Source organism: Brevibacillus brevis (assembly GCF_022026395.1).
Classification (GTDB): domain Bacteria; phylum Bacillota; class Bacilli; order Brevibacillales; family Brevibacillaceae; genus Brevibacillus.
In genome coordinates, this window is sequence record NZ_CP041767.1 from 5,210,001 (window position 1) to 5,267,671 (window position 57,671).

Consider the following 57,671-nt stretch of genomic DNA (forward strand, 5'->3'; position numbering starts at 1 on the left):
ACCAAAGGTAGGCAAAGCGGGCACTTGATCGCGCACCAGCGTATGCCTCGTCCGCACCTGTGGCCAGTCAAAGGACTTTCCATTAAAGGTCACCAGATGCGAGGACTTCTGTGCTTGCTCCAAAAACGATTGGTACAAGGTCACCTCTGCATGCGGGCCTGGGAGAAAATGCTGGCGCACCACGACATGCTCCCCCTCGAAACGACTGTACCCCAAAAGAAAAATCGCATTGCCTGCCCCACCTGACAGCCCTGTCGTCTCCGTATCGAAAAACAGCAAGTCTTCTGGCTTCCTGCCCGCAGCGGACAGCGGATGCTCTCGACCAGCCGCTTCCCACATACGGATCGCCTCATGCAGCTCAGAAAAGGCGTAAGCCCCATGCCGCTGATTGATCGGATAGCGAACCTCGCGAATCATGACGTACTCGTCATCCCAGATGTAGGGCGATGCCTGCATTTCCTTCCACTTATCGGCAAAAGGTATCTGTAGCTCGGCGTTGCTATCCGCTGGTACAGCCGCCCTCGTCTCTTCCATCGACTCTTCCTTGCGAATGGGCGTTTCCGATTCGACTGCTGGCGCTACCGCTTTGTCCGTTTCCAGCGAGAGATGTCCCTTCATCCGTTGCAGCTTGGATTTAAGAGACATAAGTGCTTCCCCCTTGCGCGATTCGCAGCAAGGTCATGGCTAGCCCTTTGCTGCCGTCATCTGTCGCTCCCACACAAGATGGACAGCCTGACTCACACGGGCAAGAGACAATCATCCGCTCTGCCTGCGTTAAAATCGTCTCCATTTCCTTATACACTTGCTCGCTCAAGCCGATGCCTCCCGGATAACGGTCGTACAGAAAAATCGTCGGCTCCTGCGAATGAACGGCCTTTCGTTGCGGTATCACGTGCAGGTCCATCGGGTCGCACATGACAAACAGCGGAGCTACGTGCTGCAAAACATGAGCCAAACCGACCAAGCCACGCTCCACATCCTCTGTCCCGATCTCGCCGAGCAACGCTTCCGAAAAGCCGATCCACGCCGCATTTGTATGCAGTTCCTCTTCCGGCAAATGAATCGGCCCCGAGCCGATGTTTTCGTGCGTTTCGAACTTGATTTTCTTAAAGATCGTCGCCATTGCATTCACTGCCACTTCGCCATAAGCCAACGTGCTCTGCGCATGACGACGGGACTGATCCTGCTCCAATACCTTCAGCGAGACAGCCAGGTTGGCATCCGTGTAATAATCGACCTGCACTTCCCGGACATACGCCTTCTTTTCCTCGTAGTCCAGCTTTTCCACCTGGAATTGCGTCCCCTGATGCAGGTAAATGGCTTCGTCATGCAAAAGCGTCATGGAGCTAAAACGGTCCATTTCTCCGATAACACGCTCATTTCCCCGTTCACTAATGTCGATAATCACAACATTTTCCTGCGAAGCTGACCGTAGACTGATGTTGTGGGCCGGGAATGAATCGTTCATCCAGAACCACTTGCCCCGCGAGTAATGAAGCACCTGCTCCTCGGTCAAGAACTCCAGAATTTCCACGATTTCCGCACGTCCGAATGTATCTCCCTCCCGAAACGGCAGCTCGTACGCCGCACATTTGAGATGATCCACCAAAATAATCAGGTTATCGGGATTGATCCGCGCTGTCTCAGGACTGCGGTCGAAAAAGTACTCCGGATTGGCGATCACATACTGATCCAATGGTGTGGAGCTACCGACCATAACGACGACGGATTCCCCCTGCCTTCTTCCCGCCCGTCCTGCCTGCTGCCATGTGCTTGCGACCGAGCCTGGATAGCCAGTAATGACACACGCTTGAAGCTGCCCGATATCTACCCCGAGCTCCAGCGCATTGGTGCTGACCACGCCCATAATGTCGCCATTGCGCAAGCCGCGCTCGATCTCTCTGCGCTGGCTCGGCAAATAGCCGCCGCGATACCCTTGGATCGTTTTTGGTCCAAGCTTGCGGCGAATCAGCTCCTGCAAATACGTGAGCAATATCTCTACTCGTACGCGGCTTCTCGCAAACAGAATCGTCTGAATGCCATTGGTAAGAAACTGCTCGGTAATGTCCCGCGCCTCCAATGTAGCACTCCGTCTAATATTGAGCTGCTTGTTGACCACAGGCGGATTGTAGAAAAGGAAATGCTTGATGCCCGACGGAGCACCATTGTTATTGACCAGCTCTACCTCTTCTTCTGTCAGGGCTTCCGCCAATTGTTTCGGGTTGGCGATGGTCGCCGATGTGCAAATAAATTGCGGGTGGCTCCCATAAAAAGCGCAAATACGCTTCAACCTCCGAATGACATTGGCGACATGACTGCCAAAAACGCCGCGATATGTATGCAACTCGTCAATTACGATGTATTTGAGATGCTCGAAAAAGGACACCCACTTGGTGTGATGGGGCAAAATGGCGGAGTGCAGCATGTCTGGGTTGGTGATGACGATATTTCCTGCCTTGCGCACCATCTGCCGGATATTTGCAGGTGTATCACCATCATACGTTTCCGATTTGATGGAGAAGCCCATTTCCGTAATCAACTCGTGCAGTTCGGACTTTTGATCCTGTGCCAAGGCCTTGGTTGGGAACAAGTAAAGTGCCCGCGCTTGCGAGTCTTCCGATAACGTCTGGAGGATCGGCAAATGATAGCACATGCTTTTGCCAGAAGCCGTGGGCGTAACCGCTACGATGTGTTTACCTTCGCGCACATGGCGAAAAGACGTTTCTTGATGCGTGTATAAGGAGGGAATGCCTCTATTTATTAGGGCATCTCGAATTCGTCCATCCAGCTCACTTGGAAATGGAACGGACTTTGCTTCACGAGCAGGAATGACCCTCCAATGCGCAATGTTATCGCGAAATCGTTCATCTGTTTTTATGTGATCCAATATGGCTGCGATATTTTTTTTCACATTCATTTTCGTCACCTTCTTGCTACCATTTTACGAATGGACGTTCGGTATGTAAACATGGAATAAAGATCCACATTAGATGAAACCGATCCTCGATTATGAAAACTCGTAACTCGAGGAAATGTGGGTGGACGACATGGAGAAGTATAGTTGCTGAAAAAGTAGGCTATTTAAATTATTCAAAATTCTAAAGTCGAGGTAAATTTATATTTTTTTGATTTTGGCAGGAAAATTTTGAAACTTTTCAAAAACAGACTTTATAAGCTTGGTTCCATGCTACTATTAGGGACTTTAACGTTTACTTCTGTAGTTTCTCCAACCTCCGCTACCGAGCCTATTAACATTGAGTATAAAAACTCCATGAATGAGGCCTTACAAGAAATAGATGAATTTGCACACGAAAATATACACATTGATTATATTAAAGAAGATGATCAATTTAGAGAAACTAAGATTATTAGTAACACCGAACAAGTAATTACTCGATTAAATAAAGAAACAAATCAATTGGAAATCATTACTGACAATAAGGAAGCATTCACCATAAACCTGGATGAAAACCGAAATAACGAAAAGAAAAAAGGCTTAATGGCTGCAAGACCTAATGAAAGAGGATCTTCCTTACTTTATGACGGTGAATATAGAGGATGATATAATTACTCTAATGGAAAAGACTTTTGGGCTCTCGAATGGGAAGGTAATACCAAAAGTACCTTTGAAAACAATAAGAACTCTAGCAATATCAAAGATTTTATTCAGGCAATTGACGCGCTTGAAAATAAAGAAGATAATCTTGCTACCGCTCTCGCTGTCGGTGTTCCTAGTATAGGCGTTTCAGTAGTTGTCACTGCTATTACTGCAACACCAGCAGCGAAGTTAACATTATCTATTTTGGCTGGAATTGCAGCTACTCTTGCATTAACTGCAACTTGCTTAACGATTATGAATGACATGCTACCGACTGTAAGAATAGCAAACAGGACCTTCTATAAGATTTCTATAGAAACACCAAAAATTGCTCCTCTTTCTAACGATTCTTTTGAAGAAATTTTAACTCAGTAGAATTGTAAATCCGCCTTTCTTTTAAGGCGGATTAGCTTTTTCAAAATATGTAAAGTTTAATTGGAGGTGATTACCTTTGATCTTAGAATCAATATTTCTTCCTTTGATAGTTGCTTTGCTCTTGCCAATCGCATTCAGTCTCAAAAAAATAGCAGTGCAAAATGATAAAATAATTGAACTTCTTGAGGAATTGAAAAGCGTTAGCCAAAGCAGCTTCTTCATCCTTGGTCAGTATAAATACCCTATAAGTATACAAAAGCCACGAAAAGAAGATTCGTGGCTTTTGTGTCTTTCATTCATTATTCTACTTCCTACGTTATTATAAATGGACGTTCGGCATGTAAACATGGAATAAAGATCCACTTTGAACAGATACTACTACCACCCCAAGTACGTAGAGGTATGTTCATGAAAGACGCTACTTTAACCTTTTTCAGGTAGTTTGTATGCTGAGGCTCACCATTGGCTTAATGAATCATGTAATTGTCATCCCGATTTTGAGGGATGCCGCAAAACGGGATGCCTGGATTTCCGTTATTTTGGCCGTTATCTTCTTCATCGTATGGATTTGTCTTCTCTATTAGGCTTTTGCGAAAACAACAGGCATCTCGAGATGGAAAGTTAAGTTACGCAGTAAATCTCCTAGCTGAAGGAACTTATGTTCTTTACATTAATCCTTATACAGACCCAATTCAAAAACCAGTTCCTTACGCATTTAAAGCGATCTTTAATCAGTAAACTTCATTCGCTAAATAAACTTACGACAAATGGCTCCTTTTTGGGGCTTTTTTGCATGATGATACCGAGCAACCCGGGACCAGTCGGCGTCCAATCCCGATTTGTTATCTCAATCCTTGCTTACTGAAGTTGATTTAAATGGTTATGCGGCGTCAAAACTACATTTTTCAAAATCACGCAGCTCACTGTGAACACATCGAGGCAGGCTTCAACAATGACATTGTTTTTCAGTGCTTCGATCAAACCCTCTTAAACTGCTTGTTCACTAGATGTCTTGTGGATTCGTTCTGAATCTTGTTCGTTCCCATGTGCGTGCCGACGAAAAAAAGCAATCAGATCAACCTTCCCACGATCCGATTGCTTTTCTTTATAAGAGTATGGGTATGTGTTTCTTAATAGTCCGTTAATGAAACAAGGATGCCAGATGATGCTCCAGCACTTTCGTAATCCGTTCCCCATCGACACGCTGCGGTTCGAGATAGGCATGCAGGGCCAGACCGTCGATGACGGCATAGAGCTTTTCTGCTTCCAGCTCTTTGTCCAGCTCTTTGCGTAATAAATTCAGTTGGTCGGCAGAATCCAACAGCTTGTGGACGCCGGCATAGATTCCGTCATGCTGTGCGTCAAAGCCTTCTTTCTTGTGTCGGAAGTACACGGTAAAAGCAAACCAAACTTCCATTTCGACCATCTTTTCTTGATTCGTAGGGAGAAGCTCCAAAAAGATTTTGGTGATTTTCTCTTTTGGCGCCAACTCTTCATTCGCGTGAATTTCTGCAATTCGAGCTATTGCCCTCTCTTTTACGAGCTGCATGGCATACATTAGCAGTTCATCCTGTGTTGCGAAGTAATGTCGCAGAGCACCTAATGAAAGTCCTGCTTCTTTTGCAATGCCCCTTACCGTCGCTCCCTCCATTCCTTGCTCAACAATGACACGCCACGTTGCTTCTGCTATTTGTTGTCTTCTTTTCTCATGATCGATTATTTTCGGCATAGTTGTATTTTAACAAGATTGGCAAGGGACAAGCAACCTTTAACAATACAGTTGTATTATTTAACTGCCGATGTTAAAATCCTTTTTGTTAGCACGATCGTATTAAAAAAACTCCTCATGCAGGAGAAGAAACTTCCGAAAAGGGGACCTATAATAGTGAATTTTGTTGCATGGATGATTGTCGCGTGCGAAATCGCCTTTTGGGTGGTCATTGTACTTGGCCTTTTCACAAGGTACGTACTCAAACAAAAAAAGGCCGGGCTTTTACTTCTCGCCCTGACGCCTGTTGTTGATGTGGTTTTGCTCGTTGTCACGAGCGTGGATTTGTATCGTGGAGCTACCGCAACGATTCCTCATGCGCTGGCTGCCGTCTATATTGGGGTATCACTTGCGTTTGGGAAAAGCATGATTCAATGGGCCGATGAAAAATTTCAGCAATACGTCACCAAGGAAGGCACACCTAAACCCAAACTATACGGCATGGAGTACGCCAAGCATTACGCAAAAAGCTGGTTTAGACATCTCTTCGCCTATGTCATTGGGGCGGCCCTCTTAGCCGGGACCGTCTACTTTATCAATGATGCAGAACGAACTGCTTCTTTATGGTATATTCTTCGGCTATGGACCGTTGTACTGGGGGTTGATCTGTTGTTTACAGCCAGCTATTTTCTCTTCCCAAAGAAAGATAAGCGGGGCACCGTTTCCAAAAAGGATTGGTGAGAGGCTTTTCTACTAGCTTTCGTCTTCGTTATCATCCTCACCAAATGCAAGCTCAATGCAAATAAATTGAATCACCAGCTGGCATATTTGCTCGTTTTCATCTAACCCAAAATAGACAGGATAGGCTCCATCTCCAAATCCGGTCTGAATCATCGGAATCGATAAATCCGTGCCTGGTATCGTCCAGTTTATATAATCTCCAGCGCTTCTTTGGTATTTTGGACGGTCTTTGTAACTTTGTGCAAAAACTTCCGCGAAATAATCATCGTAAATATTGCCGTCTGGATTCTCTTTTTTCCAGCTATCATAAAAATCCAGATAAGCATCCCTCGTTTTGACATCTACCACAGTAGCAAGGCCTGCATCCACATTAAAGCCAAAATATTCGCCTTCCCCAAGATTTTCGAGATCCTCGTCTCCTATGAGGGCTTCCGTAAATCTTTGGGGAGTTTTATCTGTGAACTCTACCTTCGCAGCTGCATAACGGTAATGGTCTTCTTCGACTGTTACCACACAAACGGTTAATGGGAAGGTTCCTGTAGGGACTTTTCGAAAATATGGGGCACACTCTCTCTCCAGATACACAAGCGGATCACGAACCATGATGTCTCCAGTGGGAATCGTGATTTCTCCCAAAGAAAGCAGGTTGATTGGCTTCCCACTGATGTTCGTTGATGTGAAATAGGTGTGTAAATCACCAAGGGGCGCTAACATCTGTTCTTTTTGTTCATATCGTGCTAACCATTGATCGTCTGGAATTTTCGTCATCCTTATACCCATCCTACTATTATCAATTTGTCAATCACTCCTAAAATTATACAAAATCACCCATAGAAACGATAGTACGGCTTGGATGTTTGCATAACGGGCAAGCCGATGCATAGTCATGGTTAGTGGATGAAGTCCGACCAAATCTATGCATGTCCAAGGATGAAGGAGGTTGCCCCAAATGAATCCACCAGACAAAGGGAATCAGATTCCTCAGCCGATGAGAAGTGACGGGACCGGATGGGTCGATCTCGGCCCACGGAACGTCATGCGTGATCGGCAAAATCCGAATATGCTCGTTCCTCCCGTCACAGATGCGGGCTTGCTGCCCAATCTGAAATTTTCCTTTTCAGATGCCTTCATGACGTTAAATCACGGCGGTTGGTCCCGGGAAGTCACCATTCGCGAGCTGCCAATCGCCACTACACTTGCGGGTGTAAACATGAGCCTGACGCCAGGCGGGGTTCGCGAGCTGCATTGGCATCAGCAGGCGGAATGGGCTTACATGCTGCTTGGTCGTGCACGAATTACGTCCGTTGACCAACGCGGACGAAATTTTATCGCAGATATCGGCAAAGGCGATCTGTGGTATTTCCCACCTGGCATCCCCCACTCGATTCAGGGACTAGAGGAAGGCTGCGAATTTTTGCTCGTTTTCGACGATGGACATTTTTCCGATCTGAATACACTATCGATCTCCGATTGGTTTGCTCATACGCCAACAGATGTGCTTTCCGCAAATTTTGGTGTGCCTGAATCAGCCTTTGCCGACATTCCTTGCGAGCAAGTGTACATTTATCAGGACGAGATTCCCAGTCCCGTAGAAGAAGATGAGGTAGAATCCCCGTACGGAACCGTCCCCCTTCCCTTTACCCATCGCTTACTTGCGCAACGACCACTGATTACACCTGGCGGCAGTGTGCGCATCGTCGATTCCCGCAACTTCCCGATCTCCAAAACAATCGCGGCAGCACTCGTAGAACTACGTCCCGGTGCCATGAGAGAGTTGCATTGGCATCCCAATAACGACGAGTGGCAATATTATATTTCTGGCCAAGCGCGGATGACCGTTTTCACCGGAAATGGAAACGCCCGAACCTTTGACTACCAAGCAGGTGATGTCGGTTACGTTCCTTTTGCGACGGGGCATTATATTCAAAATACCGGGACGGAAACGGTGTGGTTTTTGGAAATGTTCAAGAGCGACCGCTTTGTCGATGTGTCGCTGAATCAATGGATGGCACTTACCCCGCATGAACTCGTCGCTTCCAACCTGTGTGTAGGTCCTGAACTATTAGATGCTTTACGCAAGGATAAATGGCCCGTTGTCAAATATCCTGGATATGGCTATGTCCCGTGAATGCCAGAAAAGACCAGCCCGAATGGACTGGTCTGTTTTTTACTTCTCTTTTTTAGGAGCCTTGTAGCTCTTCGGTTGCTTCAGACCACGCTGCTCCATGACCTCACGCAGACGGTCCGGGTAATCCGTAATGATCCCGTCTACGCCATCGTCGATCAGCTTGTTCATCGTAGGTGCGTCGTTGACCGTCCACGGAATCACCTTCATCCCAACCTTGTGTGCGTCCTCTACCATTTTCTTCGTGACATAGGGCACATAATTCTCGTCGGTGACTTTGCCATTTTGTGGAGAGCCATGCACCGGAGAGATAGCGTCTGCACCAAATGCGTATGCTGCCGCCACGAGGTCTCCTCCAAAGTCGTCAATGTCAATTCCGCCCAACCATGGTGAAGCTCCTGGTTGACCTGGCTGCAAGAATTGCGCACCGTTCGTTAGGGCCACAATCGGCAATTGCGGCTCAACCTCTTTCATGCGCATGAGCGCTCCCCAGTCAAAGCTTTGGATCGATACCCGATCAAGCATTCCGGCATCGCGCACTTCACGAGCGACGATCTGCACGAAATCTTCACGCGGAGCGGTTTGCTCTGGTGCTCCCGCCTCTACCTTCGTTTCGATATTCATCCATACATGGTTAGCCTTGTAGTCCTTGACGAGGTCAAATACTTCGCTCAACAGCGGCATCCTAGCACCTGGGCTTGGACGCTGCCCTGGGTATTGCGGCAATGTCTGTGTACCACAGTCCAGCGTGCGAACTTGGTCGAGAGTCAGGTCCTTTATGTACTTGCCAACGTACGGATACTCAGGATCGCCAGCGAAAAGTGGGCCAGTATCTCGACACTTGGCACCGGAAATCTTGCGGTCATGCGTAATAACCGCCTGCTTGTCTTCTGTGATTTGCACGTCGAGCTCGAGTGTGCTCACTCCTAATTCAAGGGCGTGGGAGAACGACGCCAATGTGGACTCTACCGTGAGCCCGATTCCGCCGCGGTGAGCTTGAAGATCGAACTCTTTTGGAGAGGTTTTTGACCAGTGCGGATTGCCAGCGGCAGAAGCAATTGGTGCTACACACACCATAAGGGCAGCAGTTGCTATCATTACCTTGTTTCTCATCATTTGCTTCACTCCTTAAAGTATGGCTTACCGTAATCACTATAAATGAATGATGTAAATTTCTTTTCCCATCTCTATTAAGTAATCATGAAAGTTTTATTTGCCCAAATAATGGAACAGCGGCGAACTAAGACCTAAACATAAAATCTTAGACTCGCCGCTGCTTTATTCAGCTATCGTATCCCTTCACTTCATCATCCATGAATGGACGCTTGACTGGAAGCCGCATTGGCATCCTTCAGATTGCGGTTTTTAACTCCTAGTGATAAGACGAAACAGATAAGCAAAATCAAACAAGCTAGCGCATACGGATAGTTGATATCTATATCGAATAAAAATCCTGCTACGATAGGTCCTGCAATATTGCCAAGACTCGTGAAGGCTGAGTTAAGACCTGCAACATATCCTTGTTGATCCTTTGCGAGCATCGACATTTGGGTACTTATGGCCGGACGCAAAATATCGATCGCCAAAAATACGATAAAGGTAACGGCAAAAATCATCCAAAATCCGTGAACAAATAGCGTCAACACAATAAACAAACCAGCAAAGAGCAGACAGACTGAGATGACCCTTTTCTCGCCAAAGCGATTCATGATCCAGCTAAAGGCAGTAAGCTGGACCACTGCGCCTGCTATTGACCCGAATGTAATGATAAACGCGATATCTTTTGGCTCAAATCCAAACTTATGGTCGACAAACAATGAAAAGACCGTTTCAAAATTAGCCAGTCCGAAAGACATGACAAACACAATGATCAAACTGAAAAAATAAGGCTCCCGATACGAGTGCATTAACTGGGAAAGGAGACTGCTTCGTTGTTTTTCGCTAGAATGCGAGTCAGCCAATGCTTCTTCCGTCGGTTTCGATTCCTTGAGGATCAACAACGTGATGCATGCAGCAATCAGTCCCGCAATTCCTGCGGTATAAAAAGGTGCGCGAATACCAAATTCAGCAATGTATCCTCCAATCCCTGGACCGATAATAAAACCAGTTGTAATGGCTGCCGTAATATACCCCATCCCGGCCGCTCGTTCTTCATTCGTTGTAATATCTGCCGAGTAAGCCATTACGGCTGGCATAATCAGTGCGGCACTGATGCCGCCTAACAACCTAGAAACAAACAGCAGGACTGGAGAATTCGCTATACCGAACAGCCCTTCTGAGATAGCAAATACGATCAAGCCAATCACAATGATCTTTTTTCTTCCGAATGAATCAGCCCATCGCCCGGCAATAGGGGAAAAAAGAAGCTGCGTCAGCGAAAAGGCTGCCACTAACAGACCAATGGTTCCCCCGGTAATTCCCAAACTCTCCATGTACTTCGGCATAATCGGTATAACAAGCCCGATCCCCGTAAAGACAAGGAAAATATTGAACATCAGAATCAATAGGGCTCCCTGATTTTTTAATAATAAAGCCACTTCCTATTCCTCCAATCCGTTACCAAAACACTGAATATCCATTCTAAATCATTACGTAAAAAAAGCTAGCGGGATGGTTTGACAATGCCAAATAAAAACACATCCATCGCTAAGCGAAAGGTTGCCAGCGCTTCCTCGCGTTCCATTCGTCGCGAGTGTTGATTTAAACCAAACATCAGGCTGTCCAGGATCATGGCGACTCCGGTTACATTCGTCATTTCAAATTCGCCGTTATCGATCCCCTTCTGGAGCAACTGTTGATTAAAGTCAATATAGCCTTTGATCATTTTGTTGATACGCTCCTCCACATCGGAAGGCTTCTCCGACATGTCGAAAAATTCATCAGCAGCCTTGGTCAGAGGATGGTTCATGAAATCGGTCGCAAAATGTTCAGCCATTCCATACAATTTATCGATCGAGGTCGTGTAGAGATGTTCCTTGGCTAGCCATTCCTCTTCCCATTCGCTATTCCAAGCTTCAATCAGATGCAAGAACAGCCCTTCCTTGCTCTTGAAATGATAATAAATGTTACCGCCGCTGTATCCAGTAGCTTTCACGATATCATCTATTGATGTGGCCTTGTAGCCTTTTTGCATAAATAAAATTCTGGCCGCATCCGCTATTTTTTTCTTGGTCTGCTCCGTTTGCTGCTTCTTTTTATTCAATGCTCCCACCAACTTCCCATCCTACAATACTGAACTTTCATTCAGTATTATAAGCGTTACCTACATAGTTGGCAAACTTTCTTTGGTTTGGGTCAACATAGTGGAGGAGAAGAAAAAGCACAGGTCTCTACGACTCTGACACCCCAGCAGGCGTTGTCAAGGTCTATGAGCTCTGTGCTTTTTCTTCTCACCAGCCTTATTGGTTCGTTTGAGACCTTTTAAAACTAAGGATGATAATGACTGCCTATCAGTCTAAGACAGCAACAGACCGTACGAAACCCCTGTAACCACAACCAGCCATGGCGGCAGCTTCCAGTGCTCCAGCATGATAAACAAAATAGCCGCTGCGATAAAATCCAATGGAGCAAGGATCGTACTCGTCCAAATCGGATCGTACAGGGCTGCGAGTAAAATACCGACGACTGCTGCATTCACACCTACCAGCATTCCTTTGATTTTGGAATTTCTCCTCAAGGAATCCCAGAACGGCAATGCGCCGATGACGAGTAAAAAGGCCGGTAGAAAAATGGCAATCGTAGCTACTGCTGCACCGATTCCTCCTGCAATCATCGCTCCCAAATAAGCGGCAAACGTAAACAATGGCCCCGGTACTGCTTGTGTTGCGCCGTAGCCCGTCAGAAAAGCTTCTTGCGTTACCCAGCCTGTCGGGATCACTTCCCTCTCAAGCAAAGGCAATACAACATGACCTCCGCCAAAAACAAGAGAACCTGCACGGTAAAAGCTCTCAAACAGTGCTAGTAAGGAGAAGCCTGTGCTCTCTCGGAGGATGGGCAGCACAAGCAAAAGTCCGAAGAAAGTGATCCAGCACATAATGGCTAGTGCTCGACTGATTGGCACACGAAATTCAGGGAAATCCGAAACTTTTTGCTGCCGGAAGAACAGCAATCCTGTAATCCCCGCTAGAATCATAATTGTGATCTGACTCCATGCAGAATGCCACAATAACGTGATGGCAGCCGCGAGAATCGCAATCGTCACCCGTGCTCGATCCGGGGCCAGCTTTTGTCCCATTCCCCATACAGCATGAGCAACAATCGCGACAGCTACTAATTTTAGACCGTGAATCCAAGAAGCACTTCCACTGTCCAGTCCTTGTAAAGTGAACGCAAATATCAGGAGCGCCAATACCGAAGGCAGAGTGAAGCCGATCCATGCAGCAACCCCTCCCAACAATCCGGCTCGCATGATTCCAATACCGATCCCTACCTGACTGCTTGCGGGACCGGGGAGGAACTGACAAAGCGCAACCAAATCTGCGTAGCTTTGCTCATCCAGCCATTTTCTACGTCGAATGTATTCGTTGTGAAAATAACCGAGATGCGCGATGGGACCGCCGAATGAAGTAACACCCAGCTTGGCAGAAACGAGCAAAACTTCAAACACAGACTCCCATCTACTTTTTTGGTGTCCTGTTTCTTCTCGGAGATTATTCTTCACTAAGCTGTACACCTCTCCGCTTCATCATATAAGCTATTTTATCGCTTTTCCTACCCTTTCATTGTAAAAAGATCATGAAGAGGGCTCCGCATCGATACGGAGCCTAAACACGGCTATTCCATTCGAAATACTGGTCCTCGCGCTACGAATGGCAGATTACTCCCCTTCGGCAGCATGATGGCATGACTACGAGTTACTTTGATCCGATCACATTCCCCATCGGTAATGATCAAAATCGGCCCGTCCTTTGGAAAATCGGTTGCTTTCTCCAGCATGTCAATGCCCGGCTGCAGGATCGTTCCCCCGCGTCCTTTTACTTTGACGCGACCTGCAATGTCCTCGGGAGAAAGGTAGCCCGCATCATACGCCTGCGCATCACAAAAGACCACGCGCGCATACGGAACATCTCGGGCTTCACTGTAGCTCGCAATCGCCCCCAATGCTTTGCCGAGCAGCTTGGTATCCATCGAGCCGGATGTATCAATCACGACGCCAAATGTACGTGCCAGCCGATCCGTTTCCCGAAAGCTCCAGGCAGGACGGGCAATATCGGGTGTTGAGGACTGTCTGCGGCTTGCCCTTGCATACGTGCGACTCTTTTCCAATGGGGGAAAATGCTCGTCGAACCAACGGGCAAGCTGAACATCCCATGGGATCGGCGGTTGCCCCAAGGCGCGAATCTCTTCTACCAAACCCGCAGGCAAAAGCCCTCGTCCCCTCTCCTGGTGATAGATCAAACCTTGCGACATCGCATTGCGATAAAAGTCATCCAGCGTCGTTCCCGGACCCTTTTCCCAAAAACGCGGATCATCGCCATCCAGAATATCGCCCATGCCGACTCCACGTAAGGTGTACAGCTTGCGATACGTACGCATGTCCGTCACGATTCGATCATAAATCGCCTCCGCCGACAGTCCCTTCAGGTCTGGGTCGTAAAGTCCGCCAATTTGCGGAAAACGTCCGATACCGATCTCCATCAGCCATTGATTAATCACGTAATCACAGCTGACATTCCAGTAATACGGGTCTCGGCCTTGGCAACGCTCATGGTGGCGAAGCCCTGCGTGCAACAGCTCGTGTGCCATTACGAATTTGCATTCCTCTTCATCCAAGCCCGCCGCAGGATTGATGAAGATTTCGTTGGCTGTTACATCAATGGCTGCCACCGAGATTTGCAGCCGCTGACAGAGCTGTGAATCCTCGATAATCGTGAAATGACTCGCTAAGGAAGCCAGTAATGGAAAATGATTAATGAACCAGCGCTTGGCCTTTTGTGCTTCGGACAGCTGGTTCTCTTCATTCCCGAGAGCATCGGAATAACCGCCCGCTACGCTGACAGCACTTTGCACCGCTTGTGCCAGCCCGATCCCCAAGAGACGCTCCCACTTCACATCCCGATTGTAGGTGTACCTGACGTATTTATCCGAGAAAAGCATATCTGCCTGTTTTTCCCCGCCCGTTCCAAACAGCTTCAAATGCTCCGGCACCCCATGCTTCACGAACCAGTCATACAGCTCTTCTTCGCTCTTTCCCGATTTATCTAGCTCAAAGGCCATTTCCGCAGGAGGCTTCCCCAGCTTCATATCTCTCAAGAAGCGCGTAATATAACAATCGCATGCGATGTTCCACAATATCGGCTGCTCTTTTTCCACAAAATGACCGAAGCCCAAATGCAAGAGCGCGTGTGCGAGAACATAAATCCATTCCCCGACTTCCCCTCTGCGCTTCGGATGCGCGTACAAGCTGCCTTCCCGGGTCACGACTACCCAACCGTTATCCGGACAAATACTTCGCTCGGAACGGATAAAGTGCGCTCGCGATGACAGTGGACCAAACATCGGGTGATGACTCAAAAAATGGACGGCCTGCTCGTAGTTTTGCGTCGACGGGTCGGTTTGAACTCCTCTGGCCATTGCTATTTGCCCTTCCTGTCCATCGCCAATCGCGGTAAATCACGAATGACCTCCACAACAAACCAGTCTGGCAATCCGTCGCCATCCTCGTGCCGCGCCACTACCATCTGCGCCATTTCCAGTGAGATAGAAGCCAGCTCCTTCAAGAGAGCCTTCGCTCGGTGGGCAAACCGTTTATGCTGCTCCCCCACGGAGGCTTTATCCGCTGGCAGTTCTTTTTTGATCTGCGAACGGAAAGAATCGGCCAGAAAATACAGTACGTCTCGATCCTCTGGAGCTGTCGGGAAAGAAGCCTCTCCCTCCAAAATACGGTTGAGCTGGTATTTGCCTTGAATGTTCTTGTGAAAAGCCCGAAATTGAGCCGCATGCTGAGGCGTCAAGCATCCGTAGACCAGTACCCCCACCATCTCCGTCGTCAAGTTCTCACCGAATTCGTTCAGGGCATCCGAGAGCATGTGCCAGGAACGCGGAGTAGAAAACGGTTCCTCGCTCTTCGGTGGCTGCGACCACAAATAGTCCGGGCGCACCTCCAAAAATTGCAGCACGTAGGAATGGATGCCGTTGCTGTACGCCCAATTCATCCATTGTTCATACGAAACTAGCAATTGGACATGGAACATCCGGTTGATCAGAGCAGACGACATCGGTTTGACAATCGCGCTATCCTGCGCGCGGTTTCCTGCTCCAATCACAATGGACCCTTCTGGCAGATGGTAATCCCCGATTCTCCGCTCATGAATCAAACTGTAAAACGCCTTTTGCACTTCTTGCGAGCATGCATTCAATTCGTCAAGAAACAAGCAGTACGGTTCTTCTCGCGCAATTTGCGCAGGTGGGCAAAATCTGCTTTTCCCATCTACAATCTGTGGGACACCAATAATATCCTCCGGTGCCAGCTGACTACCCAATAACGATACGCAAGGCAGGCCCACCTGCTCGGCAAATGCCTCGACGAGAGACGATTTGCCGATTCCCGGTGCGCCCCAAATAAATACTGGACGAGCTACTGCAACGTTTAGCAGCACATCCATCAGTTGATTTTGCGTCACTTGAATTCCTAGATTCATTTCATAACCTCTCTTGTTTGATTGATTTTTGCAGCAATCTACCTCTTTCCATGATTGATTTCCATTGACTAGAGCGACCGTCACACCACAAATATTTCCTAATATTACAAGAAGATTGAATAACGGGCAAGAAAGAAGGCATCACATGGTAAGCCGTGCCCGAATAAAAACATAAACCGACGAATTCCCTTATGTATGATATCGGAATAGGATGAAACGACATAAATAAAGGAGGACGTTTTATTTGTCACAAGCAAATATCCCCAACATTGCGCCGCTGTTGACCATTACTCAAAACCAAGTCGTAAACTTGCTACTCGCATCCTTCGCTTTGGAGGAACTTGGTTTAAGCCATATCATTAACGCAGAGGCGGAGAAGCTTCACTATGTCCTTGGCACGCTTCCTGGATTAACAGGTCCCCCTGCAACCATTAGTGATTTGCTAAACGTGAATTCCAGCGTAGTAAATACGCTTAGAGAGATCACAAAGAAAGACATTCTGCTGAACAGCAAGCTGAATTCCGTATTATCCGCATCGTTTATTGCGAGTCTGACAGGGGCAACGGGTCCTACTGGCGCTACTGGAGTAGGAATAACGGGTGCGACAGGAGTCGGCTTGACTGGGGCGACCGGGGCGACCGGGGCGACCGGGGCAACTGGAGCGACCGGAGCTGGAGGCACTGGTGTTACGGGGGCAACTGGCGTAACAGGTACTACAGGAGCCACGGGTGTAACAGGCGCAACAGGTACTATTTCCAGTGTTTTCGGTAACTTCTGGCTATCCTCCGCTATCGATATTTCTCCCAATACGATCGTCCCGCTAAATGTGGCGAATGCAGACAATTCCCTTGGCTTTTTACTCGCTGGCGGGCAAGTGACCGTACCTGCAAGCGGTATCTATCTCATCAGCTATCGCGTAACTACTGCCCAAGCGAGTGAAGTGTCTTTCATTATCAGAAGGAATGGCGCCAATATAACGGGCTCTGCCGGAACTTCAAGCAGTGCAGATAGTGCAGCAGATGGAAATGCATTCGGCATGGTTACCTCTTTCACCCGATTAGCAGCAGGTGACATCGTAGACATATTCCGCACGGGAGGTATCGCAGACCAGTTCTTGCAAAGCTTCGCAGACGGAACGACGACGGTAACCAGCTTCCTCACTTTAGTGAAGATTGCCGATTAAACCAAACATATATCATGACGCCACTCGAAGCACAGCTACCCCGGCTGTCGTTGCGAGTGAAGCTCTTGCTGCGGACAAGCCTACTTCTACTCTTTATGTAACATTCCTTTTTTTACCACGTCACATAGGCAAAGGGGGAATAACAAAAGATGAGAAAAATCGTGAAAACCAGTGGCATTACCATATTGGTTGCATCCCTGATCGGATGCAGCTCAAGCGTACAGTTCGTATCAAGAAGTGAAAGCGAAAATAAACCAGCAGCAGAGCAAGGTCAAAGCAATCAAGTAGCCTCCAGTCCAAGTCCTCCCAGCCAACTAGCTGATTATGCGCTGAAAAAATCGGTCAATCCCCTCCCCAATGACATGTACTTCAAAGATTACGGCACCAACCAATTTGTTTCTACAGCGAAGGACCGTCTGTCTACTTTTGCCGCTGATGTGGACACTGCCTCTTACACCATAATGCGCAATTTTATTAAAGACGGGAATCTCCCGCCAGCAGAAGCCATTCGGGTGGAGGAATTCATCAACTTCTTCCCCACTTCGTATCCTGTGCCAACCGATCAGACATTTGCGATCCAGGCCGAAAGTGGCCCCTCTCCTTTTCAAACAAATCTTCAAGTAGTCCGAATCGGGATCAAAGGAAAGGAATTACGCGCAGAAGAGCGCAAACCCGCTCATCTCGTTTTTGTCATTGACGTATCTGGCTCGATGAATCGCGAAAACCGATTAGAGCTGGTGAAAAAAAGCTTACATGTTCTCGTTGATCAACTCCAACCTACAGATTCAGTAGGGATCGTCGTCTATGGATCAGAGGGACGCGTTCTTTTGCCCCCAACCTCTACCGAAGACAAACAGGCGATTTTATCAGCCATCGAAAATCTGCAGCCCGAAGGCTCCACCAATGCAGAAGAGGGGCTGGTGCTCGGTTATGAAATGGCGGCCCGTTCCTTCAAGCCTACTACCATTAACAGGGTGATTTTATGCTCCGACGGAGTAGCCAATGTAGGCGAAACAGGAGCCGAGGGCATTTTGCGATCAATCGAGGACTATGCGCGAAAAGACATTTACTTGAGCACCTTTGGCTTTGGCATGGGGAATTACAACGATGTCCTGATGGAGCAGCTAGCGAACAAAGGAGAGGGCAACTACGCCTACATCGATACGTTCTCCGAGGCGCGCCGCATTTTTACGGAATCATTGACGAGCACCCTCCAAACGATCGCTCGTGACGTAAAAATCCAAGTAGAATTCGATCCTAAGAAGGTAGATTCGTATCGCTTGATCGGTTATGAGAACCGCGATGTCCGCGACAAAGATTTTCGCAACGACAAGACAGATGCAGGCGAGATCGGCGCAGGCCATAGTGTGACCGCTCTTTATGAAGTGAAGCTTGCTTCCCCTGCCCATACAGATCTCGGGACGGTTCGCGTGCGCTATCATAATGCCTCTTCCCAAAAAGTAGAGGAAATCTCCGAACCCGTAAAGGTGCAAAATGTCTTGTCTCCTGAGGTGACGTTCCTTGCTGCTGTAGCAGAATACGGGGAAATATTGCGGAAGAGTCCGCATGCCGAAAGAAGCTCCCTTGCCGATGTTCTCAAACTGGCGGAAGCCACAGCCACTGGAGAGGAACAGCTCGAATTTGTCCGCTTGGTTAAAGACAGCATGGCAATCAGCAGGAACTAATGCCTGTTCCTATGCTTTAGTGTCTCGCCTGTACCTCATCCAAATATAAACCATCATTCCAATCGCCGAACCGATTAGCAAAAATGTGATGCCATAATGACGTATATAAACGACGACCTTGAGCCACTCTTTCTCAAGCGCCCGTCCCAGCAGTAAAAAAGTGACACTCCAAAGAAATGCACCAGCGTAAGCAAATAAAGCGAATCGTCGAAACCCCATCGTAGAGACTCCTGCCAAATAGGCGGTAATATGGCGGACACCAGGCAAAAAATAGCCGATGAGTAACAAGTATGGACCGTACTTGGCAAACAGCTTTTGGGTCGACTCTATTCTTTTCGGCGTAATATGCAAGTACGGTCCAACCTTCATAAGCAAAGGCAGCCCCCACTTCCACGCGATGGTATAGCTGATCGTAATCCCTACTGCCGCTCCCAAAAAGGCACTCAGCACCGTCAACGGCATGTGCAAAACACCGCGGGAAACTGCATAGCCAGCGTACGTCATGAGTACCTCATCGGGTATGGGGAGCCCTACAACACCGAGTGTGAGCGAAAAAAAGATGCCGACATATCCATATTTCATTAAAAAAAGATCCAAATGCTGCTCCACGTCTACCTCCAGAAATGTTGTCCTATTTCATTGTATTCTCTCCCTATTCTTTGACATTCTGGCTTTTTTACAAAAATGCATCCCAAAGCGTATGGTATCCTTAAAAAAATCTTATTTCCTTTTTCAGGTGATGCCATGAACTATATGGAGCAAATAACTTATGCCCTCTCTTTTATCGAAAAGCAGTTAACGGAAAAAGTCACTCTTGATGAAGTGGCATCAGCCGCTGGATATTCCAAGTATCATTTTCAACGCTTGTTCTTTCACGTGACAGGAGAAACTGTGGGCCAATACATTTCGAAGAGACGCTTGACTGAGGCTGCCAAAACGCTGTTACTGGAACAAAAGAGCGTAACGGAGGTCGCCTTTACATATGGCTTTGATTCCCACGAAGCCTTTACTCGTGCTTTTACCAAACGCTTTGGTCTTCCTCCTTCTGCCCTCCGTCGATCTGGAAAAATGCCGCGGTACACCATGCTGGAGCGTATTGAGCTATCATATTTGGAAAATATTCAGCTGCAATCGATTGAGCCCGTCTATGTCCCTGCCCACGAAGAATTGACCCTGATAGGCTGCTCCTCGGCTACCCGTTCGACCACAGATATTGTCCATTGCTGGAACCGACTGGGACAGAAAATCGCCATGCAGAAAAACCAGAAGCGTTATGGGGTTATTCGCTACCCGGACGCTTTCGGGCTTTCGTTGAACTTCGCCTATTTTGCTGGCATAAACAGTACGGAGCATGTTGGCTCAGACGGATTGGAATCGCTCACTCTGCCTGCATCTGGTTATCTTGTCTTCCCTCACAGAGGATCGGTGCAAAATCTCAAGCTGACGTATCAGTATATATACGGGAGCTGGATGACACACGCATCCGCATCCGATCAGCTTTATGCCCGATACGATTTTGAATATTATGATCATCGCTTTCTCGGGAATAACCATCCTGATTCGCTTTGTTTCATTTATATACCCGTTCTTGCACGAGAATAGTCAGTAGCGATTCGCATTTTCGATCAAGTTTTCCTCGTTTTCCTGTCGTACGCTGGACGTGTGAAAAGGAGTGAATCGAATGAAAGAACTGACCTATTTGACAGCAACGGAGATGGGCACTTGGATTCGCGAGCGGAAAATAAGCGCCGAGGAAGTTACCCGGCATACCTTTACAAGAATCGGCTCGCTTAATGGCAAAATAAACGCTATCGTCGCTTATGACGAGCAGGCTGCTCTCGAATCTGCGAAGCAAGCGGACAAAGAAATGGCGGAAGGCAACATTCGGGGGCCCCTTCACGGGGTGCCGATCACAATCAAGGATTCCTTTGCCACAGCCGGACTCCCCACTACTTCTGGCTTCCCCCCACTAAAAGGCTACATTCCGCAGTATGACGCAGCCATCGTCCGCAGACTGAAGCAGGCAGGAGCCGTTTTGATTGGCAAAACGAATGTTTCTACCCTGCTCATGGATCTCCAAACAGACAACGATATTTACGGCAGGACAAATAATCCGTGGAATACGGAGAGGACTTCGGGAGGGAGCAGCGGAGGCTCGGCAGCCGCAGTTGCCGCAGGACTTTCTTATTTGGATATCGGGAGTGACATCGGGGGATCGTTGCGCGTTCCCGCTCATTATTGTGGTGTGTTCAGCTTGAAGCCAACAGAAGGAGCCGTTCCGGCAACAGGACACATGCCCGGCTTTGAGGGAATGTCTGATTATACCTCGTCCCGACACTTGGCCTGCTACGGCCCTGTAGCCCGTTCGATCGAAGACTTGGAAGTGGCGTTTTCCATCATGAGTGGTGGAAACAGCAACGCTGGCTTGCCTCATGGACCACAAGTCTTGCCCCCTTCCCTCAAGGAACAGCCCCTGCACATTCGCTGGATGGAGGAGCTGCCCGGCTACCCGACGAGTCGAGCCATTCGCGATCAGTTGCGTCGCTTTGTCAAAGCACTGGAGCAACAAGGCATGCGCGTAGAACAAGTCACGGTACCACCTTTGGATGTACGCAAAGCTTGGGAAACATGGGGAAAAATCATCGACGCGGAGTTAAACTCCACGACGCCTACCCTTATGAGAGGATTGGCTCATCTCCTCACCATGCCGATCTATCGCCAGGTTCCCACGGCTACCATGCTCATCCCGCTGACGTTCAAAAACTACATGCGTGTCTTAACCATTCGGGAGCAGCTCATTCGCAGCTTCGAGCAATTTATGGCCGACTGTGACTTGTTCTTGTGTCCGGTCAGCTGCACGACAGCTTTCCCACATATGGCAAAATCGAAAATGTGGGGCTACAAGCCGCTTTACAACAAACCGCTGTACGTAGACGAGAACCCGCAAAACTACTGGGTCGCTACGACTTTTTATACGAATCTGTTTAATGTCACTGGAAGTCCGATCGTGACGATGCCAATTGGTTTTGATGAGCAAGGTCTTCCTATTGGCATACAGTGTGTGGGAAAGCGATGGCGTGATAGGGAATTACTACAGGGAGCGTCAAAATTGTATGCGACCTGCCCAGAGTGGCGGGCGCCTGAAATTTCTGTGGAGCCGCATTAAGAACAAATATTCCAGTCCAACTTGCATAAAGCCCCTTTCCTATGAAGAAAACTACCAGTGCGAACCCCATTTCTGGTAATGAGGAGGGCTTTATGCTTCCATTATTGAAAAAGCGCCTGACACTGATGCTTTCCCTGCTTTGTATGATGCTTCACCTGTCCGGCCTGTCCTATGCAAAAGAGACAGCAAACCCTCCATCTGTTCAACAGTCACCTCTCCTCCAATCGAAGTCGTTTCTTCAATCGCAGGAGAGGCTTGCCTATTCGCTTGGCATTCAAGCATACATCTACGGCTATCCATTAGTGATGTCCGCCAAAACGATGGAAGCCATGGTTAAAAGTCGTGCTCCGATCAACCAGTTTTACTATGCGGACACACTCGCTTCCCCAGCTTATCGGGATATTGTGACGCCGAACTCCGATACATTGTATATGAGCGCGTGGCTGGATTTGTCGGAGACGCCCGTCCGTTTGACTGTCCCTGCCAATCCGCAAAACCGCTACTATACCGTGCAAATGCTGGATGCGTACACGAATACGTTTCGCAATGTCTCCAATCGTTCCACCAAGCAGCAGGCCGGGCAATATATCATTGCAAGCCCACAATGGAAAGGGCCTACCCCTGCCCATATACCTGTGATCTACGCCCCTACGAATACCGTCTGGCTCATTGGTCGTGTCGAGGTAAAGGGTGAAGCTGATTTGCCGCAGGCTGTCTCGTTCGAAAAACAAATTGCGATTGCCCCTGTCCACCCAAAATTGCAAACGGCACATGTTCCCGAAACGCTTCCCCCAGATGTGCTGTCGTCCCTTTCCTTTTTTCAAGTCATGACGAAATGGATCCAGAGCAATCCTCCGCCCGAATGTGATCGCGTCTTGCTCGATCAATTTGCTCAAGTCGGGATCGATGTCCAAAAAGGCTTTGATCCTTCCGCACTCGGTCCAGCCAAACTTGCCGGCCTACAGCGTGCCTTGCGGGATACACCGTCTATTGTACAAAATGGCTTTCCCGGTTACGCCACCTTCCGTAATGGATGGGGCTCCTTTTCCCCCATCGGCACATATGGAAACCAGTTTCTCGCTCGTTCTTTTATCGCCTATTCCGGCATAGGGGCCAATGTGCCGAGCGAGGAAGCTTATTATCGCGCATTGACAGATGGCTCCGGAAAACCACTTACGGGAGCCAAAAGCTACACGTTGCATTTTACAAAGGAACAGCTTCCCAAGACGTCTGCTTTCTGGTCGATCAACGTCTATGACAACCAGTTGTTTTTAGCCAAAACAGCGGCTGATCGCGCATCGGTTCGCAGCAATACAGGAACGCTTGCGTACAATCCGGATGGTTCCCTTGACCTGTATTTGCAACAGCAACCGCCCAAAGGCAAGGAAGGCAACTGGCTCCCTCTCCCGGAAGGAGAGTTCAATCTCGTTTTGCGGATATTTGCACCGGAGCCTGCAACGCTAGACAATCAGCACGCTTGGCCCGCTGTCATGGAAAGCAACCCAATACCGTAACAGAACGCAAAAGGCACCGCCCCATCGTGAGCGGTGCCTACTATATTGAGTCTGTTACTTCTTCAAATCTTCAATGGAATTGATCTCCATGTAGGTTGGAACAGCCAATCCCAACTTGGTTCCTTGCAGGTTCGGACCGAGGTCCTCTACGTCTTTCCCCAGCTTTTCCATGTAGTCTGCGTGCGTCGTTGGCAGCCAAGCTGCTACCATTCCATCCACATCGCCGTTCGATACACCGACCCACATTGGTCCAGCTTCTACTTGGCTCATTTCCACCTTGTATTTCAACTTTTGCTCCAGGACCGTCTTCACCACATTCGTACTGGCGATCTCAGAATCCCACGCGACATAGGCGAGCGTCAATTTTTTGCCTTCTGCTGGCTGGATGCCTTCTACCCACTTGTTGACGGTAGCCTCATTATTTTTCACCCATTCGGCTGCTGCCTCTTCCGGCTTTTTGCCGCTCTCAATATCGAGCATCACTTTTTCCATGTCCGCAGGTGTCCATGAAAACTTGTCGAGGAACGCATACGCGCTTGGGTGTTCCTCCTTCAGTCCTTTGCGCACGATGGTATGAATTTGTTCATCCTTCCCGAAGACGCCTTTCGGGTCGTCGAGGTATTTCATTTCGAACTTAGAGAACATCCAGTGCGGTGTCCAACCAGTTACAATAATTGGCTTTTTGTCTTTGTAGGCTTGTGTCAGAGCTGCCGTCATCGCTGCGCTGGAACCCTCCACCAGTTCCCAATCTTTCAGATCGTAGTCTTTCATGGCTTTTTCCGTTGCTTTCATCAGACCAGCGCCAGGATCGATTCCGATAATTTTATGATCCACTTGTGCTCCAACGCTATTTGGTGCAGACGTACCCGTATTGCCCTCGGCAGGCTGATTTCCCTGCGGTGTTCCCGCGTTTGAACATCCTGCCATCACCATACTGAGTCCGAGTGCGACTGCCAGCCCTTTCAAGGCACCTTTTTTCATTTTCATGAAAACCCCTCCTACGCGTTTTTTCTCTTTCCAACACTTTGCGTGAGTCGATCCAGCAGAATCGCCAAAATAACGATGGCCAGCCCCGCCTCAAAACCTTCACCGATCTTGATCTGCGTTACGGCACGATACACGTCCGCCCCCAAGCCTTTCGCCCCAATCATGGAGGCAATCACGACCATGGACAGCGCGAGCATAATGCTCTGGTTAATCCCGGCCATCATTGTCGTCTTGGCAATCGGCAGTTGTACCTTCGTCAGCTTTTGCCAGTAGGTAGAACCGAACGCTTCAGAAGCCTCGATCAGATCGGCAGGAACTTGACGAATTCCCAGGTTGGTCAGACGGATTGTCGGTGGCATCGCAAAAATGACAGAAGCGATAACCCCTGGTACTTTACCGAGTCCGAAGAAAAAGATGGCAGGAATCAAGTACACAAACGCCGGCATCGTCTGCATGAAATCAAGCAGCGGTGTGACGACCTTTTGCACAGAATCATTCTTCGCGCACCAGACACCGACCGGAATCCCGATAATCACCGAGATCAACCCTGCCGTCAATACTAGCGCAAGTGTTTCCATTGAGTGCTCCCAATAACCCAAATTCTGAATCAGAAGAAGTCCAATGAAGGTAAAAAGAGCAATTGCCACTTTGCCAGCGCGATACGCCAACAGCGTAAACAAAATGATCAAGACCCAAAACGGGATTCCTGTTAGAATCCATGAAAACAAGTCAACGGTTCCACCGATTCCAGCTGATATGAAGTCGAACAAGAAGCCCAAATTCTCTTCCAGTCCATCTACAATTGCCTCTACCCAACTGTCGAGCGGCAGCTTTGGAAATAGTTGGTTTTGACTCATGATGGATTCACCTGCCCCTCTTCATTCGTTGCCTCCGGAACTTGTTGATTTACTTTTCCAGCCAATCCACCCAGGACGGCACCTTTTACAATCACGCCCAACAGACGATTTTGTTCCCCGGTAACCGCCACAGGAATATCTGAAAACGCAACAAGGTCAAACATCTCATTGAGCAGTGTCTGCGGTCCGACAGTCGGTACCTCTGTTCGCAGTACGGATTCCAGCGACTGTCCTGCTTCCTTGGCTCCGTTTACCGCGTCTGCCGTTAGCACACCCAGCAATGTTTTTCGTTTATCCACTACGTACAGACTTGATACACCGCGCTCACGCATCATTTGCAGTGCGACGCGAGGTCCTCTGTCCAGTGTGATCGTCTCCGCTCGCTTCATGACTTTTTCAGCGGACAACACCTTGGAACGATCCACATCCTCTACGAAGCGTTCTACGTATTCGTTTGCTGGATTGGTCATGATTTCTTCCGGCGAGCCGATCTGCACGATCGCACCGTCTTTCATCAGAGCAATTCGATCCCCGATCTTCAATGCTTCGTCCAGATCATGCGTAATGAAAATAATGGTCTTCTGCATGGTGCTCTGCAGTTCCAACAGCTCATCCTGCATGTCCTTGCGAATTAACGGGTCCAAGGCACTGAACGCCTCATCCATCAACAGCACATCAGGTTCATTCGCGAGTGCACGAGCGAGACCCACACGCTGCTGCATCCCGCCACTCAGCTGATCCGGGTAGCTTGCTTCCCAACCGCCGAGTCCGACGAGTGCGAGTGACTTTTTCGCTTTTGCCTCACGCTCGGCTTTTGGCATTCCTTGAATCTCCAGGCCGTACTCCGCATTTTCAAGTACTGTCCTGTGCGGGAACAAGGCGAACTTTTGAAATACCATGCCCAGCTTCTTTCTTCTTACGTCCTGTAACTGCTCGGTGTTCATACTGACGATATCCGTACCGTCAATCAGGATTTTGCCTTCTGTTGGTTCAATCAACCGGTTCAACAATCGAACCAAGGTCGACTTCCCGCTTCCCGAAAGCCCCATGATGACGAAAATTTCGCCTGCATGCACCTCAAAACTCGCTTGATTCACCCCAAGGGTAAGACCCGTTTCCTTCAAGATTTCTTGCTTGGTCTTCCCCTGCTTCACCTGGGACAATGCGCGTTGGGGTTGGCGTCCAAAGATTTTGGTCAAATTCTCTACTTTGATCTTGGGCATATGGTCACCTCCAACTATTACGCCCGGCATCCGGACTGTTCTTTACCCTTACAATTGTAACCAGCCAATTTTTTTACCTCAAACTGGGTGAGGCATGATAATCCGTCATTTTCAGCGTTCAGAAAAAACTTTACGTACTTTACTTCCTGTATTCTCAGTTTATCACGTATATACTGTACAACATCTCCATTTACTTTTTTCTTTTGGAGACGTACAATTCTAGTCAGGTTACTAAGACTAGAGGAGCTGCTTTTTTCAAAATGGATACCAATCAGGAAAAAATCCTCGAAAAAGCTCAGGAACGCGTGATTGAAACGCTCGCTCGCAACATGGATCTGTATGGAATCACCATGTCAACGGGATTGCTGTATGGCACATTGCTCTTTCAGGACAAGTCAATGACACTCGATGAGATGGGCGAAGCACTGGGCATGAGCAAAACCAGCATGAGCACCGGCGTCCGCACATTGATGGACTTAAATATGGTAGAAAAGATATGGAAAAAAGGGACGCGGAAAGATCATTACGAGGTCAATCTGGACTGGTACCAAAACTTCATCGACCTCTTTTCCGTGAAGTGGCGACACGCCTGCGAACATAATGTACACGCCTTGAAAAAGTCGCTCCTGGAGCTTCGCGCTCTTCAGCAATCAGAAGAGCTTTCGGAAGAAGTCAGCGAGCGTGTGGAGCTCAGTATCAAGCGCATTGAAAATGGGTTGGAGTATTATTTGTGGCTGTCCCGTTTGATCGACTCCTTCGAATCACATGATATCTTTCAGTTTGTACCGAAAAAGGAAAATGAATCATAAGACGTTCTCAATTGAAAAAGACTCGTTCCTTGCAATAGGAATGAGTCTTTTTTGTGGTACAATTATCCAAAGCGGATTCACGCTCTTCTAAGATGAAAGGAGTGGTCAGTTATGAAAAAGGACAGAAATCAACGTTCTTATAAAGCTGTGCGTGTACCAAACAACCAAAAAGGGGAACACCAACGCTAACCCCCTTTCACCTAGGAGGAAATGGATTGATTCGGAAAACAGCTCTGCTGATTATTGATGCACAGGTAGGTATTATCGAAGGGCAATTTGGTCCTGTTTTTCAGCCGGCTACACTTGTCCAAACATTGAAAAAAGTAAGAGAAGATGCCTATAGCAAGGATATTCCTGTGCTGTACGTTCAGGATGCGGATGTCGGAGAAGTCGGTTCAGACGACTTTGCCATCCACCCTGAGATCGCACCTCTGCCATCAGAAACAGTGATTCAAAAACTAGCGACAGACTCGTTTCACGGAACAGACCTGCACGAAAAGCTACAAGCACTCGGGATTAACCACCTAGTCATCATGGGATGCAAAACCGAGTTTTGTATCGACAGCGCCTGCCGCAAAGCGACGACACTCGGCTATGATGTAACGCTCGTCAAAGACGGGCATTCTACATCGGACAATAAGGTATTGTCAGCGGAACAAATCATCGCCCATCACAATACTTGCTTGCATGGATTGGGAAATATTGAGCCATTTATTTTGGTGCGGGAATCTACGGAAGATGTCTTCGCCCCTACCCATGATACTTACCGCTAATATTTTGCTGAATTTCTCGAAACCGTCTATTCAGGCGGTTTCTTGTTTTGTTCTGCTTGCGATTGGGCCTTGCTATAATGAAAGAAATGAATCAGCCTAATTAAAGGAGAAACCATGTCGACGACTATCGCTATACCAAGATTGGGAGTAGGAGCTGTCATCCTAAACGACAAGAATGAGATTTTGCTGGTTTTACGAAACAGAGATCCAGAAAAGAATACGTGGAGTATTCCCGGGGGAAAAGTTGATCCCTATGAACAGCTAGAGACGAGTGTCATCCGGGAAATCAAAGAAGAAGTCAATCTCGATGTCGAGGTAAAGGCTCTGCTTTGTACCGCAGAAACCATCCGCCCGGAAAGTGCCGAGCATTGGGTTTCAGTTATTTACGAGGTCACGATCCTGAGTGGAGAAGCACGCAATTTAGAGGAAGGCGGGGCGATTGGAGACATGCGCTGGTTTTCGTTCGATGCCCTTCCGTCGAATCTGGCTTGCTTCGCCGTACCAGCTATTGAGCATTTGCAAAACCGGAACCGTTCATAAAAAGCAAAACGGACAGTTGCCCCTGTGGCCTGTCCGTTTTTTCTGAAGAAGATTTTATTCCCCTTTTCGGATGATCTCTTGCACTCTCCCAACCTGTCCATCCGTCAAACGAACCTTGATTCCATGTGGATGAGTACTGGAGTTCGTCAAGATATCCTTAACGATCCCGCTGGTGCGCTTGCCTGTGCGTTGGTCCTGCTTCAATACAATCTCGACTTCAAGCCCCGCTGCGATATCTTTTCGATTTTTTCCGTTCATTTTTCCCTTCTCCTTTTTTCGTTCTATGTCCCGCTATGATATAATCGACAAACAAATCCATCTCACCGGAGGAATCCATGCTTACTTTTGAAGAAAAACTAGCGATTATTGAATCTTTTCCACAACTGACTCGGAATGACGTCTCCCTGAAACGGGTTAATTTTCATTATGAGGAAAGCCTTCATGACAAAAAGACGGTGGTCTATCATCTGCATCCGAACGGCAACGGGTTTGTGTTTGCCGCGTTTTTGAAGGGCTACCAAAAAGACGACAAGGGCTATGTCAACATCCGTGATTTCTCGGCGGACGAGCTGCGCAAGGTAGTGGAGGCTTCAATCCAATCCCTCTCTGTGAAACGTGAACCAGCTCCAAAAGCTACCAGTTCAGCTGAACAATTGGAGCAAACATGGGTTGACAAGCAAAACCGCACGCTCTTGTTGCAACAGGAAGACGCGCTGTGGAACGTATACCACGGAATGAATCTGGAAGCTTCCTTTGAATCGTACGTAGAAGCGGAGCAGTATCTGATTGAAGAAGGATTTTCCCTACAACAATAAGCCTTTCCTCCTCCCTGCTACATGTACCATACCAAATCGTAGACGTTTTGATCAAATCGGCGCAGGCGATCCGACTGCTTGCGCCATCCCAACACAGGGAGGCGATACTTCATGATCAAGTACAGAGAAACGCTTCTTGCAAATATCCATAAACAGATTGAGACGTGGTACGACCAGGAGGTTCCCGTCCCTCATGATGATCTTTATCGATTTCTCCATTCGTTGAAGGGAACTGCGGGGACGATTGGATTGAACGACCTATCTGATCTGTCTCAACTCCTTCTGGGTCAAATGGATGACATGCCTGCCAAGGATTGGTCGCTCGGTGAATGGCGATTGTTTTTGCAAGAGTTGATCAGCTTGTGTTACGAACAGCAGCCGGAACAGGAAGTTTTTATCGAGAACTCCACTCTCCAACTGGAATCCCCTTGTGAGCAACAGCCTTTGGTCCTCATCCTGGATGATGACGTCACCCTGCTGATGTATCTAAAGGAATATTTAGAAAACCACAATTGGTCTGTCATCGCAACGGTCTATCCTCATAAGGCTCTCGACTATTTTCACGACATGAACCCTGACTGCTTCATTCTGGATTTGAACATCCCGGAAACGGGCGGCTTCCAAGTGATGCAGACGATTAGCGAAAAAATTAAGAAGCAATACGTGCCTACGACCATCATCAGCATTGATTGCGAACGGGAGACCCGTCTGAATGCCTATCGTTTGGGCGCAGATGACGTCATGAGCAAACCGCTTGATATGGAAGAGTTGGTCGTACGCCTCGAACGCCAGCTTCGCCGGAAGCGCTGGATGAACAGCATCTTGTTTTTGGACGAGCTCACGGGTGTCAACAATCGGAATTCTTTTGTTGATACGTACCAACGGCTTCTTTCTGATGCCCAGCGAACCAACACCCCCTTCTCTCTGGCATTTTTAGATATCGATTTTTTCAAAGGGGTCAATGATACATACGGTCATCTGATTGGAGACGAGGTTCTGACTCGTTTTGCTGCTTTCATTGGGCAGAGCGCGGAAAAACATGATGTAATATTCCGGTACGGCGGAGAGGAATTCATCCTGCTGATGCCACGTACGACTGTAGAGACAGGAAAGATGCGCCTGGAGCAGATGCTCTCTGCTTTTTGTTCGCTTACGTTTGAGGCTTCTGGAGGAACGTTTTCTTTGAGCTTTTCCGGTGGAATCGTACAAGTAGATGATCCTCATAAACCGCATACGTATTGGGTAGAAGCTGCAGACACTGCTTTGTATGCGGCCAAAAATGCGGGGCGGCGCCGGATAGAAACCGCTCAAATCACAGAGACGCATGATCCCCCTAAGGTAAAACTGAAGGTCGCGATTATCGATGACGATCCGATGATTCGCGTGATGCTTGCCGATTCCATCCAAACCTGTTTTGACGGTTGGATGCACGTCGACATCCAGACTTTCGAAGAAGGAGCAGCTTTCTTTGACTCCTCTTGGCATCAGGGACAAGAGCCTTATCTCGTCATTTTAGACGGGATGATGCCACAGATGGATGGCCTCGAGGTTCTAAAGAAAATCCGGAATTTGCCGAATGCCAAGAAATATACGGTGATCATGCTAACAGGCCGTACGGAAGAGCAAGACATAGTCCGTGCCCTTCAGCTCGGTGCTGACGACTATATGACCAAGCCATTTCGTACGCGCGAACTGGATGCTCGCATCACACGACTGGTTAAGCGAATGTTGTAAGGAGGTAGCTAGATGGCAACCATTATGCTGGCCGAAGACGAAGCCGTGTTACGCATGTTAATTGGCGACACACTCGAAGACGAGGGACACGAGCTCGACATCGCTTGCGATGGAGAGGAAGCTCTGCAAAAAATCGGCCAAAATGAGTACGACTTGATTATTTTAGATTATATGATGCCAAGGCTGACAGGCTTTGAAGTATTGCAGCAGCTCAAACAGATGGACGATAAAAAGGCAGTCAAGGTCCTGATCCTCTCAGCAAAAAGTCAACATGCCGAACAGGAGAAAATGCGTGCAGCTGGTGCTGATGACTTCATGCCGAAGCCCTTTAGCCCGATGGATCTTGTGCGGAAAGTGGAGGAAATGCTCGCATGACGGGGTTCTTGGCGTTTATCAGAAAAAGCATCACACGTCGCTTCATAGCGATGATGCTTCTTTTTCTGTTACTTCTGATTGCGGGCGCTGGCATCGTTCAAGATTTGAATAGCAACGCATTAACCCATTATCAGACGGAGATATACAATACCAAGGAAAAACAAAATTTGGTCGCAGACATCGCTGAGCACACGAACCAGATCTTTTTTCGCGCAAGGGGTTATTACGCTTTTTTGAGCCCATCTGAATACAATGAGCTATTTGTTGAAAAAAAGAAGCTGGAACAAGCGCTGGATGAATTTAAGAAGCTCCCGCTCAATGATGAGGAGAAAGCGCTTGTCGCTTCGATCGAATCTTTCTTCACGAACTTTTTTGCCAATGTGTTTCCTACTTTTTCGAGTTATGCAAAGAACGGAGACTTTGAATCCCTGCGAAAAGCTTCGGCCAGTGGCGTGAATCAGGAAGTAAACAACCTGCTTAAATACGCCGGGCGGTATCAGGAAGAGCACGATCAGCTTTTGTATACGAAAAACCAACTACTGTTCGAAGAGTTGTCACAGCTAAGCACCTGGTTTCTCGTGTACTCGCTGATGGTGCTGGTGATCATGATAGTAGTCACCATTCAAACTACGCGGGATATCGGCAGGCCGTTGGTTCGTCTATCCCAAAATGCTGAACAGTTCGCTAATGGCGGTACACCTCTTTTGCAGGATTTGAACAGGATTGACGAAATTGGTAGACTCTCCCGCTCCCTCGACTATTTGATCAGGCAAATTCAAGCCAAAGAAGAAGTGCTCATGGCGCAAAACGAAGAGCTGCAAGCCCAGCAGGATGAACTGATGATGCAGCAAGAAGAGTTACAAGAAGCATTGGGCAAGATGGAGGAAAACGAACGGTACTTGGAAAAGAAAAACCGTTTCATCCTCTCTTTGTCGAATACGCTGGATAAAGATGAGCTGCTGTCCAGTATCATTTGCAATATAACTGAAGTCATGGATGCCGATAAAGGTGTCATCGTCATGTTGAACACTGACAGGGACGCAGCTAGCTTTGGCGTTTCCCAAAACGGTCTGGAGCAATTGCGCAAAGGAATGGATGATGGTCCATTCGTGCGAATCAGGGAAACGGGCCTGCCGTATGTCCTGATTCGCGAAAGTACTGACGCTGAGCGCGGCTACACGGAGGAAATGTCACAAACATTTGAGCTTTACCTCCCAGTATTAGATGCCCAGCAAACAATCGTTGCATGTATCATCATCTCCCGGATCGGTCGAAAATTCACGAATCAGGAGCTACAAGTCATCATCGGAATAGCCAAGCAGATTTCCTTGGCACTCGACAAGCTCGCGATGTACGAGGAGACAGAACGGCAACGTAAAATGACGCAGGATATGCTCGATTCTGTTCAAGAAGGCATTCAGCTTATTGATCTGAGTGGAGAAACACTTCAGGTGAACTGGAATTTTTGTGAGCTCTTGTGTTACGACCATCAACTCGCTTCGCAAGGGTTTGACTTGGAACAGTTCCTTTCCCATCTACAGAGTCGAACCTCTGAGCCTGATCGGCTGATTCAATATGTCAAATCTGTCGTTTTAGACGAAGGTGCCGTTCCTTCAGGCAGTATTGTGTTTCAGATAACCGGACCGCAAGTACGCTACATTCAGCTCTATGCAGAGCCACTGTACCGGAACCAAGAGAAATGGAGTACCTTGCTCGTTTATCGTGACTTCACCAAGGAATACGAGATCGACCAAATGAAATCGGAATTCGTCAGTACGGTCAGCCATGAGCTGCGTACTCCTCTCGCCAGCGTACTTGGCTTTGCGGAGCTGCTGTTAACGAAAAAGCTCAAGCCGGAACGTCAACAGCGGTACATAGCGACCATTTATCAAGAAGCTACTCGCCTGACTGCACTAATCAACGATTTCTTGGATTTGCAACGCATGGAATCCGGCAGACAGACTTATGAGCTAGAGAATGTTGCCATTGATCAAGTGATTCGGGATATTTTCGAACTTCATCGAGTCCAGTCCCCTCTCCATCGGTTTGAACTCGATTTGCAAACGGAGCAAACCGTTGTTTATGGAGACCAAGCCAAGTTGCATCAAGTATTTTTGAATCTAATCAGTAATGCCGTCAAATACTCCCCGCATGGTGGTCATATCCGGGTGGGTTGTCGACAAGATGGCAATCGCTTGCTCGTGGAGGTCCAGGATGACGGGCTAGGCATTCCTTCCGAAGCCATCCCTCACCTGTTTACCAAATTTTATCGCGTAGATAACTCGGATCGTCGCGAGATTGGCGGTACTGGATTGGGTCTCGCCATTGTTCAGGAGATCGTCCATATGCACCATGGAGAAGTTTCCGTTACGTCCGAATCGGGTAAGGGTAGTACATTTACGGTTACTCTTCCATTGGCTGAGCACGCTTTGTCCCCTGGCTATCCAGCGGGAAGTGAGGAGGCAGTTTCTCCAACTGGTCAATGCAAAGGAAACGTTGTGATCGTCGAGGACGATTTAAACTTAACCGAACTGCTGCGTCATGAGTTAACATGCTCTGGATTCAGCGTCAATTCCTTCTCTACGGCGTCTGAGGCCGTAGCAGCAATCGAGGAGCTGCGACCGGATGCTGTCGTGCTTGACCTAAACTTGAAGGATGGCGAGAGTGGTTGGAAGGTCATTGAGGAGATACGCAACAACCCGGATTTACGAACCATTCCGATCGTGATCTCCAGTGCTTTTGAGGAAAAGAAAAAGGCATTTGATCTGGGGGCAACTGGTTATCTGATCAAGCCTTATCATCCAGATACCTTGTCTAAAGCGATTTTGCTGGCTATCACGAATCAAGAAGCCACAGGACAGATCTTCATTCCTGACGAACAGTAAAGATGGCCATGGGCAAAAGAGGCTGCGACGATGAAAGCGCGGCCTCTTTTTTTTACCTTCTACCAAAGAAAATCTTGGTATATTCATGCGCTTTCCATCACACATTAATAGAGGTTACTTTGTGCACTTTTGCCCTGCAAAGGAGGAGTTCATGTGTATTTCTCAAAAAAAGCAGTCGTTCCAATCGAAGAAGAGGAAACAGATGTATGGACGTGCAGTAACGAGGGCTGTACGTGCTGGATGAGAGATAACTTTTCCTTTGATAAGAGCCCGAACTGCCCCTTTTGCCATTCCAGTATGGTAAAGGACACGCGCATGCTACCGGTCCTAACCAATCACAGCAGCAAACGGAACTCGTAAGCCCTTCTTTTCTTTTTTCTTGCGGGTACTCTTCCTCTTCTCTACAATAAGCTCATGACGTACGAATGTTAGAGGAGTATGCCCATGAACCGAAAAGAAATGGAAGATCAAGTGATCCAAGCCTACCAGCGCGACGAGGGCATGATGATTCTTGTTTTTGCCCAATGGTGTGTGAATCACGGTCTAGATGCACGCGAATTATACCGCCGCGCTTATCCCGCTCAAGGGGAAAATGCGTTACTCGCTCAAATGCTGGACAATACCGTACCAAAGGAAGAAGCAGAGGACATTCCTGATGCGACTCTCCTTGGTGTATTGTCGCTGTTTGGCAATGACGATTTGGCGTTTGTGGTCAATGAAACCATCAATGAAATGAAAAAGAATCCGAAATAATGTATGAAAGCCATACTCGCGCGAAAGCTACACGCGCGGGTGTGGCTTTCTTTCTTTTTATCTTTTCCAGAATTCCCCTCCCCTGTCCAAATACGAATCAAAGAAAACTTTATTATCATAAATCCATTCACAGGTTATTGTTTGAGCGACAACGTCAGCCGACAAACGATGAAATGGAGAATATCGAAATGTATACAGATTCAAAAATCTTGAAATCTCTGTTTTACATCCAGCTCTTCTCAAGTTTTCTCGTTGTAGTCGGTCATTTCACGGCTTCTGCACTTTCTTTTACAGATCCGTTTTGGATCGTGGCCCTCAATCAGATCAGTCGCTACGGCACTGTCCTGTTGACGATCGCCACCGGTTATTTGACTGCTTATTCTTTTGAAGCCAAGAGCCCTACTGCTCGCGAGTTTTTTTCAGGGAAGCTTCTGTATATTTTTGTTCCCTATTTAGTATCTGGTGTCCTGTATCATTACTTGTTGAAAAAAGGGATGCCTGATACTGCCCAGGACTTTACGAACATTGTTTTAGGCAAAACGGGTGACCATCTGTACTTTGTGTTTATGATTTGTCAGTATTACGTTTTTGCCTATCTGTTTCGACGTGTGATCACGAAGCGCAACATTTTGTATGCTATTTGGATTCTGCTCGGTATTCAATACGTCTACATCAACTACATCCATCAGGGCTGGTTCGGGCTCACTACGCGTCATATGCTCCCGAGCTGGATTTTTACCCTGTACATGGGGCATATGTTGTATTGGTACCGTGAATCGATCCTTTCCTTTTTGCGAAACAACCGCTCGATCCTGACGCTGATGACGGGTGTTTCCACTGCGGCTGCGATGTTTTTTGTTGTCTCAAACAAGCTGTATGTGGCTGTGCATTTGACTTTTGTCTTCGCTACGCTTTTGTCGTTTCTCGTGCTCATGATCTTCTTTTTGGAACGCGTCGATCGTTTGCACATCAAGTTTCGAAAAGGGCTGACGTATTTTATTTTCTTGTTCCACTCTGCTTTTTTGATCATGTTCAAAGATTATTTGTTTGCGAAATACGGCGAGGTCGCTTGGCTGTTTGAAAACACGTGGTACTCGCTGTTGTACTTGCTCCTGATTATCGGCTGCAGTTGTCTGTTGGCACTCATGCTGGTCTGGCTGGTCAACAAGCTGGAGCGTATCTCCAAAACCATACGACAAACAAGCAGTCAGCTTTCCACTGGCAAATAAACAGTCACGTCCTTTTTCACAAAAAAATGACCTATTCATGATGCACGTCTGCTATCGCGCGTGCCTTCATGGATAGGTCGTTTTTTGTGCATTAGATATGATGGCTCATCGACATCGAGCCATTCGTACATATGTCGCAGGGTCTGAATTTCATGGAAAATTTCGTCTGCTGATCAGTAGACTCGCATGTAATCTTTCCTCCGTGCCGCTCAATGATTTCTTTGCAGACATATAAGCCAATTCCAGTACCGAGCTCCTTCGTCGTGAAAAACGGTTCAAAGATAACCGAGAGCAGGTCAGGTGGAATTGGCGATCCATTGTTGGAAACGGTAATCAAGGAACTGTCAGGCGTTTGGGACACGTCAATGATGATCTCCTTATCGCCTGTTTTTTTATGTAACGCATCCAGCGCATTCGAAATGATGTTGATAAACACCTGCTTCATCTCATCCTTGTAGCCTTTTAGTTGAAAGGTAGGATCGATACTGCATTGGATATCCACATTCACGTCAACGATATTCGGATAGAGGAAGGACAGAATCTCATCAAACAACTCCCAAACGCTAAAAACCTCCATTTGCTTATAGACCGCTCCCTTTTTCGAGACCAGCAAAAACTGCGAAACCCGGTAATTCAATTGCCGCAGCTCATTTTCAATAATTTCTACGTAAGGGAGATTCGGGTAATCTTCTTTTAACAAACGAGAGAATCCCATAATGGAAGTAAGCGGATTTCGGAATTCATGGACGAAGCTGGACGCCATTTGCCCCAGAATCGTGAGCCTGTCTTTGTGAGAACGCTCGATAAATAGCTTCTTCTCTTCCAAATCGTTGTCTTTGAGGTCGGTGTATTTGAAAACAGCGTGTACCAAAAAGACATCAAAGCATTCGTTTATTTTCAATAGGGCAGGCATTAAAGTGGCAGGCGTAAACGGACCTTTTTGGAGAAGATCGATAACCATTGCCCGGCCCATGCACACGTTGGAAACAAAATCGCCAATGTTGGTCTCTGCCCGGTTTCGTTCATATGCGACCTTGTAAGCCAATTCTTTAATATCCTCAAGAGTGATTTCCGAACGAAAATATTCAATAACCATACGATACAGTGCTTGGCCATTCAGATGGATCAATCCCTTGTATTGATCACTGTCCGAAACGGCAATTCGTCGCTTGAATTCTTTTACGATCATTGCCTCGTGCTCGTCCAAATATACTGCCAAGTCATCCATCGGCATCTATCCCCACTCCGAATAATAGGGCAAATCCCCTTCCAAGCTATTATACTATCATCATCATTAATTAACTAAATATTTTTACTACTTTAACAAAAAGAAATAACAAGGGAAAAGGAACTACTTGTCATCGTAGCTCCTTTTTGCCTACTACGTACTTATTTTTATAATCGTCAGGGTCGCACCAGCCCCTGTCAGGAGGGTAGCTGTTCCCAATAATCCAAACAGTTGCAGCGTGATTGTGGCTCCAGCGGTGAGAGGAGCGATGACGGTATTATTGAACGATGAAAGTGAAATAGCTGGCGAGATGATCGTCGGCGTGTATGGCGTCCCATTTATCAAGATCCTCGAGCTAACCAGTAATGCGGCAGTTGTGTTAATGGAGTACGAAATTAAATAGTTGCCTGCTGATGGAACGGTAAATACCGTATTGGCGCCATTCACCGTAATACCACCTGTTAACACCTGGTTGTTCGGTAGAGGGATATTCGTTCCCCCTAGGACTACTGCTATGAGAGATCCTGAGGTATTGGCCCCGAAGGCGTTGATGTTGGTGAAGACCGTACCTGTTGCTCCGGTAGGGCCGGTATCTCCAGTGGCTCCGGTGGCTCCCGTGGCTCCCGTGGCTCCGGTATCTCCCGTTGACCCAGTTGTTCCGGTTGTTCCGGTTGCCCCGGTTGTTCCGGTTGTTCCGGTTGTTCCGGTTGTTCCGGTTGTTCCGGTTGTTCCGGTTGTTCCGGTGGTTCCGGTTGTTCCTGTCGATCCGGTGGTTCCGGTTGCACCAGTAGTTCCGGTGACTCCCGTGGCTCCGGTGGCTCCCGTAGCACCAGTAGTTCCGGTAGTCCCGGTAGTCCCGGTAGTTCCGGTAGTTCCGGTAGTTCGGGTGGTTCCTGTCGCTCCAGTTTCTCCCGTTGCCCCAGTTACTCCGGTTGCCCCAGTTACTCCGGTGACTCCAGTTACACCCGTTACTCCGGTTTCTCCGGTTGCTCCGGTAGTTCCTGTCGCTCCGGCGGTTCCTGTGGTTCCTGTCGCTCCAGTTCCTCCAGTTGCTCCGGTGGCTCCAGTTACTCCGGTCGCTCCAGTTGCTCCTGTGGTTCCCGTTGCTCCAGTTACTCCTGTTGTTCCTGTCGCTCCAGTTGCTCCGGTGACTCCTGTTGTTCCTGTCGATCCGGTTACTCCGGTTACTCCGGTTGCTCCAGTTGCTCCTGTCGCTCCGGTATCTCCCGTTGCTCCGGTATCTCCCGTTGCTCCCGTTGCGCCAGTTGTTCCAGTCGCCCCGGTTTCTCCTGTTGCACCCGTCACTCCGGTTTCTCCTGTCGCTCCAGTTACTCCGGTATCTCCAGTTACTCCGGTGGTTCCGGTGGTTCCTGTCGCTCCGGTCGCTCCGGTTTCTCCCGTGGTACCGGTTGCTCCAGTGGCTCCAGTTACACCCGTTACTCCGGTATCTCCCGTTGCTCCAGTTACTCCAGTTGCTCCGGTGGCTCCAGTTACTCCGGTCGCTCCAGTTGCTCCTGTGGTTCCCGTTGCTCCAGTTACTCCTGTTGTTCCTGTCGCTCCAGTTGCTCCGGTGACTCCTGTTGTTCCTGTCGATCCGGTTACTCCGGTTACTCCGGTTGCTCCAGTTGCTCCTGTCGCTCCGGTATCTCCCGTTGCTCCGGTATCTCCCGTTGCTCCCGTTGCGCCAGTTGTTCCAGTCGCCCCGGTCTCTCCCGTTGCCCCAATCTCTCCAGTTGTTCCTGTCGCTCCGGTATCTCCCGTTGCTCCAGTTACTCCAGTTGCTCCAGTTACTCCGGTATCTCCAGTTACTCCGGTGGTTCCTGTCGCTCCTGTCGCTCCGGTTTCTCCCGTGGTACCGGTTGCTCCAGTGGCTCCAGTTACACCCGTTACTCCGGTATCTCCCGTTGCTCCAGTTACTCCAGTTGCTCCAGTTACTCCGGTGGCTCCAGTTACTCCGGTGGCTCCAGTTACTCCGGTTACTCCCGTATCTCCCGTATCTCCAGTTGCTCCGGTGGTTCCTGTCGCTCCAGTTTCTCCCGTTGCCCCAGTTACTCCGGTTGCCCCAGTTACTCCGGTTGCCCCAGTTACTCCGGTGACTCCAGTTACACCCGTTACTCCGGTTTCTCCGGTTTCTCCGGTTTCTCCGGTTGCTCCAGTTATTCCGGTTTCTCCTATTGCTCCTGTTTCTCCTGTTGCTCCTGTTGTTCCTCTCGCTCCAGTTTCTCCTGTTGCCCCAGTTACTCCGGTTACTCCAGTTACACCCGTCACTCCGGTGGCTCCAGTTGCTCCGGTTGTTCCTGTCACTCCGGTTTCTCCAGTTGCCCCAGTTACTCCGGTTACTCCAGTTACACCCGTCACTCCGGTTGCTCCTGTTGCACCCGTCACTCCGGTTGTTCCTGTCGCTCCGGTTTCTCCGGTCGCTCCCGTGGTTCCGGTTGCTCCGGTTTCTCCCGTGGTACCAGTTGCTCCAGTTGCTCCAGTTACACCCGTCACTCCGGTTGCTCCCGTGGTACCGGTTGCTCCTGTTGCTCCAGCTACACCCGTTACTCCGGTATCTCCAGTTGCCCCAGTTACTCCAGTTTCTCCTGTTGCTCCAGTTATTCCGGTTATTCCGGTTTCTCCGGTTTCTCCAGTTACTCCGGTGACTCCAGTTACACCCGTCACTCCGGTATCTCCTGTTGCTCCGGTGGTTCCTGTCACTCCTCCCGCTCCAGTTTCTCCTGTTGCCCCAGTTACTCCGGTGACTCCAGTTACACCCGTCACTCCGGTGGCTCCAGTTGTTCCTGTTTCTCCAGTTGCTCCTGTTGCACCTGTTGCACCCGTCACTCCGGTTTCTCCTGTCACTCCTGCCGCTCTGGTTTCTCCAGTGCTACCGGTTGCCCCAGTTACTCCCGTATCTCCAGTTACTCCAGTTGCTCCAGTTACTCCAGTTGCTCCAGTTACTCCGGTTTCTCCGGTTTCTCCGGTTTCTCCGGTTTCTCCGGTTTCTCCTGTCACTCCGGTAGCTCCGGTTGCTCCGGTGGTTCCTGTCACTCCTCCCGCTCCAGTTTCTCCTGTTGCCCCAGTTACTCCGGTGACTCCAGTTACACCCGTCACTCCGGTTTCTCCCGTTGCCCCAGTTACTCCGGTGGCTCCAGTTGTTCCTGTCGCTCCAGTTTCTCCTGTTGCACCCGTCACTCCGGTTTCTCCTGTCACTCCTGCCGCTCCGGTTTCTCCAGTGCTACCGGTTGCCCCAGTTACTCCGGTTTCTCCTGTTGCTCCAGTCACTCCGGTATCTCCTGTTGCTCCAGTCACTCCGGTTTCTCCGGTTTCTCCAGTGGTACCGGTTGCCCCAGTTACTCCCGTATCTCCAGTTGCTCCAGTTACTCCGGTTGCTCCAGTCACTCCGGTTTCTCCGGTTTCTCCAGTTACTCCGGCTGTTCCTGTCGCTCCAGTTTCTCCCGTTGCCCCAGTTACTCCGGTGGCTCCAGTTGTTCCGGTTGTTCCGGTTGTTCCGGTTGTTCCGGTTGTTCCGGTTGTTCCGGTTGTTCCTGTCGCTCCAGTATCTCCCGTTGCCCCAGTTACTCCGGTGGCTCCTGTTGCTCCGGTTTCTCCAGTGGTACCGGTTGCCCCAGTTACTCCCGTATCTCCAGTTGCTCCAGTTACTCCTGTTGCTCCCGTCACTCCGGTTTCTCCAATTGCTCCGGTGGCTCCGGTTGCTCCGGTTGCTCCAGTTACACCCGTTACTCCGGTTTCTCCTGTTGCCCCAGTTACTCCGGTTTCTCCAGTCGCTCCGGTTTCTCCTGTTGCTCCGGTTGCACCCGTCACTCCGGTTTCTCCTGTTGCTCCAGTCACTCCGGTTTCTCCTGTTGTTCCTGTCGCTCCGGTACCTCCCGTTGCCCCAGTTACTCCGGAGGCTCCTGTTGCTCCGGTTGCTCCAGTGGTACCGGTTGCCCCAGTTACTCCAGTTACTCCAGTTACTCCAGTTACTCCAGTTACTCCGGTTGCTCCAGTCACTCCGGTATCTCCAGTTGCTCCGGCTGTTCCTGTCGCTCCTGTCGCTCCAGTTTCTCCTGTTGCACCCGTCACTCCGGTTTCTCCGGTTTCTCCTGTTGCTCCAGTCACTCCTGTTGCTCCGGTTGTTCCTGTCGCTCCAGTCGCTCCAGTTGCTCCAGTTGCACCCGTCACTCCGGTTTCTCCTGTTGCTCCGGTTGTTCCGGTTGTTCCGGTTGTTCCGGTTGTTCCTGTCGCTCCAGTATCTCCCGTTGCCCCAGTTACTCCGGTGGCTCCAGTGGTACCGGTTGCCCCAGTTACTCCAGTTACACCCGTCTCTCCGGTTTCTCCCGTTGCTCCAGTTGTTCCTGTCGCTCCAGTTTCTCCTGTTGCACCCGTCACTCCGGTTTCTCCGGTTTCTCCGGTTTCTCCCGTCACTCCTGTTGCTCCGGTTGTTCCTGTCGCTCCAGTTTCTCCCGTTGCCCCAGTTACTCCGGTGGCTCCTGTTGCTCCGGTTGCTCCGGTTGCCCCAGTTACTCCGGTTGCACCCGTCACTCCGGTTTCTCCTGTTGCTCCTGTTGCTCCGGTTTCTCCAGTCACTCCGGTATCTCCAGTTGCTCCGGCTGTTCCTGTCGCTCCTGTCGCTCCAGTTTCTCCTGTTGCACCCGTCACTCCGGTTTCTCCGGTTTCTCCGGTTTCTCCGGTTTCTCCGGTTTCTCCTGTTGCTCCAGTCACTCCTGTCGCTCCAGTTGCTCCTGTTGCACCCGTCACTCCGGTTTCTCCTGTTGCTCCGGTTGTTCCGGTTGTTCCTGTCGCTCCAGTTGCTCCTGTTGCACCCGTCACTCCGGTTTCTCCGGTTTCTCCGGTTGCTCCGGTTGTTCCTGTCGCTCCGGTTTCTCCCGTTGCCCCAGTTACTCCGATGGCTCCAGTGGTTCCAGTGGTTCCGGTTGTTCCAGTTTCTCCCGTTGCCCCAGTTACTCCGGTGGCTCCTGTTGCTCCGGTTGCCCCAGTCGCTCCGGTTGCCCCAGTCGCTCCAGATTCTCCTGTTGCACCCGTCACTCCGGTTGTTCCTGTCCCTCCAGGTTCTCCCGTTGCACCCGTCACTCCAGTATCTCCGGTTGTTCCTGTCGCTCCGGTATCTCCCGTTGCCCCTGTTACTCCGGTGTCTCCGGTTGCCCCAGTTACTCCAGTTACTCCAGTTGCTCCCGTCACTCCGGTTTCTCCGGTTTCTCCGGTTTCTCCAATTGCTCCGGTGGCTCCTGTTGTTCCAGTTGTTCCAGTTGTTCCTGTCGCTCCAGTATCTCCCCTTTCCCCAGTTACTCCGGTGGCTCCTGTTGTTCCTGTTGTTCCTGTTGTTCCTGTCGCTCCAGTATCTCCCCTTTCCCCAGTTACTCCGGTGGCTCCTGTTGTTCCTGTTGTTCCTGTTGTTCCTGTTGTTCCTGTCGCTCCGGTTTCTCCTGTTGCACCCGTCACTCCAGTATCTCCGGTTGTTCCTGTCGCTCCGGTATCTCCCGTTGCCCCTGTTACTCCGGTGTCTCCTGTTGCTCCGGTTGTTCCTGTCGCTCCAGTTGCTCCTGTTGCACCCGTCACTCCGGTTTCTCCTGTTGCACCCGTAGCTCCGGTATCTCCAGTTGCTCCAGTGGTTCCAGTGGTTCCAGTGGTTCCAGTGACTCCGGTGGTTCCTATCGCTCCAATCGCTCCGGTGACTCCTGTTGCTCCAGTTGCTCCGGTATCTCCTGTTGCTCCGGTTGCTCCAGATGTTCCAGTCGCCCCGGTATCTCCCGTTGCCCCAGTCACTCCGATGGTTCCAGTTGTTCCGGTCGCTCCCGTTGCTCCTCTCGCCCCAGTCGCTCCCGTTGCCCCTCTCGCCCCAGTCGCCCCGGTAGCTCCGCGTGGTCCCCTCGGTCCAGTTGCTCCCGTTGCTCCCGTAATCCCCTTCGGCCCTTTCGCTCCCGTTGCTCCTGTCGGTCCAGTTGGCCCTGTTGGCCCAGTAATCCTCCGTACCGGATGTTTAGAAGCATCCAGCACAGCCTCCAGTTTCTTTTGCAAAAGCATGTCTTGCTTTGTCGTTGCTTCGAGCATGTCCCGCACACTCTTGTTTAGCGCGAGCAAATCCGAAATGGTAGCTCCTGGTCCAGATAGCCCGGGAATTGTCCCGAGTGCATACTGAATTTTTTCAGCTTCCGCATTTAAAATATGACTAAGTCCCAACTCTTCCATAGCTAAAGAAGACAACATGAAATTGAGCGCTTCATCACGCCCTATATGAATGGTCGGGGTGATATTCGGTATATTTGGAAATGACATGATTCTCCTCCTCTTTGAAAAGGATGTTTCCCCTCCCTCATGAGTTGTTACATAAGAAGCCATGGCATACTGATTTCCCAATCATTTGAAAATGTATGGAATGAAAAAATCGCGCTTCCAGACAACCACGAGAAAATAGAAGGAGAAAGGAAATCGTTGCTCATTCATTAGAGGAATCAATACGAGGAGTAATCGTTATCGAAGTGCATTACCAAACCGTAATCGGGTCTTATTTTTCATCCATCCTCTTCCTCCAAAAAAGAAGCCATCCCCCTTAATCTAAAAAGGGATTCCAACAAACTGTCGTGCAGCTCTTACCAGTAACGGATGGAAAATCTCCTTCTTTAATCAACGAGGATCGATTCTATTTTGTAGAGAAGACCCGAGCAAAATAACAACTTCCCCCATACAATACGGACAACCAAGAAGGAGTATAGCCATCTATTGTTCCACCGAATCCAATTGCTCCAGTCTTGCAAAATAAGCTTCGTTGTACGCTACACTTGGATGTGTCGGGTAAAATAGCTTTGCCATGTCGTGATGAATTTTAGCCTTTCGCTGATCCCCGATCCGATCGTAGCAGTAGCATAGCTGTATATGAGGCAGCCACGTCCATGCCGATTCATCTACCTTCCCCATGGAATCTTGTGGCCGCTCCAATAATGTCGCTTGCCGGTACCAGTAAATAGCCTTTGGGAAATCCTGCTTTTCCACAAAAAAAGCCCCCATCCTGCAGCAAATCTCCGCACGCGGAAGGTCAATCGCAAGTGTCCTGGTCAAGGATTGGATCTGTTTTTCAGGCTGTTTCAAGTGAGCGTAACACTCTGACTGCTTCTGGCACGCCCATATTTGATCCTCGATCCAGCCCAAGCCTCCGTCCAAAAATAACTGATACTGCTCAGCCGCCTCTTCGTACCTCGCATGATCGAACAGTTCATTTGCAAAATAAAATTGGTCACGCGGTTCAAAAACCTCGCCTTTTTCCTTGCGCTTTACATAAATTTGCAAATTCCGGTCTGTGTACGGCTTATTTTTTTGGTGAGTAATGGCGATTTCGCTGTGCAGAATATCCCCCGCAACAGCCAAATACTCGTGAACTGCCCCATGCCAAACAAAGTTACACTTCCTTTTGACGAGGCGATTTCTCCGCAAATAGTGAACCGGCTTCCCTCGTTCATCTACCGTTAAGTGGTACGTCATCGAGACACTGTCGTAATCGAAATTGTCCGAGGCCTTCAGTGCTGCAAAACGTTCCCGATCCGCTTCCAAAAGCACATCGTCCGCATCCAGCCAAAAAATGTACGTCATCTTGGCTTGCGCAAAAGCAAAGTTACGAGCTGCTGAAAAATCGTCCACCCAGGTAAAATCAAACAGTTGTGCACCATAGGTCAATGCAATTTCTTTGGTCCGATCTATCGACCCTGTATCGACAATGATAATTTCATCCACCAAATCGTAGACCGTCGACAAGCATCGACCGAGTGATTCTTCCTCATCCCGAACGATCATGCACAAGCTAACCGTGAACATGCAGATCGCCCCCTCCCCAGAAAATCATTTTCTCAACATCCTATTTCCTTCCATCCCCCTTTATGTATCCGTACTTTCATAACCATCTCCCCGCACGAATATGGTGTAACAATATGTTCTGACAACACCGAAAAGAAGGTGATCATCAAATGAGCCCGCCTCTCCTTTCCCTATGCATGATCGTCAAAGACGAAGCAGACCAGATCGAAGCATGCCTGTCCAGCGTGCATATGGTGGCAGACGAGATCATTGTTATCGATACAGGATCAACCGATGGTACACAGGATATTTGTCGGAAATACGGGGCGAAAGTTCTGGAGATTCCTTGGGAAAACAGCTTTGCGAAAGCGAGAAACGCCGGATTGGAGGTTGCCAAGGGAGAGTGGATTTTATGGCTGGATGCAGATGAAATCGTACAAGAAGAAAAGCCGGGGGTGCTTCGTCAAGCTATAAGTGCCAGCAAAAGCGACGCCTTTTTTATGAAAATGATCCATTACACTGGCTCGCAAAAGGAGCAAGCTTCGCGCCACTCCGCCTACCGATCCGGGCAAGTCCGCTTATTTCGCAACAAAAAAGGATTTCGATTTGTGCGCGACATACACGAAATTCTTCAATGGCCGACCACCGCTTCGAGAGATATCGCTATCCCTTTGCTACCTGTACATATTCACCATCTCGGATATATGGACGATGCCGTTCAACGAAAACAAAAAGCTTTGCGCAACTTGAGGCTCTTACGTCATGAAAGAAAGAAATCCAAGCAAGACCCGTGGTGCGATTACCATCTCGCAAACGAATTTTTTCGCGCCAAACAATTTGAATATGCATTTACACTGGTGAATCAAGCAATGAAAGGCTTTTTAACCACCCAAAAACCTCCCCCGTCCATTTGCTACAAGCTGAAATTCGATATTCTTTTCCAGCATGGCAGCATGCGCGGAGCATGGCCGGGGATTGCACGAGCTATTCAAATCTACCCCAATTACGTAGACCTTCATTTTTACAAAGGCGTTTTCCTGATGGAGCATGGTCTGTATGCCGAGGCGGTAAAAGCTTTTGAGTATTGCTTGGAGATCGGGGACAATCAGTGGGAGCATTTTAGTGAGCAAGGAATGGGGAGCTTTTACGCTTTTCACTTTTTGGGACGATGCATGGAGCGCATGGGCAAGACACATGAATCCCTTGTCTACGATTACACAGCGAGCTCCATACATGCTTCGCACTTCGGAAAAAAGCGAGAGGTGGTGCTATGAGCGTGAAAACAAGCGTGCTAATTGGCAGTCCAGTTTGTCAGAAACCAGATGTTCTCCGGATGTTTTTGTTTTCGTTAGAAAGGTTGTCGACCTCAAACTTGACGTTGCATTATTTGTTCGTCGATGACAATAACGATCCGCATTCGAGCAATATCCTTCAAAACTTTGCAGACAAACACACGGGCCAGGTCGACATTATCCCCGCTGCTAGCAACCTCCATCCTTACACATGCGATGAGAGGGCCCATTACTGGAGCGAAGCACTCGTATGGAAGGTCGCTGGATTCAAAGACGAAATGATCGCCCGCGCCAAACACCAAGATTACGATGCCCTCTTCCTCATCGATTCGGATTTGCTTCTCCAGCCAGCCACTTTGGAAGTTTTGCTCGCCTCTGACAAAGAGATCATATCTGAAATCTTCTGGACGAGCTGGACACCAGATACCGTCCCCGTCCCTCAGGTGTGGCTCAAAGACGAATACACCCAATTCGAATGCGCACGCCATGAACAAATTTCCTTGGAAGAACAGTACCTGCGGAAATACGCTTTCTACGGACAACTTCGTGTCCCCGGCGTATATGAGGTAGGTGGTTTGGGAGCCTGCACCCTCATCCGCAGAAAAGCGCTGCAAGCTGGCGTCAGCTTTAGGCAAATTTCAAACCTGAGCTTCTGGGGAGAGGACCGTCATTTCTGCGTCCGGGCGCAGGCTTTGGGTTTGTCCCTTTTTGTGGATACACACCATCCCGCTTTTCATCTCTATCGGGAGAGTGACTTTGCGGAAGCGCGAACCTGGATGAAGCAAATCTATGGCTCCGCTCCTTTACGCGTGAAAACCACTCGTCCTCCTGTCATCAACAATACGATCCCCCTTGGAAATTAACCTATTATATGGTATGCTGGCGACACGTCTATTTGGATGGAAAGGTACGGTAACTACGTATGCCAACAACTACTTTGTAATGGCCTAAAAAACTGGATAGCTTGCCCTTCGGAAAACAAACGGTTTTTCGCACAGGTGCAGTCTGCCCTTTTTTCCCATTACAAAGGAACGTAACGAAATCTGTAGGTGTATATCCTAACGGAGGTTCGCTATGGGGAATCTCCGTTTTTTTGTGTTCAAAAACAGGCCTGCCCTACAGGACATCCAAATAGAAGATGCGTTCCTTTCACTTTTTAGACGAGGTGAAGGACCATGCATACCATCGAGCATACGTGGGTATTACGTGAAAATCATGAGAATCAGCCAGTGCGGCGATATTGCAGCAATTGTGGGCGAACCGTTCTCTTCTTCGATACAAACATCCGCCGCCACAACGCAAACGGCAAAAACATCTATCGCTTCGCTATCTATAAATGCGAAAAAAATCATACGTGGAACGAAAAGCTCGCCATCTATAAAGCCTTTACAGATCATCGGGAGGTGCCGGATACGGAGTTCAGTGAAGAGATCGCGCCCCTCCTCCCTATGCTCCCCTTGCATGAATACCAGGAAAAGGGCGTTCAGAAAGTGACGATTCGAATTGAGAGCGCAGAGGCCCGCTTCCGCCTCGACAAACTGCTGTCCGAACAGATAGAAGGTTGGAGCCGCAGCCAGATTGTCCGCAAGATCAAGGACGGGCATATTCGCCTGAATGAGCAGGAGACGAAGCCAAGCGCTGTCTTGAGTGCAGCGGATATTATTCAGATTTTGATTAGGTAACAGTATGTATGGAAAAAGTCGCAGACGGAATCTGCGGCTTTTCTTTTATTTCTTCAATACGACCGCTTTTCTCGGCTCGTCCCACTCCACTTGCAGTCCTAGTAAGGCAGCAAGCTCTCTTGTTTTCGCAAAAGCAGTTCCCTGGTCGTTTACATAGGAGACTTCCTGTCCGTTCACGGTCACTTTTTGCGTGGAAGGCTCCCATTCCACTGCTCCACCCACTGCCTCCGCAATCATTCGGATGGGTACATAGGAAACATCATCGATTAGTTTTCCTGTGGAGGTAAGTTTCAGTTCAACTGCGCACTTATCCACATCAGGCTGTGGTTTTTGTGGATAAGCTGTGAGAAACCTGTGGACATCCTGTTGAAACTTTGCCCATGCGTCCTTCGCTGGCATTCCCGTATAGGTTTGCGCGGTCGTATTGACGACAAAAAAGGCCGGGCAGTTTTTCCCCGTAATGTCGTAATGACGCCACAGGTGCTCGACTCCCCAGCCATGTCGCTTCAAGATATCCGCGGTCAGTGCCACTGTTTGCTCGTACATTTTCGCAAAGCTTCCATCTGCATTGACGCACATTTCAATCCCAATCGTGCAGTTGTTCGGGTAGTTGCTCAATTTGGTCAAGGCGGCCTGTGAATAAGTCTGCGCCCCGACGTGGTAGCCCATCTCGTCCTCGGGTAGACAGCGAATGATTTGCTTGTCGTCCACGATGTAATGAGCACTAGCTACTGTCGTTGGTTTGTTGAAGTAGTTTCGGTTTGCCACGGCATTTGCGCCGCTGCGTTCGTTGGCCGTCCAGTGGATGACGACTCCTTTTGGGACGATCTTCTTTTTGGGGCGGGAATTTACGTTGGTCAAAAGCATCTCGGTGATATTCATCGTTTACTAGGACTCCTTTCGTTTGGCACGCTCTGCCTTTGCCTTAATTTCGGCGCTGACTAATCTCTCGATGGATTTGGGCATTGGCCAGCCTGCGCGGTGGGCATTGGCGGTCAGGCTTGTCCAGGTGTGGTAGATGAGGCCGAAGGTGACGCCGTAGAACAAGAAGCCCGGGGTGCCCATGACGCGGTCCAGGAGATTGGCTACGGCTGGTAGGGCCATGAGGAATAAGGTGCGGGGGATTCGGGACAGGCCGTAGTCGGAGGAGTAGGATTGGTCTTTTTTGGCGGCGGAGATGCCTGTGATCCAGTCGAGGACGATCATGAAGAAGAGGACGATGAGGATGTCTTGGCGGTTGGTGCCGTATAGATAGTGAAAGGCGGGCGACACGATTGCACCTGCTGTGGTCGCCCAGGCGTTTGCTGGGGTTGCGATGCTTTCTAGGCTGTGTAGGGGTTTCATAGCTTCGTACCTCCTCGCCCCTTAAGGGAATAAAAATAGCCCCGCTAGGTACGGGGCTGACTTAATTTCTCTGAGTATGAAGAATTAGTAGCTTTAAAAATCTTGGTTAGTAATTTGCTTGAATTCCTTTGGAGAAATTTCTCCAAAAGGATTGGTTGTTGTTTTTACTGCTAGCCGCAGCTTTTCTACTGTGACCCAATTCATGCTAAATGCCAACTTCCAAAATGCCATCAGTTAGCACCTCCTTTTAATTGGATGAGCTCAAGCTTAACCTGGGCTAGCTGTTCGCCCATTGTCTGGATTAACGCATCCTTTTGGATGTTGCTAATTTTGAGTGAGGAAAGCTCTTGTCCCATTGTCATTACTGGATCTGTTTGTTGCTGTTTTCTAATCTCTGAAATAGCTTCTTTATTTTGCATTTTCATTAATCGAACGCCCCCCCATAACCATTTAGAAGTACACGTTCCTTCGCTGTTCCTTTGTCGATTGTCACCCATAGATTAATAGCCCACTCGGGAGCTGTTTTATTCTTATTGGTGAACAAATAGCCTCGATTTCCCTTTACTGCCCCTGTGCAATCTTCCCATGTAGGTACATCATCTAAGTAGTTATTGCAGACTTTCACACTTTCAATGGACGAGCCTTCTGGCAAGTATCTTTCAAGTGTCACTAATACACGTAATGGCATACCGTCCAATGTGAAGTCTGCTTTAATATCTGGATTTCCGTACTCTAGCATAAATTCGATATGGGTCTCTTTTCGGGTGAATGTGTAGATCCGTTCGGATGAGATTCCCGCGCTGTCCGTGGGAACGATCTTGATTTGATGCTGAACGTCCAAGTCCAATCGAATCCAAGCGTCATGGCTAATTTCAACTGTGTATACCTGTCCGGCTACGCCTGCAAACGACCTGATTTGTTTGCCGTTCAGATACTCGGTAAAAGTGAAAGTGTTGCCCTCTGGATCAGTGGCATGGTAGTTCACTGTTGGAGGTTGCATGAAGACGCCCAGGTCTTTATTCTCGTCATCAATAACTGGTGGGCGGTTCCAGACGACTCGGAACTTGCGTGTGACCTCCAAACTCTTACCCTGTTTATTGTCCTCTGCCCAAACTGTAAGGATGTGGTCAGTATTCTCGGCAAGGTCTATCCCATTAAGATCAGTTGTGCCAAGGTAAATACGCTTGTTTTTGTAAGTAAGAGTCTTATCAAACAAAATAGGCGTGCTACCATCCGATATGCTGGATGCAGCCGCCTGAGCAGGTCCATTATTCACTTTGTACCATACAGTGATGACGTTTCCTGCGTCCTCGTCTACAGTCTGACCGGATACCATGAGTGTCTTGTTTTCTGTCAGAGTTTGATTGTCAGGCGTGTTAAGTGTGACGGCAGGACGCTTATTGAGATTAAGCACTCCACGATACTTGACTGCATCTGTTGTCTGATAGATCGTCGGAGGAATGCTGAAATCAGTTGCAAACGACTGGTCATAGAACGTTGCTGGATTGGTGCCTACACGGTCGATAAATGGTCCGCTGAAAGACGTGAAATCGTTGGTTGACTCGATCCGCTTAATGTAGCCGCCGTCTTCGTAGATGATAGTCAGCTTTCCGTTTTTGTCGGAAGTAATGCTGGGGTTTTTACCTGCGACAAGTATCTTATGTGTTGCCCATTGAGAGCTATCTACAGAACTGGAATAACGAATCATTTCTGAAGGACTCGTAAAATCCGTACCATGCCATACGGCGTGTAGTTTTCCATTTGGTGATTTGATGACTTCTGGAGATGCCTGCGTGTGGGAAACACTATTATAAATAGAAAATGAATCACCCCAGTTAGTTCCATTGAACAATCGCCCTTGCACATGTACCGATGCGAACACATAAGCTATTACAGGTCGTCCGTTTTTGTCAAAACACAAACTAGGAGATGTGTGGTCATATCCAGAAGCATTGGTTGATGTTACCTGCACCGTTGCACTTGGTGTGCCCAGAGTTCCATCGGTGTTGATTGGAATGGAACCCGCGCGAACGTTGAAGCTGTCGGGATAGGTGACATTTTTTGTAGTATCTGACCACAACAATTTAGTTCCATCTGGACTTATAATGGTACTCACAGAAGCAATGGCGTTTTGTCCAGACTCGACCAACACTTCTCCTGCATAGGTGAAGTTATCATAGGCGTAAATCCTTACATACTGGTTGTTGAAAGCAACCGCTAAGTAAATGAAGTTTCCAAACGCGGACAAAGAAATGCCTTGGATCGATGTGAAATTGAAGGAAAAAGCCAGAGACCACGTTGCTCCATTATCAAGCGACTGATACAAGTACCACTTATTAGAATCCCTAGACAATCCCGCCATTTTTCCATTGGCAAGTCTCGAAGGTCTTGCCATTTTTGAAACAAGGTACCCTGAAGATACCACATTGACGGGTACGTAAATCTTTCCGTCCTCTTGTTGAAGCTTGAAGTTCCTCGTCTGCTTAGCTGAATCGTCCGTCCCGTCATTCGCCCAAACCAAAATCGATGACGCATCTGCTGGTAGCAAACCGGATACATCCGTCTGACCATCCCAGAAACGACCTTGTGAATAGGTCAGCGTCTTGCTAAATGGATTCGGATTTGAACCGTCAGATGTGCCAATGGCGATTGTCTGGGTTGGTCCACCGGCTATGGAGTATTTGACGGATAGTGCGCTCCCTGCCTCTACATCAGATACAGTGCCCTCCAGCTTGTACACGCTACCTTCCGCCAATGTTTGATTATTGGCAGGTGACGTGAGCGTCAGTGTTGGCGGGTTATTGACGATTGGTTCGAGTGCAACAAACATTGAAGAACCTGCACTAGCGCCAGATAGGGTACTCGTTGTCTCTTCCATCGTTTGTGTCCTGAGCATGTGCATATAGCGATATGCCGCTTGCTGTCTGTATCCCGAACTTATGTCATCGTACGGCTCTGCATAGGAAAGTGGTTGCGTGAAGGTATTTGCTGTCCCTGCGTAAAAGTTGAACAATAACATCATAGCCTTGTCAACGCTCAGTGTTTTGGATGTTCCAGCATCGAACGGGTAATAGGCTGTTTGATCGGCAATTCCTCTGTAAGAGCTTTCTTTGATCGCTTTTACGTTTCTCAAAATCAAAGTCTTGGAATGCCATCCAATTGAAGAAGGCGAAGACAAGGCGACACTAGCCACTTCGGATGCAGCAAGGAATTTATATGCAAGTGTATACCTATGCCCGGATGGAGCTACAGCCTGCCTGATTATCTGCCAACCATTCGTTGGAGTAACTGTATAATCATATGTGATTACATGAATCAGCGCTAAATCCCCAGCCTGCGCTTGATATCCCGCGGGGAAATTAGGTATATGAGCAGAGGATTGGTTAGTCTGGTTGTTTGATGCATTACCCAAAAGCTCGACCTGTTTTTTGCCTGTTGTCGGGATGGAGTAGTCGATAGTGAGGGTTGGTTGGTTTCCTGTGCTGTCAAATGAATTATAAGTCGCGAGGGTGCTTAAAGTCGTCTCGTTCGCATCTTTCAAAAGTAACCCGTTATTCGCTGAACCGCTAACCCACGCCTGCACTAATGTTTTTACATCAAATGTTTTCCAATCGTTGCTCGGACCTAATGCTAATGAAGATGCGACTGTCGGATTGAAAGTAGGTGCTGTGTTCCATGTGGTCACGCCATCCCAAGGAGAAGTGACTTCGTGAATATTATGAGTCCTTGAAGGCGCGTTTCCGCCACCCTTATATAGTCGCAGAGTTGCGCTATTGATAATAGCGTCGTTTGGTATTAATCCGAGATCAAATTTTAACAACGCTCGCTGTGTGGAACCCGAAGTGGTGTCAGACCCCACATATAAAACACCAGAACCACCGATGGCTGTTGTTGGATAATCTTGTTTGATGAAAGTGTCTACAGTAACAGAATTACTTTTCGTTAACATAACAAGGTTTCCTTGTGCAAGGCCGAACACACCTTCAGTAGATGTTGTAACTCCACCTTTTCCGTCATTTGCAACGACTCTCCAATAGTACAAGCCAACCGCCCAGGATGTGCTGATTCCCTGCTTTGACGTTGCGCTTCCTACGCTGGCATTGTAGATATTCGATGCTCCTGCTGATGTGCCGACCTGCAAAGTATATGTGAGTGCGTCACCGTCAGTATCGCTTCCTGACCACTTGAAGTCAATGTCTGTGCCTTGCTTGATTGTTTGATTATTGGTAGGGCTGGTCAGTGTTAACGTTGGTGTTGAATTGTGTGAAATGGTAAACGAACCATTTGATTCATCCCAGAGGCTGTAATCAATGCCATCAAAAGCACGAATGCGTACATATGCTTGACTTGTTTGGGGTTCATTTGAAAAATCATAAGCATAAGAAGTAACGCCAGCACCAGTTAGTGAAATTAAATCCTTCCACGTAACCTTATTGTTCGTAGTAAGTTGTATTTGGTACTTCAATCCTTCCGGAGCTACGTTACCTTCGTAAGTTATGGAGACTCTGCCAGTGACGGTTTGTTTCTTGCCTTGATGATCGATCACGTACCCACTTGGATATGTGGTTGTCAAACTTCCTTTGAGTAGTATGGGATATTGGTTAGTAGTTGATGCAACGATTGCCAATTTTGTTCCTTTGGCCAATTTGACTGTAGGCGAAAGAGATATTGAGTACCATTGTGGAGACTCTGTTATGGTGACTGTTGTTTGTTTGTAAATTGTTGAATTAGGCAGTCCATCTGCTCCTACACCCGTCAACATCAGTGTTGCAGAATTTTGACTGATACCATTGCTTGCAAGTAGCATTGCTACACTTTTAATACCGTACCAGTCATAATCAAAAGTGAACACTTGGCCTACCAATGTTTCATTTGCAACATTAGCTGACTCTGACGTAGTAGTAAAAATTTCGAAATTACCTACAGGGTCACTTGAAGGGCTCCAGGTAATTGTGTGTTGCTTGTTGATGACTTCTCCACCGTTCGGAGACATAACTACTGGAACTGTTGGCGCTAGATTTTTTAGTTGTCTATCGATATAAATAGTTGTACTAGCGTTTTGTATTTGGAAATATTTGTACGTTGGATCAATCGGAATACTTAACTGATTGCTAGCAACGTCACTATAAACATAACGTACGTAATTTGGGGCTTCTCCATAGATTCCGTACGCAGCATAAAAAGCGCCGCTTCTAAGTTGGTACTGGTACTTCGTATGGTCTAAAGCAGGAAAAGCCACCATTGTGTTAGCAGATGCTCCAGTAGACCACCAGTTTAACTCCCAAGCCATACCCCTACCCCTTCCTTCCGCAAATGGCCGTTATTGCGACCGATTCCTGTTTCCACCATTTATACCTCCAACCGACTCTGAGCCTCGTTATAGTAACCCCGAATCACCCTGATAAAGCTAATAGTAGACAGGTCATCGTTGAAATTGTTGTGTACAAAACCGTCCGGCAAGGTAGATTCGATTGTATTCACTCGCACTTTCAGGTTCGAGACATCCGCTTTCAACACAGCTAGCTCCGCGTGGGCATCCGCAATACCTCGCTCCCAACGGTTAATGTCGTGTTCGGTAACCGGATCATCCTGCTTCCAGTCCGTTTTAGCTACATAAGACACTTACACCCCTCCTCTCGTTTCGATAACAAAGGTCAGGTTTACGAACTGCGCCCCGTTCATCTCAATGTTTCCTGTCTTCTCAGCAACGACCGCTCCCGTTCTGGTCCTCAACTTTGCGCTCGTGATGACTGGCACACTGGCAACATGCTGGGCAGATACTTGTAATGCAATTCCGTCTTTTATGCCTGCAATCGGATGCGAAGTAATCTCCACAGCCTGGACAGGCACTGAAACTGAGCCGTTTATCAAAATGTCGCCACCCGACACCCTAGCCAGCAAGTCATTCCGGACGGTTTGAAGATAGCTTGGCAGGATCATTTCACGACCTCCTCGTAACGCTTGATTGGTGTCATCCCGACACGAAATTCACTGACCTTGTTATACTCCTTTATCCCGACGACTAATACATCTCGCAGCACGATCTTCTCCGACACAACAGGTTCAAAAGCGACTCCATTACAATGAACTGGCCTGATTCTCTCAACAGCTTGAACAGCATTCTTTGTATCGAATCGATCCTCAATCGGGTAGACGTACCGAATCACCTTTTTGCCGTAATCCTCGACCATCTGGACATGCTTGAATGACGAGGAACTCAAGCCAATTGCACGCAGCACGCTTGGGGTAAATCCAAGATACGACCAGTGCTTTTGCTGGATATTCTTTCGCCGTTCCTCCACACTCAGCAATTGCTTTCTCCCGAAATAAATCCAATCCCAGACATCCAGCCCCCAAGTAGCTGACCATGGGCTAAACTGCTGTAGGATGTCCTCACGCTCCAAATTGAAAGCATCTACAACTGTCCCTGCACCTTCAAAGTGATATTCCGCCACTTTATTCTCGTACCATTGCGGCGGCAGCATCCGCCGATAGCGTTCTGGAATCATGTTGTCACCGCCATGGTTAGAGTCGATACAGAGTCAGCAGGCACCGTCACATTCAATTCCGCGCCGTTTAAGGTGTAGCCCGTGAAATCTATTACACCATCCACGAAAAAGAGCGCTCCGATCTGCTGGTACACGATCTGGGAACGCCCTTTTAGGTAGGTTTTGATTTGTGTAGTAATTTGGTCTTTGATCTTCTCGAATTCCGCATCTGGTCGCAAAGCAAGTTTTACAGCGATAGTCACCGGATAAACGTTCGCCGGCAGTACCTGCAAGTCGTGCAAGGCCTTACGTTTGTCTTCCAGCTTAGTTCGTACAATTGTAGCTAATTCCTGCCCCGCTGGGTTTCCTGACAGGTCAGTAATGTACACGTCGATGGATAGGTCGTGTCTCGTCTTTTCGATGGCGACGGCTCCGCCTACCCCGTCAACATTTCGTGCCCACCGCTCGTAATCTTGGCGTCTGCCGTCTCCTTCTTCTGTGCGGGCTCGATCAATGAGGCGTTGTCGGTAAGCATCGTCTGTCTCTCCCTCATTGCGAGACAAGCCGAAGAATACGCCCGTAGCATCCAGAAATTCCCCGTCTGCCCAGGGTAGAAACCGCTGGAGAAAACCGTACTCAAATAACTGCTGCTGATCGCTGATCTCCTCTGCGATCGGATAACCGAGGTCATAAAAGATTTCTCCCTCTTCCGTCGCTGGTGGCGTCTCTCCACGCTTTTGTGCTATCAACGCCATCCGATTTGCCATCCGCTGATAAATCTGATCCGGGGTTTCCCTGAGAATCGGCATTTCTGGTTTGTCTAACGTTGCCATGTACTCACCTCCGTCCTAGTTGTCCCTCTCATGCCCTCAATTTCGAGCGAAAAAATGACCCCATTGTTCTCAAACCGAATGTCTACCACTTCCGCACGCTCTATCTCATTGTGAGCCTCTAGCGCCTCTTGTGCTTGCGTCTTAATTGCTGGCAATGAAATGTCCGAGCGCATCCTTCCAGTATCGTATAGAAAGTCTACGCCGTATCGTTCCGAGTAAATCTCATACCGGAAACGACGCGTATTCAGGATTTTCTTTGCTGTCTCTTCCAAATACTCCGCATAGGTAGTCGTCCGCAAAT

The 57,671-nt window shown here is 48.5% G+C and carries 49 protein-coding genes and 1 pseudogene (2 of these 50 cut by a window edge); 22 read left to right on the top strand and 28 right to left on the bottom strand.

The features are described 5' to 3' along the window. Both FO446_RS24745 and FO446_RS24750 read right to left on the bottom strand, forming a co-directional pair. A protein-coding gene (locus FO446_RS24745; protein WP_237899373.1) for a ribonuclease H-like domain-containing protein crosses the window boundary here: on the bottom strand, positions 1–645 show its 5' end (the start). Its footprint begins 738 nt before the window's first position; the window shows 645 of its 1,383 coding nt (coding positions 1–645); it begins with the start codon at positions 643–645; its stop codon lies off the left edge, out of view. Next, positions 635–2,917, bottom strand: a complete 2,283-nt coding sequence (locus tag FO446_RS24750) for a DEAD/DEAH box helicase (protein ID WP_237899374.1) — start codon at positions 2,915–2,917, stop codon at positions 635–637. Before FO446_RS24750 ends, FO446_RS24745 begins: the two co-directional genes overlap by 11 nt. 228 nt (positions 2,918–3,145) lie before the next feature. Between FO446_RS24750 and FO446_RS24755 the strand changes: the two genes are divergently transcribed. Further along, positions 3,146–3,562, top strand: a complete 417-nt coding sequence (locus tag FO446_RS24755) for a hypothetical protein (RefSeq protein WP_237899375.1) — start codon at positions 3,146–3,148, stop codon at positions 3,560–3,562. A 12-nt stretch (positions 3,563–3,574) separates the two neighbouring features. Next, positions 3,575–3,973: pseudogene (locus tag FO446_RS29130) on the top strand (hypothetical protein); the annotation flags it as partial. 1,141 nt (positions 3,974–5,114) lie between these two features. Here the strand turns inward: FO446_RS29130 and FO446_RS24760 are convergent. Further along, positions 5,115–5,702 carry a TetR/AcrR family transcriptional regulator gene (locus tag FO446_RS24760; protein ID WP_173612496.1) on the bottom strand — a complete coding sequence of 196 codons (588 nt, stop codon included), beginning with the start codon at positions 5,700–5,702 and terminating at the stop codon, positions 5,115–5,117. A gap of 156 nt (positions 5,703–5,858) precedes the next feature. On the opposite strand from FO446_RS24760, the gene FO446_RS24765 reads away from it, so the two are divergent. Continuing rightward, positions 5,859–6,422: a hypothetical protein gene (locus tag FO446_RS24765; protein ID WP_237899376.1), complete on the top strand. Its 564-nt coding sequence runs from the start codon at positions 5,859–5,861 to the stop codon at positions 6,420–6,422. A gap of 12 nt (positions 6,423–6,434) precedes the next feature. Here the strand turns inward: FO446_RS24765 and FO446_RS24770 are convergent, their stop codons facing one another. Beyond that, positions 6,435–7,190, bottom strand: coding sequence for a DUF4241 domain-containing protein (locus FO446_RS24770; protein WP_237899377.1), 756 nt, complete (start codon positions 7,188–7,190; stop codon positions 6,435–6,437). A gap of 181 nt (positions 7,191–7,371) precedes the next feature. Between FO446_RS24770 and FO446_RS24775 the strand changes: the two genes are divergently transcribed. After that, positions 7,372–8,550 carry an oxalate decarboxylase family bicupin gene (locus tag FO446_RS24775; protein WP_232774800.1) on the top strand — a complete coding sequence of 393 codons (1,179 nt, stop codon included), beginning with the start codon at positions 7,372–7,374 and terminating at the stop codon, positions 8,548–8,550. Between the two features lie 39 nt (positions 8,551–8,589). Here the strand turns inward: FO446_RS24775 and FO446_RS24780 are convergent, their stop codons facing one another. From FO446_RS24780 to FO446_RS24805, 6 genes are all read right to left on the bottom strand, one after another. Next, positions 8,590–9,663, bottom strand: a complete 1,074-nt coding sequence (locus FO446_RS24780) for a glycerophosphodiester phosphodiesterase (protein WP_237899378.1) — start codon at positions 9,661–9,663, stop codon at positions 8,590–8,592. A gap of 191 nt (positions 9,664–9,854) precedes the next feature. Next, positions 9,855–11,084, bottom strand: coding sequence for an MFS transporter (locus FO446_RS24785; protein WP_237899380.1), 1,230 nt, complete (start codon positions 11,082–11,084; stop codon positions 9,855–9,857). A 65-nt stretch (positions 11,085–11,149) separates the two neighbouring features. After that, positions 11,150–11,749, bottom strand: a complete 600-nt coding sequence (locus FO446_RS24790; RefSeq protein WP_173612503.1) for a TetR/AcrR family transcriptional regulator — start codon at positions 11,747–11,749, stop codon at positions 11,150–11,152. 252 nt (positions 11,750–12,001) lie between these two features. Further along, entirely contained in the window at positions 12,002–13,207 is a 1,206-nt protein-coding gene (locus FO446_RS24795; RefSeq protein ID WP_221868902.1) for a chromate transporter, read from the bottom strand. A 113-nt stretch (positions 13,208–13,320) separates the two neighbouring features. Continuing rightward, on the bottom strand, positions 13,321–15,120 hold the full coding sequence (locus FO446_RS24800; protein WP_221868901.1) for a vWA domain-containing protein: 1,800 nt from the start codon (positions 15,118–15,120) through the stop codon (positions 13,321–13,323). A 2-nt stretch (positions 15,121–15,122) separates the two neighbouring features. Further along, on the bottom strand, positions 15,123–16,187 hold the full coding sequence (locus tag FO446_RS24805; protein WP_237899382.1) for an AAA family ATPase: 1,065 nt from the start codon (positions 16,185–16,187) through the stop codon (positions 15,123–15,125). A 244-nt stretch (positions 16,188–16,431) separates the two neighbouring features. Here FO446_RS24805 and FO446_RS24810 point away from each other — a divergent pair, with 244 nt between their 5' ends. Then, a complete protein-coding gene (locus tag FO446_RS24810) occupies positions 16,432–17,370 on the top strand; it encodes an alpha-helical endospore appendage domain-containing protein (protein WP_221868900.1) in 939 nt (312 codons plus the stop codon). A 149-nt stretch (positions 17,371–17,519) separates the two neighbouring features. Beyond that, on the top strand, positions 17,520–19,055 hold the full coding sequence (locus FO446_RS24815) for a vWA domain-containing protein (RefSeq protein ID WP_221868899.1): 1,536 nt from the start codon (positions 17,520–17,522) through the stop codon (positions 19,053–19,055). 9 nt (positions 19,056–19,064) lie between these two features. On the opposite strand, the gene FO446_RS24820 is transcribed toward FO446_RS24815, so the two are convergent. Next, entirely contained in the window at positions 19,065–19,676 is a 612-nt protein-coding gene (locus FO446_RS24820; RefSeq protein WP_221868912.1) for a DedA family protein, read from the bottom strand. Between the two features lie 123 nt (positions 19,677–19,799). Between FO446_RS24820 and FO446_RS24825 the strand changes: the two genes are divergently transcribed. The 3 genes from FO446_RS24825 (at position 19,800) to FO446_RS24835 (ending at position 23,735) form a co-directional block, all read left to right on the top strand. After that, positions 19,800–20,657 (top strand): AraC family transcriptional regulator, encoded by an 858-nt coding sequence (locus tag FO446_RS24825; protein WP_173612486.1) that lies wholly within the window; start codon positions 19,800–19,802, stop codon positions 20,655–20,657. Between the two features lie 79 nt (positions 20,658–20,736). Continuing rightward, on the top strand, positions 20,737–22,221 hold the full coding sequence (locus tag FO446_RS24830; RefSeq protein WP_237899384.1) for an amidase: 1,485 nt from the start codon (positions 20,737–20,739) through the stop codon (positions 22,219–22,221). 92 nt (positions 22,222–22,313) lie between these two features. Then, positions 22,314–23,735, top strand: a complete 1,422-nt coding sequence (locus tag FO446_RS24835) for a DUF1254 domain-containing protein (RefSeq protein ID WP_173612484.1) — start codon at positions 22,314–22,316, stop codon at positions 23,733–23,735. A gap of 54 nt (positions 23,736–23,789) precedes the next feature. Here the strand turns inward: FO446_RS24835 and FO446_RS24840 are convergent, their stop codons facing one another. The 3 genes from FO446_RS24840 to FO446_RS24850 are packed head-to-tail and all read right to left on the bottom strand — an operon-like array spanning position 23,790 to position 26,802. Then, a complete protein-coding gene (locus FO446_RS24840; RefSeq protein ID WP_221868911.1) occupies positions 23,790–24,716 on the bottom strand; it encodes a glycine betaine ABC transporter substrate-binding protein in 927 nt (308 codons plus the stop codon). A 17-nt stretch (positions 24,717–24,733) separates the two neighbouring features. Then, entirely contained in the window at positions 24,734–25,579 is an 846-nt protein-coding gene (locus FO446_RS24845; RefSeq protein ID WP_173612483.1) for an ABC transporter permease, read from the bottom strand. After that, complete coding sequence (locus FO446_RS24850; RefSeq protein ID WP_173612482.1) at positions 25,576–26,802, bottom strand: quaternary amine ABC transporter ATP-binding protein; 1,227 nt, start codon at positions 26,800–26,802, stop codon at positions 25,576–25,578. Before FO446_RS24850 ends, FO446_RS24845 begins: the two co-directional genes overlap by 4 nt. Before the next feature lie 260 nt (positions 26,803–27,062). On the opposite strand from FO446_RS24850, the gene FO446_RS24855 reads away from it, so the two are divergent. The 3 genes from FO446_RS24855 (at position 27,063) to FO446_RS24865 (ending at position 28,924) form a co-directional block, all read left to right on the top strand. Continuing rightward, positions 27,063–27,611: a GbsR/MarR family transcriptional regulator gene (locus FO446_RS24855; protein WP_237899386.1), complete on the top strand. Its 549-nt coding sequence runs from the start codon at positions 27,063–27,065 to the stop codon at positions 27,609–27,611. Positions 27,612–27,826: 215 nt separating this feature from the next. Continuing rightward, entirely contained in the window at positions 27,827–28,384 is a 558-nt protein-coding gene (locus FO446_RS24860; RefSeq protein ID WP_237899388.1) for a cysteine hydrolase family protein, read from the top strand. Positions 28,385–28,498: 114 nt separating this feature from the next. Further along, positions 28,499–28,924: an NUDIX domain-containing protein gene (locus FO446_RS24865; protein WP_173612479.1), complete on the top strand. Its 426-nt coding sequence runs from the start codon at positions 28,499–28,501 to the stop codon at positions 28,922–28,924. Between the two features lie 54 nt (positions 28,925–28,978). Here the strand turns inward: FO446_RS24865 and FO446_RS24870 are convergent, their stop codons facing one another. Beyond that, a complete protein-coding gene (locus FO446_RS24870; protein WP_232774811.1) occupies positions 28,979–29,182 on the bottom strand; it encodes a YwbE family protein in 204 nt (67 codons plus the stop codon). A 77-nt stretch (positions 29,183–29,259) separates the two neighbouring features. Here FO446_RS24870 and FO446_RS24875 point away from each other — a divergent pair, with 77 nt between their 5' ends. The 7 genes from FO446_RS24875 to FO446_RS24905 all read left to right on the top strand — a co-directional run bounded on the left by FO446_RS24875 (position 29,260) and on the right by FO446_RS24905 (position 36,715). Next, positions 29,260–29,739: a hypothetical protein gene (locus FO446_RS24875; protein WP_221868896.1), complete on the top strand. Its 480-nt coding sequence runs from the start codon at positions 29,260–29,262 to the stop codon at positions 29,737–29,739. 111 nt (positions 29,740–29,850) lie between these two features. After that, a complete protein-coding gene (locus FO446_RS24880) occupies positions 29,851–31,473 on the top strand; it encodes a response regulator (protein WP_173612476.1) in 1,623 nt (540 codons plus the stop codon). Between the two features lie 12 nt (positions 31,474–31,485). Beyond that, complete coding sequence (locus FO446_RS24885; protein ID WP_232774812.1) at positions 31,486–31,848, top strand: response regulator transcription factor; 363 nt, start codon at positions 31,486–31,488, stop codon at positions 31,846–31,848. Beyond that, entirely contained in the window at positions 31,845–34,733 is a 2,889-nt protein-coding gene (locus FO446_RS24890; protein WP_237899391.1) for an ATP-binding protein, read from the top strand. The genes FO446_RS24885 and FO446_RS24890 overlap by 4 nt, the downstream gene beginning before the upstream one ends. Positions 34,734–34,886: 153 nt before the next feature. Next, a complete protein-coding gene (locus tag FO446_RS24895) occupies positions 34,887–35,093 on the top strand; it encodes a cold-shock protein (protein ID WP_173612474.1) in 207 nt (68 codons plus the stop codon). Positions 35,094–35,177: 84 nt separating this feature from the next. Then, entirely contained in the window at positions 35,178–35,486 is a 309-nt protein-coding gene (locus FO446_RS24900) for a hypothetical protein (RefSeq protein WP_106785682.1), read from the top strand. A 188-nt stretch (positions 35,487–35,674) separates the two neighbouring features. Next, the gene (locus tag FO446_RS24905) at positions 35,675–36,715 is read left to right on the top strand and encodes an acyltransferase family protein (RefSeq protein WP_237899392.1); all 1,041 of its coding nucleotides are present in this window, start codon (positions 35,675–35,677) and stop codon (positions 36,713–36,715) included. Positions 36,716–36,806: 91 nt separating this feature from the next. Here the strand turns inward: FO446_RS24905 and FO446_RS24910 are convergent, their stop codons facing one another. The 3 genes from FO446_RS24910 to FO446_RS24920 form a co-directional block, all read right to left on the bottom strand. Next, positions 36,807–37,949 carry a sensor histidine kinase gene (locus FO446_RS24910; RefSeq protein WP_237899393.1) on the bottom strand — a complete coding sequence of 381 codons (1,143 nt, stop codon included), beginning with the start codon at positions 37,947–37,949 and terminating at the stop codon, positions 36,807–36,809. Positions 37,950–38,096: 147 nt separating this feature from the next. Continuing rightward, complete coding sequence (locus tag FO446_RS24915) at positions 38,097–44,222, bottom strand: alpha-helical endospore appendage domain-containing protein (protein WP_237899394.1); 6,126 nt, start codon at positions 44,220–44,222, stop codon at positions 38,097–38,099. A 441-nt stretch (positions 44,223–44,663) separates the two neighbouring features. Next, positions 44,664–45,752 carry a glycosyltransferase family 2 protein gene (locus FO446_RS24920; RefSeq protein WP_237899395.1) on the bottom strand — a complete coding sequence of 363 codons (1,089 nt, stop codon included), beginning with the start codon at positions 45,750–45,752 and terminating at the stop codon, positions 44,664–44,666. A gap of 149 nt (positions 45,753–45,901) precedes the next feature. Between FO446_RS24920 and FO446_RS24925 the strand changes: the two genes are divergently transcribed. The 3 genes from FO446_RS24925 (at position 45,902) to FO446_RS24935 (ending at position 48,705) form a co-directional block, all read left to right on the top strand. Next, positions 45,902–47,005 (top strand): glycosyltransferase family 2 protein, encoded by a 1,104-nt coding sequence (locus FO446_RS24925; protein ID WP_232774719.1) that lies wholly within the window; start codon positions 45,902–45,904, stop codon positions 47,003–47,005. Next, on the top strand, positions 47,002–47,886 hold the full coding sequence (locus FO446_RS24930; protein WP_232774717.1) for a glycosyltransferase family 2 protein: 885 nt from the start codon (positions 47,002–47,004) through the stop codon (positions 47,884–47,886). The genes FO446_RS24925 and FO446_RS24930 overlap by 4 nt, the downstream gene beginning before the upstream one ends. 312 nt (positions 47,887–48,198) lie before the next feature. Further along, positions 48,199–48,705, top strand: a complete 507-nt coding sequence (locus tag FO446_RS24935) for a S4 domain-containing protein (protein WP_232774716.1) — start codon at positions 48,199–48,201, stop codon at positions 48,703–48,705. A 45-nt stretch (positions 48,706–48,750) separates the two neighbouring features. On the opposite strand, the gene FO446_RS24940 is transcribed toward FO446_RS24935, so the two are convergent. The 10 genes from FO446_RS24940 to FO446_RS24985 all read right to left on the bottom strand — a co-directional run. Then, complete coding sequence (locus FO446_RS24940; protein WP_232774715.1) at positions 48,751–49,587, bottom strand: N-acetylmuramoyl-L-alanine amidase; 837 nt, start codon at positions 49,585–49,587, stop codon at positions 48,751–48,753. Positions 49,588–49,593: 6 nt separating this feature from the next. Then, positions 49,594–50,049, bottom strand: coding sequence for a phage holin family protein (locus tag FO446_RS24945; protein WP_237899396.1), 456 nt, complete (start codon positions 50,047–50,049; stop codon positions 49,594–49,596). Between the two features lie 93 nt (positions 50,050–50,142). Continuing rightward, entirely contained in the window at positions 50,143–50,280 is a 138-nt protein-coding gene (locus tag FO446_RS24950) for an XkdX family protein (protein WP_237899397.1), read from the bottom strand. Then, positions 50,280–50,474 (bottom strand): XkdW family protein, encoded by a 195-nt coding sequence (locus FO446_RS24955; RefSeq protein WP_197240083.1) that lies wholly within the window; start codon positions 50,472–50,474, stop codon positions 50,280–50,282. The genes FO446_RS24950 and FO446_RS24955 overlap by 1 nt, the downstream gene beginning before the upstream one ends. Next, positions 50,474–55,339, bottom strand: a complete 4,866-nt coding sequence (locus FO446_RS24960; RefSeq protein ID WP_237899399.1) for a DNRLRE domain-containing protein — start codon at positions 55,337–55,339, stop codon at positions 50,474–50,476. The genes FO446_RS24955 and FO446_RS24960 overlap by 1 nt, the downstream gene beginning before the upstream one ends. Positions 55,340–55,398: 59 nt before the next feature. Beyond that, complete coding sequence (locus FO446_RS24965; protein ID WP_237899401.1) at positions 55,399–55,671, bottom strand: hypothetical protein; 273 nt, start codon at positions 55,669–55,671, stop codon at positions 55,399–55,401. Beyond that, a complete protein-coding gene (locus tag FO446_RS24970) occupies positions 55,672–55,989 on the bottom strand; it encodes a hypothetical protein (protein WP_237899402.1) in 318 nt (105 codons plus the stop codon). Further along, positions 55,986–56,558 (bottom strand): hypothetical protein, encoded by a 573-nt coding sequence (locus tag FO446_RS24975; RefSeq protein WP_173611190.1) that lies wholly within the window; start codon positions 56,556–56,558, stop codon positions 55,986–55,988. Before FO446_RS24975 ends, FO446_RS24970 begins: the two co-directional genes overlap by 4 nt. After that, positions 56,555–57,370, bottom strand: a complete 816-nt coding sequence (locus FO446_RS24980) for a baseplate J/gp47 family protein (RefSeq protein ID WP_237899404.1) — start codon at positions 57,368–57,370, stop codon at positions 56,555–56,557. Before FO446_RS24980 ends, FO446_RS24975 begins: the two co-directional genes overlap by 4 nt. After that, a protein-coding gene (locus FO446_RS24985; RefSeq protein ID WP_237899406.1) for a DUF2634 domain-containing protein crosses the window boundary here: on the bottom strand, positions 57,358–57,671 show its 3' portion. 121 nt of this gene lie beyond the right edge of the window; the window shows 314 of its 435 coding nt (coding positions 122–435); its start codon lies off the right edge, out of view; the stop codon is at positions 57,358–57,360. The genes FO446_RS24980 and FO446_RS24985 overlap by 13 nt, the downstream gene beginning before the upstream one ends.

Excerpts from the sequence above, each read along its gene's own strand:
- FO446_RS24750 (WP_237899374.1), bottom strand. The coding sequence starts at position 2,917 with ATGAATGTGAAAAAAAATATCGCAGCCATATTGGATCACATAAAAACA.
- FO446_RS24760 (WP_173612496.1), bottom strand. The coding sequence starts at position 5,702 with ATGCCGAAAATAATCGATCATGAGAAAAGAAGACAACAAATAGCAGAA.
- FO446_RS24770 (WP_237899377.1), bottom strand. The coding sequence starts at position 7,190 with ATGACGAAAATTCCAGACGATCAATGGTTAGCACGATATGAACAAAAA.
- FO446_RS24775 (WP_232774800.1), top strand. The coding sequence starts at position 7,372 with ATGAATCCACCAGACAAAGGGAATCAGATTCCTCAGCCGATGAGAAGT.
- FO446_RS24780 (WP_237899378.1), bottom strand. The coding sequence starts at position 9,663 with ATGATGAGAAACAAGGTAATGATAGCAACTGCTGCCCTTATGGTGTGT.
- FO446_RS24800 (WP_221868901.1), bottom strand. The coding sequence starts at position 15,120 with ATGGCCAGAGGAGTTCAAACCGACCCGTCGACGCAAAACTACGAGCAG.
- FO446_RS24805 (WP_237899382.1), bottom strand. The coding sequence starts at position 16,187 with ATGAATCTAGGAATTCAAGTGACGCAAAATCAACTGATGGATGTGCTG.
- FO446_RS24815 (WP_221868899.1), top strand. The coding sequence starts at position 17,520 with ATGAGAAAAATCGTGAAAACCAGTGGCATTACCATATTGGTTGCATCC.
- FO446_RS24825 (WP_173612486.1), top strand. The coding sequence starts at position 19,800 with ATGAACTATATGGAGCAAATAACTTATGCCCTCTCTTTTATCGAAAAG.
- FO446_RS24830 (WP_237899384.1), top strand. The coding sequence starts at position 20,737 with ATGAAAGAACTGACCTATTTGACAGCAACGGAGATGGGCACTTGGATT.
- FO446_RS24835 (WP_173612484.1), top strand. The coding sequence starts at position 22,314 with ATGCTTCCATTATTGAAAAAGCGCCTGACACTGATGCTTTCCCTGCTT.
- FO446_RS24840 (WP_221868911.1), bottom strand. The coding sequence starts at position 24,716 with ATGAAAAAAGGTGCCTTGAAAGGGCTGGCAGTCGCACTCGGACTCAGT.
- FO446_RS24845 (WP_173612483.1), bottom strand. The coding sequence starts at position 25,579 with ATGAGTCAAAACCAACTATTTCCAAAGCTGCCGCTCGACAGTTGGGTA.
- FO446_RS24850 (WP_173612482.1), bottom strand. The coding sequence starts at position 26,802 with ATGCCCAAGATCAAAGTAGAGAATTTGACCAAAATCTTTGGACGCCAA.
- FO446_RS24855 (WP_237899386.1), top strand. The coding sequence starts at position 27,063 with ATGGATACCAATCAGGAAAAAATCCTCGAAAAAGCTCAGGAACGCGTG.
- FO446_RS24865 (WP_173612479.1), top strand. The coding sequence starts at position 28,499 with ATGTCGACGACTATCGCTATACCAAGATTGGGAGTAGGAGCTGTCATC.
- FO446_RS24870 (WP_232774811.1), bottom strand. The coding sequence starts at position 29,182 with ATGAACGGAAAAAATCGAAAAGATATCGCAGCGGGGCTTGAAGTCGAG.
- FO446_RS24875 (WP_221868896.1), top strand. The coding sequence starts at position 29,260 with ATGCTTACTTTTGAAGAAAAACTAGCGATTATTGAATCTTTTCCACAA.
- FO446_RS24880 (WP_173612476.1), top strand. The coding sequence starts at position 29,851 with ATGATCAAGTACAGAGAAACGCTTCTTGCAAATATCCATAAACAGATT.
- FO446_RS24885 (WP_232774812.1), top strand. The coding sequence starts at position 31,486 with ATGGCAACCATTATGCTGGCCGAAGACGAAGCCGTGTTACGCATGTTA.
- FO446_RS24890 (WP_237899391.1), top strand. The coding sequence starts at position 31,845 with ATGACGGGGTTCTTGGCGTTTATCAGAAAAAGCATCACACGTCGCTTC.
- FO446_RS24900 (WP_106785682.1), top strand. The coding sequence starts at position 35,178 with ATGAACCGAAAAGAAATGGAAGATCAAGTGATCCAAGCCTACCAGCGC.
- FO446_RS24905 (WP_237899392.1), top strand. The coding sequence starts at position 35,675 with ATGTATACAGATTCAAAAATCTTGAAATCTCTGTTTTACATCCAGCTC.
- FO446_RS24910 (WP_237899393.1), bottom strand. The coding sequence starts at position 37,949 with ATGCCGATGGATGACTTGGCAGTATATTTGGACGAGCACGAGGCAATG.
- FO446_RS24915 (WP_237899394.1), bottom strand. The coding sequence starts at position 44,222 with ATGTCATTTCCAAATATACCGAATATCACCCCGACCATTCATATAGGG.
- FO446_RS24920 (WP_237899395.1), bottom strand. The coding sequence starts at position 45,752 with ATGTTCACGGTTAGCTTGTGCATGATCGTTCGGGATGAGGAAGAATCA.
- FO446_RS24925 (WP_232774719.1), top strand. The coding sequence starts at position 45,902 with ATGAGCCCGCCTCTCCTTTCCCTATGCATGATCGTCAAAGACGAAGCA.
- FO446_RS24930 (WP_232774717.1), top strand. The coding sequence starts at position 47,002 with ATGAGCGTGAAAACAAGCGTGCTAATTGGCAGTCCAGTTTGTCAGAAA.
- FO446_RS24935 (WP_232774716.1), top strand. The coding sequence starts at position 48,199 with ATGCATACCATCGAGCATACGTGGGTATTACGTGAAAATCATGAGAAT.
- FO446_RS24940 (WP_232774715.1), bottom strand. The coding sequence starts at position 49,587 with ATGAATATCACCGAGATGCTTTTGACCAACGTAAATTCCCGCCCCAAA.
- FO446_RS24945 (WP_237899396.1), bottom strand. The coding sequence starts at position 50,049 with ATGAAACCCCTACACAGCCTAGAAAGCATCGCAACCCCAGCAAACGCC.
- FO446_RS24950 (WP_237899397.1), bottom strand. The coding sequence starts at position 50,280 with ATGGCATTTTGGAAGTTGGCATTTAGCATGAATTGGGTCACAGTAGAA.
- FO446_RS24955 (WP_197240083.1), bottom strand. The coding sequence starts at position 50,474 with ATGAAAATGCAAAATAAAGAAGCTATTTCAGAGATTAGAAAACAGCAA.
- FO446_RS24960 (WP_237899399.1), bottom strand. The coding sequence starts at position 55,339 with ATGGCTTGGGAGTTAAACTGGTGGTCTACTGGAGCATCTGCTAACACA.
- FO446_RS24970 (WP_237899402.1), bottom strand. The coding sequence starts at position 55,989 with ATGATCCTGCCAAGCTATCTTCAAACCGTCCGGAATGACTTGCTGGCT.
- FO446_RS24975 (WP_173611190.1), bottom strand. The coding sequence starts at position 56,558 with ATGATTCCAGAACGCTATCGGCGGATGCTGCCGCCGCAATGGTACGAG.
- FO446_RS24980 (WP_237899404.1), bottom strand. The coding sequence starts at position 57,370 with ATGGCAACGTTAGACAAACCAGAAATGCCGATTCTCAGGGAAACCCCG.